Below are 56,780 nucleotides of genomic sequence, written 5' to 3'. Positions count from 1 at the left end.
GAGTCCGAGCGACGAGATCACGCTGTCGAAGTGGATGTACCAGCTCGACGGCGAGCTGAGCCGCATGCCGTAGGCGGTGTCGTAACCGGCGTCCTGCAGGACCGGGCACAGGTCGAACAGTTCGTCGAACGTGTCGGGGACGTCGACGCCGAGCTCGTCGAAGATCGCCTGGTTGTAGAACGTGTGCAGCGTGTTAGACACCATCGGGATGGTGTAGATGTTGCCGTCGACCGAACCCATCTCGAGGAAGGCGGGGTCGACCTGGTCGAGGTCAAACTGATCGCGGTACTTCTCGATGAGATCGTTCAGCGGGTACAGGTAGCCCTGGTTGGCCAGCTCGCCGATCACGTTGTTCGAGGCCTGGATGATTTCGAAGTTTGGATTGCCGGTAGCGAGATCGAGGTTCATCTGTTCGGTCGCCTGGGCCGAGTCGAGGAACTGGACGTTGAAGGTGTAGTTGCCTTCAGCGCACTCCTCGAGCTCGTCGGCGTACTGCACGACGATCGGGAACTCCCAACCGATCACGTCGATCTCGACGTTCTCCTCGGGGTTCGGAATGGGACACTCGTCGGAGATGAGCGCCGGCGCCGCATCCTCTGCGGGCTCGTCGGCATCACCGTCGTCGGCATCACCGTCGTCGTCGGCACCCGCCCCGTCGTCGGCAGCCGCGCCGTCGTCGGCATCACCGTCGTCGTCGGCACCGTCGTCGGAGGCCGGCTCAGCGTCGCCGGACATACTCGTGTCCTCGCCGTCATCGGAACCACACGCCGCGGCGATCAGCCCCAGGACGAGCAGAAGCGCAACCAGCATTCGCCAGGTTGCATTCTTGTTCTTCATCGGATTGCCTCTCCATTTGGCAACGTTTCATCCGGCTCGTTGCAAAGCCACCGAGTCGAAACTCGATCGGTTGAATATATTACAACGTTCAATTAAAACTCAAGTATGACTTCCCCATTTCTGACAAACGATGAAATGCTCGTGTGGCGATCGCTGATGATCCTCACGCGGCAGGGTCTGCCCCAACTCGAGCCCACCTTTCAACGCCGCGGGCTGATCGCCCTCGACTACAGCATCCTCGTTGCGGTCGCCGAGGAACCAGAGGGCCGGATGAGCGCGGGCGAGCTCGCCGAGATCCTCGGGGTGACGCCGAGCCGGCTGAGCCATCGCCTTCGCAAGCGGGAGGCGGCCGGCGAGGTCACCCGCACGGCCGCAGCGGCCGACGCCCGGAGAGTCACTATCGCGATCACCGACAAGGGCCGCGATATCGTCGCCATGGTCACCGATCAGCACCGCGAGGACATCCGCCGGCTGGTGCTCGATCCGCTCGACGGACCCGAACAGACCGCCGAACTCGCCCGAGCGCTGGCCCGCATCGCCACCCGCATCACCGACCACCCGTACCTCACCCAGTACGTGCCGGAGGCGGCGTCGTCACCCGAGCGGGCCGGCTGACCTCATTGGAGCCACGCCCGGTGGACGGTCGCGGCGCGAGCAACTCCTTTGCAGCGACCGAACCGTCGGTCACGGAAGGTTCTCGAGCAAGTCGACGCCGCACTGGGCGGCGAAGTCGATCAGGTCGATCAGGACCCAGTTCTCGTGGAGCTTGGGCCCACGGCGGACGTAGAAGTCCATGATGTTCTGGCCGATCGGACCACCTGTAGGCTCGATCCCCCGGAACGGCTCACCGGTGAAGTCGCCCCGCATACTGGGCCACCCGGTGAAGGCCGCCGTGAGGCCGTCGGCGAATCGAGCCTCGTGGAACCCGCCCCGCCGGTTCGGGAACGAACGCACGGAAGGCCCCTGGGCGAAGCGCTCGAACTCGTCGAACCCGTACGCCGAGCCGACCCCGTGCGGCCCGTGCCAGACCATGTCGTCGTGCCAGTACGCGGCCATCCCCATCGACTCGAGATCGCTGCCGTCGAGGCGGTTGCAGCCACCCAACATGTCCTCGACGAGGCGCAGTGTGAACTCGGACTCGGCCGAGTCGCTCACGCTTCGCGTGAGACCGTTGCCGAGGATGGGACCCGGCGGCAGATCGTTGCGCGCCGGAGGCTCGGGCAGCAGATGTATGCCGGCCTGCGCAGCGAACCCCACGATGTCGAACAGGACCCGGATCTCGACGATCTTGCCGTCCTCGATGCGGGCGAAGTCGCCGTAGCGCAACGACGCCGTGCGGCCCGAGGGTCGGATTCCGAACAGCTGGTGGGAGAACACCCCGGTGATGTGACCGGTGTGGGCGACCCACACTTCGTCGCCGTTGCAGATGCCACCCAGGAAGAGGTACGGCTCCCACCGTCGGTGGAGCAGCGCTTCGTCCAACGGCGCATGCACGGTCTCCCGCACCGCGGCGGCGCCGTCGAGTCGCCCGATCGGCGCAGGACCGTGGAACTCGACGTCGGGGTGAAGCGCGGTGCGATCGACGCCTGTGAACACATCCCAGATGAGCTGCTTGGCGGCCTGAACGTCCGCAACCCTCGGTGACACGGCGGCTACCGAAGCCACTCGTGGGCGTGAGGAGGGTTGGCCGCGTGAGTGTCGAGATCGACGTCGGCGCCTTGCTCGACCCTGAAGATGCCATCGGCGACGGCCTGATTGCGCGGAAGGGAACCGACGTGGGCGGTGAGGATCCGCTCGGTGCTCTGCTCCATCGTCTCGGTCTAGCCGCGTATCGCGAGATGCGTCGCCTTGTCGAAGAAGTGGAACTTCGCGGCGTTGATGTTGATCTGGATCGCGTCGCCGACGCGCGCCTCGGTGAGCGGGCTCAAGCGCGCGGTGCACCGCGAACTCGACTCGTCGCCGAGCTCGTCGAGCGCATCGGGATCGCCGCTGTCGACGTGGGTCGCATCGATGCTGAAGTGCATGAGCGTCTCCGCACCGAGCGCCTCGCGGACGTCGACGGTGGCCGAGATGCGCTGATCGGCCGGGTGGTCCGGTTGAACCGCAGCATCCTCGAGATCTTCAGGCCGGATGCCGACGACGATCGGCTGGCCGAGATGCCCGTGGAGCGCCGGGCGGGCGGCCACCGCCGACTCGGGCACGGCGACGGACTGGCTGCCGAGCTGCACGGTGTAGCCCCCACTGGTGCCGTCCTGGCGCAGGACCCCTTCGTAGAGGTTCATTGACGGCGAGCCGATGAAGGCGGCGACAAACACGTTGTCGGGGTCGGCGTAGAGCTCCTCGGGGGCGGCGACCTGCTGGAGGTGACCGTCCTTGATCACGGCAACGCGGTCGCCCATCGTCATCGCCTCGACCTGGTCGTGTGTGACGTAGAAGGTCGTGACGCCGAGCTCGCGCTGGATCCCGGCGATGTCGGCTCGCATCTGAACTCGGAGTTTGGCGTCGAGGTTCGACAGCGGCTCGTCCATCAAGAACAGAGCCGGCCGGCGCACGATCGCACGACCCATGGCGACGCGCTGCCGCTGGCCACCCGACAACTGTGCCGGCTTCTTGTCGAGCTGCTCGGTGAGCTCGAGGATCTGCGCCGCCTCCTCCACCTGTTGGTGGAGGTCGCTCTTGCCGACCTTGCGCAGCTTGAGCGGGAACGCGATGTTCTCCCGCACCGTCATCTGCGGGTACAGCGCGTAGTTCTGGAACACCATCGCGATGTCGCGATCCTTGGGCTCGACCTCATTGACCCGGCGGTCGCCGACCTTCAGCTCACCATCACTGATGTCTTCCAGCCCGGCGATCATCCGCAGGGCGGTCGACTTGCCGCAGCCCGAGGGACCGACCAGGACCAGGAACTCGCCGTCGACGAGTTCGAGACTCAGGTCGGTGACGGCCTGGAAGCCGTTGGGGTAGATCTTGGTGACCCTGTCGAGAGTGACAGCAGCCATCACTGGCCTCCTTGGTGCTGGAGATCTTGTTGTTGTAGATGCGACGGGGCGGGAGGCGTGCACTCGCCATGGTCGTAGGACTCCCAGCCGTTCCCGTCGAAGATGTCGACGCCGAGCTGGACGAGTACGTGAGGGAAGTCGACCATGACCCAGTTGTCGACGATCTTTCCGTCGACGACCTTCCAGAAGTCCATGTAGCGGACCTCGATCCGCTTACCGGTGGGCGCAACCCCCATGAACTCGCCGCCATGGGTGACTTCCTGACGGCCGAAGGCGGCGGCCCACTCCCCCATGTAGAGGCGGGCTTCGTCGATGCAGACCTTGTCGTGGAAGGCTGCCTGGAACGGCTTCTGCCAGTTGTTCTGGAACTCGCGCACGCCGTTCTTTGTGCCACAGCCGGTGTTGCCCATCCACCGGAACGACTCGGAGAAGAACTCGTCGATGTCGGCGACGCGATGGTCGTTGAGCCCGTCGACCATGCCCTCGATGACCGAGCGCGTCTCCTCGGTCTTCGCCAGATCGGTGTCGCGGCTGAGCACCGCCTGTTCGGGACGGTTGGTGGCCATCAGAGTTCCTCTCGTCCGGTGAGCTGCCGCAGGCGGGCCAGCACGTCGAGGGCCTGCAGGTCGGTCACGGCTAACCCTTCACCGCGCCAGCGCCCAAGCCCTTCACGAGGTGCTTCTGGAACAGGATGATCACGATCACGATCGGCAGGGTGATCGACACCGATGCCGCCGCCGCTTCGGTGATCGTTCTCGAACTCTCGCCACCGGTGAGCGACACGATCGCCACCGGCAACGTCCACTCGGTCGGGGCGAGCACTCGGACGAACAGGTACTCGTTGTAGGCGAGCAGCAGGGTGAACAGGCCGGTGGCGATGATCGCCGGCCACATTACCGGGATGATGACCTTGCGGAACGCCTCGAGGCGGGTGGCGCCGTCCATCATCGCCGCTTCCTCGAGCTCCTTCGGCACGTCCATGAAGAACGAGCGGAACATCCAGATCGTGAACGGCTGGTTGACAGCAACCAGCGCGAGGACGATGCCGAGTCGCGCGTCGAGTATCTGCAGCTCGTCGATGAACGGGAAGTTGATCAGGGGGAAGTCCCAGTCGGAGATCCCCTTGTCGCGCAGCCATTCGTCGATGCGGTTCGCACCGAAGAAGTACGGCAGCACGAAGGCTGTGCGCGGCAGGGCACGGAAGGCGAGCGCCACGATGAGGATCACCGCGCCGGAGATCCCCGAGTACCGGGCGAGGCCGTAGCCGGCGAGCAGGCCGATCGAGAGCGAGATGAGCATGGTGAGCACCGTGACGACGATGCTGTTGATCAGGAAGTCGTAGGTGTCCTCGGTCGCCCAGGCCCGGGGGAAACGCCAGAGCCCGAACCACAGGGTGAACATCGCGCCGCCAATGAACCAGTTCTTGGCCGGCCAGTCGCGCGAGTACGCCAGGTATGCGACGAGCGCCATGACGGCGAGGTACCAGAACGTGGGCCAGATCTGGATGTCTTCGGCGATCACGAGCAGATGGACCCCGACGAGCCCCATCCAGGCGAGCAGCCAGGGCCGGCCGTCGGCGTTGCGTCTGGACATGAGCCCGAAGAACGCCGCGATGGCGGCGATCAGCACGATGAAGCCGAGCACGAACCACAGGCTGTGCTCGAGTTTCTTCTCGTCGAGCCAGAAGTTCCGATAGGCGTTGCCGGTGGTCTCATAACCCCAGAGCACCGGGGTCTTGGCGGCCACGTCGCGGGTGAACTTGATCGAGGTCTGGATCGTCCACAGGAACGGCAGGACACTCCAGAGGACCAGCAGGATCAGGACACTGTGGAGACCGAACCGCGGGAGCAGGTTGGACTTCTTCATGTCAGTTCCTCTCCGCGATCTGGTCCTTGTAGCTGCGATACAAGAACGGGATGAGCACGACGAAGATGCCGATCACGGTGAGGATCGACATCGCGTTGCCCTTGCCGAGGCGGCCGATGTCGAACGCCGTGGCAGTGCGGACGTTGTAGACGGCGAGCGTGTGCGCGTCGGTGAACCGGTTGCCGGTCCAGACGAACACCTGGTCGTACACCCGGTACATGTCCATGATCGAGATCAGCGCCACGAACAGCACCAGGGTGCGCAGGTGCGGCAGGGTCACATGCCACAGCTGACGCCAGAAGCCGGCGCCGTCGATCTGCGCCGCCTCGACGCGGTCCTCGGGGAGCGTCTGGAGGCCGGCGAAGAAGGTGATGAAGGCAAACGGTGTGACCGCCCACACCAGCTGGATGATGATCAGCCAGCGCACGTTGCCGGACGTGACCAGGAAAGGATCGTCGGTGATGCTCTCCCAGATCCATGCGATCAACCCGCCCCGCTCGAAGAGGTCTTTGTAGACGAGTGAGCCGACGACGGGCGTGACGACCATGGGCATGAGCAGGGCGGCCATGTAGATCGAGCGGGCGCGCTTCACCCGGTCGAGCAGGAGCGCAATCGTCAAGCCGAGCACCAACTGGAGCGGGACCACGATGATGACGAGCAGGATCGTCCAGCGAGCCGCGCTCCAGAACTCCGGGTCGGAGAGGATGTCTCGATAGTTGCCGAACCCGATGAACTCCGGGTTCCGAAGATCGCGCAACGTCAGCCGCTGGAACCCGAGCCAGATCGTTGCGAGCAGCGGGACGACCATCAGTGTGAGCATCACGGCGACGCTCGGAACGGTGAACCCCCAGAATGTTCGTTTGTTCATCCACTTCCCCTTCCCAGGGGCCGTCCGCCATCGACCGGGATCACCGCCCCGGTTGTGAACGGGAGGTCGGCGACGACGGCGGACACGGCGGCCGCGACGTCGTCGCCGGTTGCCAGTCGGTTGAGAGGGGTGGCGTCTCGCTGCACGTCAATGAATTCCGCGGACATGCGAGCGGCGTACTCGCCGAGAACCCAGCCCGGCGACACGGACACGACCCGGATCGTCGGCCCCAGGGCCCGCCCAAGAGAGCGGGTCATCGAATCGAGGGCAGCCTTGGAGGCGCAGTAGGCGACGTTGGAACCCATCCCTGTGACGGCCGCAACCGAGCTGATGTTGACGATCACCGGATCGACCGACTTCTCGAGGGCGGGCCTGAGCGCCCGGATGGCGGCGAAGGGTCCGCGCCAGTTGGTGGCGAAGATTCGGTCGATGGTCTCGTCGGTGAGGCCGTCGAGGTCGTCGTGGGCCACTGGTTGGGTGACGCCTGCGCAGTTGACCAGCACGTCGAGGCGGCCGTGGTCGGACTCGATCGAAGCGGCGAGCGCATCGATCGATGCCGGGTCGTCGACCGCGACACGAACGGCGCGATGGCTGGGCCCGTTGAGCTCGGCCGCGAGCGTGGCGGCACGCTCGGCCGACGAGAGGTAGCCGACGAGTACGGTCAGACCGTCGGACGCGAGCCGGCGGCAGATGGCGGAGCCGATCCCACCGGACCCTCCGGTGACGAGCGCGAGGCGCGTGGTCACGTCAGGCCGGCTGCCCCGAGTAACGCTCGACGCGGATGTCGGCCTGAGCCTGGTGGCCGGCGAAGTTCTCGATGGCGCACAGACGGCTGCAGTACTCGCCGATCAGGGCGGACGATGCCGGATCGGTGACCCGCTGGTAGGTCACGGTCTTGATGAACTTCCCGACCCAGAGGCCGCCGGTGTAGCGAGCAGCACCCTGGGTGGGGAGGGTGTGGTTGGTGCCGATGACCTTGTCGCCGTAGCTGACGTTGGTCATGGGCCCGAGGAACAGCGCGCCGTAGTTGACCATGTTCGCGAGGAAGAAGTCGTCGTCGTCGGTCATCACCTGCACGTGCTCGAAGGCGAGCTCGTTCGCGAGATCGAGCATCTCCTGGTGAGAGTTGCAGACGATGACCCGGCCGTAGTCGTCCCACGCGACCGACGCGATGTCGGCCGTGGGCAGCGTCTGGAGCTGGCGTTCGACCTCGGTCATCGTGTCGAGTCCGAGCTGTCGGCTGGTGGTGAGCATGACCGCCGGAGAGGTGGGCCCGTGTTCGGCCTGACCGAGGAGGTCGGTCGCACACATCTCGGCGTCGACGGTGTGGTCGGTGAGCAGGAGCGTTTCGGTGGGTCCGGCAGGGAGGTCGATGCCGACCCGGCCGTAGAGCTGACGCTTGGCCTCGGCCACGAACGCGTTGCCCGGCCCGACCAGAACGTCGACGGGGTCGACGAACTCGGTGCCCAGAGCGAGGGAAGCGACGGCCTGGATGCCGCCGAGAAGGTAGATCTCGTCGGCGCCGGCAAGGTGCATGGCGGTGACGGTCTCGGCGGGGACGGCGCCATTGATCGGAGGGGTGCAGGCAGCCACGCGAGGCACGCCTGCCACCTTGGCGGTAAGGACGCTCATGTGTGCCGAGGCCACCATCGGGTAGCGGCCGCCGGGTACGTACGCGCCCACATTCTGGACCGGGATGTGTTTGTGGCCGAGGGTGACCCCCGGGAGGGTCTCGATCTCGGTCTCGAGCATCGAGTCAAGCTGGGCCTGGGCGAAGTTCCGGATCTGGGTCTGGGCGAATCGGATGTCGTCGACCGTGCCGGGGTCGACGCTCGCCACGGTCTCCTCGATCTGTTCCGCTGAGAGCCTGAACCGCTCGGGCTTCCAGCCGTCGAACTGGGCCGACAGCTCGCGTACCGCGGCCTCACCGCGCTCGGCGATGTCGTTGATGATCGAGCGAACCTGCTCGGCGAGGGCCTGGTCGGCGCCGTGGGCCCCCTTCTTCTTCGCGTCCTTGAGGATCTCAGCCATAGTTCCTGGGGGTTTGGGTGGGGGTCGTGACTCAAGGCGGGGATTGTCTCCCGCTCCCGCTGCCCCCGGGGCGACACCGCGACACGGTGCCGCCCCAGGTGCACGGAGGGAACGTGACGAGCTGCCGGCCTAGTTGAGCAGCCCCTGATCGCCTGCTTCGGCGAGGTATGCAGCCTCAGCGGCGGCCAGCGCCTCTTCGACCGGCGTGCCGTCGAGAATCGTGATCAGCGCCTCGCCCAGCTTCGCCCGGGCGATGCCTGCTGCCGGGTGTGTGAGGTCAGCACCACGGCCGTTGACGAGGCTTGCCTGCGCAGCGGCAGCGTCACGCGGTCCGTTGGGATGACTCACCCCGTTGCGGGTGACCAGGCCGAACTCGGCCGCAGCCTGCATGCTCTCCAAGTCAGTCGCTGCGAGCATCGCAAGGAAGATCGCCTCGACTTTGTCGGCAGGCGTTCCGACGGGAATGCCCCAGCCGTCGATGTAGGCAGGCGCAGCCAGGATGCCGCTGCCGGTGCCCAGCGCCGGAGCGAACTCGATCTCTCCCACGACGGTGGATGCCTCGGGATCGTCCATGGCTGCTGCACGCGATGCCCATGTGTGGCCCAGGATCGCCTCTCGGGTCTGGAAAGCCGCTTGCACATCGTCGGTGCTGTAGGAGCTGGCGATACCCGGAGCGCACTCGTCCACCATCCGCTTGAGGGTCGTGGCCGCAGCAACTCCCTCAGGGCTGTTGAAGTTCGGCGCGCCCGTCTGCGGATCGACCGGCGAGACGCCCATCGAACCGAGGACCGAGTCGAACTCGATCTGCCAGGCCCAGCCTGCCGACAGCATGTAGAGGAAGCCGATGTCGTAGCCCGAATCGATGATCGCCCGGCACGTCTGGAATGCCTCATCGAACGTTGTCGGCACCGACAGGCCGAGCTCTTCCATCGCGGGCTTGTTGTAGAAGACGTGCATGGTGTTCGACACCATCGGCACGGCGTAGATCTGGTCGCCGATCGAGGCCATGCGCCAGAAGGCCTCATCGATCTCATCGAGGTCGAACTGGTCGCTGTACTTGGCGACCAGATCGTTGAGCGGCATCAGGAAGCCCTGGTTGGCCAGCTCGCCGATGAAGGCATTGGAGCCTTGGTACAGCTCGAACGTGGGCGAACCAGTCGCTGCGTCCTGAGTCATGGCGGTGCGCGCCTCGACGCTGTCGAGGAACTGCAGATTGAAGCGGTAATTGCCCTCCTCGCAGTCCTCGAGCTCATCGGCGTACTGGGTGATGATCGGGAACTCCCAGCCGATCGCGTCGATCTCGATGACCTCGGACGGATTCGGGATCGGGCACTCGTCGGAGATCAGCTCGACCTCCATCATGTCCCCGTCGTCCATGGACTCGTCGTCCGTCGAATCGTCGGCGGAGTCGTCGTCCATGTCGTCATCCATGGACTCGTCGTCCATCGAGTCGTCCATGGATTCGTCGTCCATCGATTCGTCGTCCATGTCGTCATCGGCGGTGGAGTCGGCGACCGTCGCCGCCGTCTGCGACTCGCCGCTGTCGACGTCGTCGACGTCGTCATCGCCGCCGCACGCTGCAACCAGCAGCACGAACGCGAGAAGCACGGCGATGAGCCGCCATGCCTTCCCCTTGGTTGTAATCATGAGCTTCCCTCCCGGGTTATGCATGCGAACAGGAACCAAGGGGGCTCAGAACCCGGTTCCCAACAACTCGAGCGGCGCGACATAACCGGCCGCGTCGAGACCGAAGCCCGCATCGGCGGCGCGCGCCAGCGTTCCTGCAGGCCATTCGACCCTGCTGGGGCTGTCACCGCCGGTGACGATCACCGCACGTGCCGGCGCCGTGCCGACATTGCGCAGATCCCGCCAAGCAGATGCGGGGATAGATGCGAGTGAGCCCGCGACGGGCCGCGTGGAGACTTCCTGCGCCGGCTCGTTGAGCGCGACTTCCCAGCCATCGTCGATGAGGAGCACCACTTGGCTGTCGCTGTGGCGATGAAGGCCCGTCGATGCCCCCGGAGCCGCCCGAAGCCACTCGACTGCAAATCCGTGCGGGGTGCAGATCGGCGGTCGGCTGCGTCGATCTTGGGACAGCCCGTACCCGATGACAGGCGCGAGCTCCACTGAGTGCTGTGCGCCGAGCACGGCCGACAGGAACGCCTCTTGCGACCAGTTCAAACGATCAGGCGACACCAGGCGATCATCAAGCTCTGCCTGGCTGTAACTGTCGATGTTTGCGAGCTGGCTGTCGCTGAGCGGTTCCAGCAGTTCGGAAGGGACATCGCCGTTGCGGGCATCGACGAGCGAGTTGTCGCGCCCGAGATACATGCCGGTCTCAGCCGCCTCTCGCAACACCTCCGGCTCCCAGATGATCCCGCCGGTGTCGTCGCCTCCGAGCACCACGAACAGGAACCCGTCATCGGGGCCGGTGTTCTCGAATCCGCGGAATACCCAGGTCGGCGCCGAGAAGATGGTGTCAGGCGTGAGCTCGACGGATTGCTCACGCTTCCTGCCGACGTCGATCCGCCAGCTGCCTCTGGTGCAGATGAACACCTCAGGCGTGTAGTGCAAGTGGGCGTTGTTGTAGACGCCGTGGGGCATGGTGGCGGCGCCGACGTTGAAACCGTGGGACTCGGCGATGCTGATGTGCTGATCGGCGTTCTGAGACACACCGGGGCCCACGAACGAATAGCTGGCCTTGCCTTTGGATCTCTCGATACGGACATCCACAAAGGCCTCGGTGTCAGCCACGAAGTCCTGCGGCTCAAGCACCCGTGCCGCCAACTCGGCGCCGTCAACCGTTGGCCCGGACGCGGTCATCTGTCGCTGCGCTTCGTCGTTCGGCCGATGCGCAGGTGGCCGTCCACAACGACATCGGTGGGCCGCGATGCCGATGTCGTGTCGACGAGTAGTTCGGCAGCATGCCGTGCGAGCAGATCCGTCGGCTGCACGAGCGTCGTCAGGTCGATGCCGGCCCACGCGGCCTGTGGCAGTCCATCGAATCCGGTGACAGCCAGATCATCGGGGATCCGGATGCCCCGCGATTCCAATCCATCTATGACGCCGAACGCGACCTCGTCGCTGCCGACCATGACGGCGTCCGGTGCGAGTCGGGCGATGCGTTCGGCGCAGCCGTACCCCGCGTCGTAACTGAACGCGCCCGCCTCGATGTACGGCAAGGCCACTCCGTGGTCGCCCATCTCCCTGGCCGCTCCCCGATAGCGGGCTTGATCGGTGGAGATCGACGACACGCCGCCGACGAAGACCGCCGTCCGGCAGCCCTGGTCAACGAGGTGGGACGCCAGCAAGCGGCAGCCGCTCTCATTGTCGACTGACACCGACGACACCAAGCCAGATGCAGCCGGCTGATTGAAAGCCACGGTGGGGCTCGACTGGCGACGCATGGCGCTGAGCTGGTCTGGTCGGATGCTTGCTGAGGCCAGCAGCAGCCCGCTGACGCGGTATTGGCGAACGATGTCGAGCACATCGTCGACTTCACCTGGGTCGGTGAAGCTGAAGAGCAAGAGTTGACGCCCGCGTGCAGCGAGTTCCCGAGTCACCGCCGACAGAACGTTCTGCCAGTACTCGCCGTACGCCGGCACCACTGCGCCCACCACGTTGCTCTGCTGTGACTTGAGGCTGCGGGCGAAGGCGTTGGGGGCGTAGCCGAGTCGCGCGGCAGCCTCGCTGACCCGCTCTCGAGTTGCTTCGGACACCAAGTGCGGGGCCGAGAAGGTGCGCGCCACCGTGGCCTGGGACACGCCCGCCTCGATGGCGACATCGGTGGAGGTCGCCGGCCGCGTCCCGCCGCCAGGATCCTCTGTCCCCCCCGCCATGCGGCGAATCCTATGAATACGTAGTCATTGCGTCAACAGAAACTGGTTGCAGCGCTGTGGCCTGCACCTTTCGGAATGAAACCCTCAGCCGGTGTGCAGGAGAACCTGTTTCCACACCGCCGTGTCGTCGATCAACACCCATTCGCGCAGAACACCGTCGGGTCCGAATTCGCATTGACTGATGCCCATGACGTGCACGTCAGCACCGCTGGGGGCACCGAAACGACCCTCGCCGTCATGGGTGCCATCGAGTGACCAGCGAATGGCTGCACGCGGCGGACGGTCAGCGTCGCGGCGGCCGATCCGATGGTGGATGGTGAAGCGTGCCGACGGGAATGACGACGTCAGGCCAAGCCAGAAGCTGTCGGCGCCGCTCCTTCCATGATCGGTAATGCCGCCGGGCAACTCGAGGTGAGCGGCGCGGTCGTACTCGGTGCTGATGGCGGCCAGATCCCCTGTCATGATGCGGTGCAGCAGTTCGGCATATCGCACGCCATCGGGTTGATCATTGCCCGTCCCGCCGTAGCGACCGGTGACGTCGTGTGCCGGGCAGAAAGGTCGGGCCGCATGTTCGTGCCCGCCTTCCACTTCGATCTGGCTGGCCGCGTAGCTCTTTGGCTCGATGCCAAGGTTGCGCACGATGGCGCCTTGATCTCGGATCAACCACTCGTCGTAGATCTGCCCATCCCGCGCTGCACAATCCGCGATGATCCGGTATTTCAGCCGGGCGCCCGTGGCTGAGCCATAGACCCCGTCGCCAAGATGAGTGGCCGTCGACAGGATCCGATGCGACGACAGGAATCCGCCGTCGGGGTCGTCGCACCAGATGACATCCTCGCCGAGCAGCTGGCGGTCGGGAAACTCGGCGAGTGTGGCGAGCGTGGCGCCAATGACTGTCTGATTGCCGACCACAACACCTGCGGGTGATCGGACAACAACGTCATCGCTGTAGAAACGATTGAGGGTGTGCACGCCGCGGCGTTCCCAGATGGTCTCGGTAACGCCCAGGATGAAGTCGCGAGGATCACGAAACTCCTCGCCGAATCCCTCCATGCCCATGTTGTGACTCCTCGCCTGGCCGCAACGATTGCAGCAAGGAAGGCTGTGCTCGATGCAGTACTGAATACGTAACCATCATGAGCGGTTGTCGGCAACCTCGCATTCTAGGTTCGCGTCCCAAATGACCCGGCGACGACACTCACAGACTCGTGCAATAGCGTGATGGCTGGCCAGCGCTGCGCCGCGTGGCCCGTCGCACCACCCTTGGAGTCACCGGCATGACCTCCGCAACTGGGCTCGTTCTCACTGAGCCGCGCTCGTTCGAGCAGCGCAGCTTCGAGCTGCCTGACGTCGGCGCAGACGACGGACTGCTGCGGATCGAGGCGTGCGGGCTGTGCGGTACCGACCACGAGCAGTACACGGGGCACATCACCAGCCGGCATGCCTTCATCCCCGGGCACGAGGTGATCGGCGTGGTGGAGGAACTGGGCGATGCTGCCGCTGAGCGCTGGGGTGTGAACGCAGGGCAGCGGGTAGCAGTCGAAGTGTTCCTGTCGTGTCGGGAATGCGAGCAGTGCCGATTGGGGCTCTACCGGCGGTGCGAACGCAACGGGCTGGCCACGATGGTCGGCTTCACCGACGCCGACACGCCGCCGGGTCTCGGCGGCGGGTACGCCTCGCACCTGTACCTCCGGCCCGACTCGATGCTGATGGCGGTGCCCGACGAGCTGGATCCGGTCACGGCCACGCTGTTCAACCCGCTGGGCGCCGGCATCCGCTGGGCGGTGGAGATCCCCGATACTCAGCCGGGCGATGTGGTGGCCATCTTGGGACCTGGCGTACGCGGTCTGTGCTCGGCTGCGGCGGCAAAGGAGGCTGGTGCCGGCTTCGTGATGGTGACCGGCCTGGGCGAACGTGATGCCGAACGTCTCGCGCTCGCCCCAGCGTTCGGCGCCGACCTAGCAGTGGATGTCGCCGAGACCGACCCCAACCGTGCGCTGCGTGATGCCGTCGGCGCCAAAGCAGACGTCGTCATCGATGTCACGGCCAAGGCTCCCGCCGCTCTCGCACAAGCGGTCCAGCTCGCTCGGCCCGGCGGCACGATCGTGCTTGCGGGTACCCGTGGCACACCCGAAACGCCAGGCTTCGATCCCGATCACATCGTCTACAAGGAGCTGCGCATCTTCGGAGCGCTGGGCGTCGACGTGACTGCCTACCGCCAGGCGCTCGACCTGCTGGTGTCGGGCCGCTACCCGTTCGCGGACTTGCCGCGCCAGGTAGCGGGTTTCGACGACCTCGAGCCCCTCATCCAGACGCTCGCCGGCGAACGCCCCGGCAGTCCGCCAGTTCATGGCGTCTTCGCGCCATGAACCATCAAACACAGCACGGGGTGTTCGCACCAAGTCCAGCCGAGTACTAGGAGTCATTGCATGAGCCGGCCGACGTTCGAAACCTTCAACCAAGAGTGGGCCGACAAGGTGATCGGCCGAGTGTCCCGCAGCGGCATCGACGGCTACTTGGGCATCAAGGCCACGGAGTTCGAAGCCGGCCGCCTGGTGTGCGAGATGCCGATCACCGACGAGCTCATCACCGCGATGGGCACCATGCACGGTGGCTGCCTCTCGGCTATGTGCGACCACGTGCTGGGTGTGGTCATGTACCCCGTCATGCCGCCCGGCTACTGGGCAGCCACCACCGAGTTCAAGATCAACCTGCTGGCTCCGGTCACCGGCGGCACCTGCGTCGCCACCGCCGAGATCATCTCGATGAGCAAGCGACTGGCCGTCCTGCGTGTCGAAATCGAGAACGAAGGACGCATGGTTGCCGTCGCCCAGGGCACCACCACCATCGTCGCCCCCAAGAACGCCAGCTGAGAACGCACACAGAAGGACCGTCCTCGATGCCCACACAGAGCCGACTCTCATACATCCAGCACATGGTCCTGATGATGGTGATCGCTGTCGTCGGCTGGGCCGTGTTCCTGGGGCTGTTCCTGCTGATCTTCACCGACAACTACGAACCATCGGTGTCCCGCACCGTGTGGTGGGTGTGGCTGATCGTCGGCACCATCGTGACGGTCATCACCATGTTCGTGTGCTTCCGGCTGCTGCAGACTCCCCGGCAGTGGCGCAGTTCAGCCGCAATCGCCCTGTTCGCACCGGCGATGTGCCTCGACGCGCTGACCACCACTTACTACAACGACTGGTTCGACCAAGGCATCCACGACGACACCGCCTACTCGGCACTCATCCTCGGCGCCGCCGGCATCGGCTTGCTGCTGGCCATGTTCATCAACAAGCCCACCGCCGACAAGTCCTAGACCCGTGCGATACATGATCGTGCAGCGCATCGGCGTTCTGGACCACAATTGCGGAGCCAACTGGGGGCGACAGTGGAACTCAACGCCCGCCCGAATGATGTTGCTCAACTTGCGAAGCAAGAAACTGACATATCCAGATTTCTCGCTCGACCAATTGCGAAGCGTTCTTGTGCCATCACCTGACAACCCCGGTTGGGGTGACTTGCTGGCGGCCTACGAGGAGGCCTGCGATATCGAGTTGCTGCCGCTGCGGGACGGCGAGCAATGCGAGGGCAGGCGCATCATCGATCGTGCCGCTGCGCAGGTTCTGGGCATTCCTGAGGCCACGATCGCTGACTGGCGCCGTCGGCTCGCCCGCGAACCCACCATCTCCAATCGCCCCACCGACGCCTTCGGCGGCGAACCCCAGCGGTCAGAGGCGGAAACACACACCGGTTGAAGGTGTCGACACACCTGCGCGGCTGCATCCGCACCCCCGATAGGTCAAACAGGGATCACGTCCACGCGGAGCCGGGCTGCATCGACGAGCGCATCGATATCAGCGGGATCGGAGGTCACGATCTGATCGCCCGGGCGGCACAGGGCGACGAGCGCCGCGTCGATGGCGTCAGTCAGGCCAGCCCTCGTCAGCAGAACACCGGCCCTGCGGCCGAGGTCATCGTCGAGCGGCACGACAAGGGTGCCGAGCAGTGCCCTCGCCAACCGGGCCTGCCGTCCCGATCCGCCTCGCCACACCTGCGCCACAATGCCACCATGAGTCAGCGGCGGACTGCTTTCGAGGTGTGCAGCGTCCACCCTTCGCCAGAGGGCCCGATCATTGCGTTCCAAGGCGATGAACGCACCTGCGTCAAGCACCAAGCTCACGCTGCGCCCGTCGACGTCTCCCGTCGGCGCGGACCTGCTCGGCGGCCTTGAGATCCTCCCGCCGCTGCTCCGCCATCTCCTCCTCAGTGATCTCGCCGAACTCGGCCTCGTAATCCGCGATTGCCTCGCCGAGCGCCTTGAGGCGATGCCGTTGCTCGCTCTTGTCGGCCATCGCCTGGTTCACCCACGCGCTCACCGACGAGGCGTCGCCATCGCTCACGGCCGCGCTGGCTTCATCGAGAAGGTCCGCATCGACCGTCACGGTAATCCGACGCTTCGTCATACCTTCATCGTATTTCGGCAGCGCCGTCACGCACGTGCCGTTCCCGATGATGGAGGGGTCACGAGTCGGCCACTTGGATCGCACAGGATTGCGGCAGTGGCATCGATGGCATCGACGAGGCTCTCTCGCGAAAGCGACGCATCCGCTCGCCGCAGCGGCGACGGCGCTGCAGCGCACGCCGCAACGCACGAGATGGCGGTGTCGGGTCGCCGGGCACGCGGCGAGGTCCGCGACGCTGTGCGACTGGGCGAGCTGGATGCGACACGCGCGGGGCTCGCCGAAGGGACGGTGCCGGTGGGTCATGCGCAGCTGATCGCTCGTGCGGCCGGCGAACGGGCCAGCTAGCCGGCCGACCGAGTGACGAAACCCACGGCCGCAACGGACCCCGAGCGCCCCCAGCCTGAGCCCCTGGGGGAAACCCCGATCTGCGTACGAGCTCGGCTTACTGGCGGGCCATCTCGGCCCGGGCGGTGGCGGCGACATCTGCCTGGGTGCGGGCCGACAGGTTGATCTCCACCTCATGCAGGGTTCCGGCAAACGGGAACGAGCCCTCGTAGCGTTCCGACACTGTCGACCCGTAGTCGGAACCAATGCTGGAGCCCAACGACGAGATCATCCGCATCATCACGGGCAGTTCGGCCTGGCCGGCTGATTCACCGTCAACCCGCAACTCGACAATTCCGGCCCATTCACCCGTGCGGCGGAGATGCAGCGACAGCACTGCATCTCCCTCGGGCAGGACCTCGGCCGATTCCACGATGGTGTGTTCCGCGAACGCGTTGTAGTCGACGACCAGGCGATCATTTTGAACGAACACCGATGCACCGGCGCCAGCCGTGCCCGTCGCCCAGATGACGCCGTCATCCCCCGCCGACCGGGTCACGCGTGCAGTGAGATCGAAGGCGCTGCCGCCGGCTGACGGTGACGACGCGAATGGGATCCGAGACATCGGCGGCCGGTACACGTATCTCCGGCTCGGTGGGTGAGGCGTATTTTGGCGCAGCGGGAGCGCAAACAACTCGTTGCCGCGGTCGTCGAGCGGCAACACACCGTGGCGCTCCGCTTCGCTCCACCACAGGTCGATGAGCTGGGTCAGGCGTTCTGGCTGGTCGGCAGCGAGGTCATTGCATTCGGAGGGGTCCTGCCCCAAGTCGAACAGCTCCCATGGCTCGGTGTCGAAGTCGTCGCCCGGCATGTGCCGGACAACTGCTTTCCACCAGACTCCGTCCTGCAGGGCGACCAGGGCACGCGATCCACCGTTCTCGAAGTACTGCACCGTGTTCGCAGCCGGAGCATCAGGATCCGCCAACATCGGTGCGAACGACTTGCCGGTGATCGGGAGCTGTTCGAGCCCCCGGAACATCTCGGGCGCTTCGACGCCGAGCAGTTCGTAGATCGTCGGCGTGACATCGGAGACGTTGACGAATTGATCGCGCATCGACCCGCTTTGATCGGCGTCAATGCCGGCTGGCCAGTGCACAACCATGGGCACGTGAACGCCGCCTTCGTGGGTGTTCTGCTTGTACCAGCGGAACGGCGAGTTGCCGCATTGAGCCCAGCCCCACGGATAGTTGGAGTGGCTCTTCGGCCCACCGATGTCATCGAGATGTTCGACGACTTCGTCCACCGATTCGGGAATCTGGTTGAAGAACTTGAACTCGTGCATGACTCCGGTCGGCCCGCCCTCTTGGGATGCGCCGTTGTCGGCCATGACGACGAAGATGGTGTTGTCCATCTGGCCGAGATGCTCCAGGCCGGCCACAAAGCGTCCGATCTGAACGTCGGTGTGGTCCAATAGCGCAGCAAAGGCCTCTTGCAGCCGGCAGGCCAGCCTCTGCTGGTTCTCTGATAACTCATTCCACGGCTGAACACCGGGATTGCGCGGTGCAAGCACTGTGTGAGGCTGGATGACACCCGTCTCGATCTGCCGGTCGTACCAGCGCTGCCGCACGACGTCCCAACCCTCGTCGTAGCGACCCCGGTACTTCGCGAGATAGTCCGCCGGCGCCTGATGCGGGGCGTGCGTTGCGCCGAACGGCAGGTAGGCGAAGAACGGCCGGTCGGGCCGTACGCCCTTGCTGTCAGTGATCATCTGCAACAGCTGATCGACGAGATCCTCGCTCAGGTGATAGCCGTCTTCGGGCCGGCCCGGCGGGTCGACGGGATGGTTGTCGGCCACCAATTCGGGAAAGAACTGGTCAGTCTCACCTTCGAGGAACCCGTAGAAGCGGTCGAATCCCCGTCCGAGCGGCCATTGATCAAATGGGCCCGCAGCCGAGTTGTCCTGAGTCGGGGCCAGATGCCACTTTCCTGCACAGAATGTCGCGTAACCCTCGGCTCGGAGCACCTCGGCGATCGTGGCGGCGTGGTTGGTGATATGACCGAGCTGATTGGGGAACCCGGTCTGGAAGTTCGACACGGACCTCATGCCGACGGCGTGCTGGGACCGCCCTGTCAGCAGCGATGCCCGGGTCGGCGAGCACAGCGGCGCGACATGGAAGTTCGTGAACTGGACGCCGTTCGCGGCAAGTGCATCGATGTGGGGGGTGTCGATGTCGGACCCGTAGCAGCCGAACTGGGCGAAACCGGTGTCGTCGAGCAGCACGAACACCACGTTGGGCGCCCCGGGCGGCGCATGGGGATGTTCCTCGAACCACGGCTCGGACTCGGCGACCGTTCGGCCGATGCGGCCCTGAAAGGACGGGTGTGCGCTTGGTGTGGTCATCGTTGTCGTTCCCGGTTGCAATATGAGGGCACGCTAGGGCAGCGGGTCAAGACCTACCGTCCGGCGAACGTCAGGCTGCGCTTGGCTCCCTGCGCAGCAGGCGCTTGAGGCCGTTGACCGCCGGCGTCCAGAACCACTCGGGCTCGGTGAAGCGGCGATGATTCTCGCCCGGCAGCTCCATCGGGTCGTAGTAGTTCTTGTCGGTGTTCTTGCGCAGGTGCGTCGATTTCCTCAGCACCTGCAGGGCGGCGTACATGGTGCCCTTGTGCGTCCAGCCCTGGCGGTGGTAGTTCCAGTTGTCCGGCGCAAGAAGCTGCGCCGCTTCGAAGTGCTGAAGCGCACGCTCGCTGTCGCCGGCCGACTCGAAGTGCAGCGCGAGCTTGAACGTGGGTTCGGCCAGCAGCGTGTCGTCGTCGACGGGCTTGAGATGTGCCGCCAGCTCCTCGGCCGACCAGACGAACTCGCTGTCGGGTCCCCGCTCGATCCAGTCCCGGGTCGCATGGGCGAATGCGTCATTGCCGAGCCGGACCCTGCCGAGCCCGAAGTTGATCGTGGTCTCGTCGGGGAACACGCCCTCGTTGCTGCGGACGATGCGCCCGTCCTCGTCAATCCACGCACCTGAGGGCACGTTGACCCAGCCGAACAGCGAGCTGATGCGGTGCGTCGGGTCGACAATGCACCGGAACGTCGGCTTGGCCTTGTCAAACCACTTGCCCGCCGCAGCCTCGCCTTGGGAGTCCTCTGCCACGCTGATCAGCTCGAACCGGTCGGGCCCGATCGATTCGTACAGCTCCTGCCAGACCGGCAGGTTCACCCGGCAGCCTCACCACGAGGCCCAGGTGAACAACACGACCTTGCGGCCCCGCAGGTCGGACAGTCGCACCGTGTCGCCGCTGCGGTCGGTCATCTCGAAGTCGGGGGCCAGGCCCGACTCCAGCCCCATGCGGCGGACCTCGGGCACCGAGCCGAGGCTCCACACGTCGCCGTTGCGCACGTGCTTCTGGCCGATCTTGTCGGCAAATGCCGAGTAGCAGAACCACACCCAGTCGTCGGCATCAGCGATCCACGCTTCTCGCTCAGGCTCAAACAGCGGCACACATATCTCGCCGAGGCACACGCCCTCAGGCTTCAGCTGCCAGCCGGTGGCCTGCTTGAGCTGATCGACCCGCACCCACAGGCTGTCGATGTCATCGCTTCGCTGAGCGATGTCGCTGCTGCTGTCACTCGTCAGGACGATCACGGATGGCCTCTGCTCTCGTGCCCCTGCTTCAGCCGACGGCACCCTCAGGGAAGGGGAAGGACTCAGGGAAGCGCTCCGCCTTCGGTCATGCCGAGCAGTATCTGACCGTACTGCTCGTAGGTGACGGCCGACACCATCAGGTGCGACTGGATCGTGTAGGTGTCGCGCAGGATGCGCTGCATCTCGTTGCCGTTCATCACCGCGCTGCCGCCGGTGAAGCGGAAGAGCTCGCTCACGAGGTCTACTGCCTCGTCGGTGCACCACACGGCTGCTGCTTGGGCCTCGGTGACCAGCGCCGGATCGGGCGGGCCCGCAGCCGCCGACTCGAACATGCGCTCGAGCGATTCGGCCATTGCCAGCGCGCACGCATTCATACGGATCGTGCCCTGACCGATGGCCCGCTGGAACACCTGCCTGTCGGCAAGGCTGACGCCGCCGAGGTAGCCCCGCTTCTTCTCAATCGCCGTCTCGGTCATGGTCTGCAGCGCCAGGCGTCCGAGCGCATAGGCAAAGCTGCCGTGCTCGTTCACGACGAATGCGGGCAGCCCGAGGCGCATGAGCGCGCCGCCCTTCGGCGGCTCGACGGAGAACACGTCGACCGCGTAGCCGTCGGGGACGAAGACGTCGTCCAGCTCGTAGTCGCAGCTGCCCGTGCCGCGCATGCCGAGCGTGTGCCAGTTGTCGTGCAGGATGGCATCGCCGGTGGGCGCCATTGCCCTGATGACCGGCGGCCCGTCGCCGTCGCAGAAAACTGGTGCGGCCACCCAATCGGAATGCTCGACGCCGCTGCCCCAGGCCCACCTGCCCGACACGCGGTAGCCGCCGTCGACTTTGCGGGCCGATCCCCCAGGCCGCAGCGACGCAGCCATGAAGGGGAATCCGTCAGCCAGAACGCTCTCGACGGTCTCGTCGGGCAACGTCGACAGCATGGCCCCGGTCGCCGAGGCGGTGATGAACATGCACCACGCGGCCGCCGGGTCGATCATCGTCACCGCCTCGATCACGTCCATCTGCGTGACCGGGTGGGCCTCGGCGCCGCCGACCTCGCGCGGCGACTTCATCTTGAACAGCCCCGAGGATCGCAGCGCCTCCACCGAGGTCGGCGACAAGCGCCGCAACTGCTCGGACTCGTCCCGGCCGGCCGCTAGCGCATCAGCGACCGAGTCGACCGCCGCCAGCAGGTGAGCCCGGTTGGCCTCCCTGTCCTCGGGGAACTCGTTCTCGCGGGCGCTCACAGCCCGCTCAGATCGCGTCGACGACGTGCTGGAGCTCGCTGAGGTCCCGTGACAGCACCGAGGCCCGAACCTCGTCCGGCTGATCGGCGAACTTGGGGTCGCACTGGGGGCCGTCGAGACTGTGGATGCCCGATTCCTCCACGGTGGGGCCCCATTGGCTCCCGCCATTCTCGCCGAGCTGCCCCGGATCGGTCATGTCGATCACATTGGGTCCGTAGCTGGCGTCCACCCGGTCGCCGTCACACATGTGCTCATGCACGTGACCGTAAGGATCGTGCCAGTAGTCGTAGATCTGTGAGCCGTAGACGTGCCGCCCGACACCCCATGCGAGCGAGTACGGCGCTCCCTCGGCTGCACGCTCCCGGAAGTGCATGTGCCCCCGGAAGACGTCGTCCATGCTGAACACCTCGAACGCTGCGTGGCTGAACTGCGCCTCGGGAGTCCCGTCCATAAGCGGCAGCACCAGCATGGTGTGGTGGTCGGTCTCCGCCTCGCCCCGGTCCATACGCATGAACTGGATCATCACGTCGGAGCCGGTGGCCTTGATCAGCTCCACCAACGGCGGCGGGAAGTGCTCTTCCGCACCAGGCGGGATGATCATCCGACCCACATCGCTCACGAGCATGCCGAAGGTGGCTTCGAGGAACTTCATGAAGGCCTGGTGGGCGCCGGGCGGCACGGCCGCCACGACGTGACCGAGCCGGTACACCTCAGGCGGGCCGGGGTCCCTCTTGATCGGGTAGCGGTTCCCGGCGACGTCCTGCTCGACGCCGACACGGTCGTCCACGCCGGCGTGGTTGTAGGTGATGCGATCACGGCGGGATGCCAGCGGCTCAGCCTGCTGACCGTGCACCGCCTCAAGCACGAAGCCGGTGATCGGCTCGACGAAGTGGACCCGCTTGCCGCCGCCGAGCTGGCCTTCGACACCGCCGATGTCGTGGACCGGCGAGCAGCCAGGCACTGAGGCCGCGAGCGCCGCGAGGTCATCCTCGGTATCGACATCTAATGCGAAGCCGATGAACTTCGCAGGCCCCCGGTGCACGACATGGAGGAACGGCATCGGCTCGAGGCCCCGTGAGATCAGCACATCGTCGTCACGGTGCACGACGACGAGTCCGAAATCGTTGACGAACGCCTCCATGGCATCGAGATCGGGCGCAGAGAACCGGATGTAGGCGACGTCTTTCGCTTTCACGATCGGCGCCGCTGTTTCGGGCAGGGTCGCTGTGTCGGACATGTCGCCTCCTCGTCGGCGCAAGTACGGTAACTCAGCGGCCAGATCTCATCTGATGCGATCGTGAGCGGTCGTGACGCGGCGCAGGCCGCACGGCGCAGAAAGGTGCTCTCGATGGATCTCGGTCTGGCCGGTCGCTCAGCGATCCTGATGGCATCCAGTCGAGGACTGGGCCGGGCATGCGCCCACAGCGTGGCCCGCGAAGGCGCCAACGTGGTGATCAACGGTCGCACGGCGGACGACGTGCATGAAACCGCCCGAGACATCGGCTCGACCTACGGAGTGAGCACCTCTGCCGTCGTGGGCGACGCCACCGAGACCGACGTGCAGGACGAGCTGCTGGCGGCGTGTCCCGAGCCCGACATCGTGCTGCTCAACGGCGGAGGTCCCCCCTTCAGCCGCTTCGGCGACATCGAACCAGAGCAGTGGCAGGACGCGGCGCAACGACTCCTCATCTCGCCGCTGCTGTTCGTCCAGCGAGTCGTGGTGGGCATGGCCGAGCGCGGTTTCGGGCGAATCGTCACGATCACATCGGCGATGGTCAAGGCCCCGAATCCGGCGCTCAGCCTGTCAGCGGGCCCCCGGCTGGGACTGACTGCGGTGCTCAAAGCACTGTCCAAGGAAGTCGCCAAGGACAACGTGACGATCAACCAGCTCCTGCCCGAGCGCTTCGACACCGAGCGCCAGCTCTACATGGCCAACATCCAGATGGAACGCCGGGGCATCTCCTACGAGGAGGCCCGGGCCGAGCAGGAGAAATCGATCAACGCCGGGCGGCTGGGCCGGCCCGAGGAGTTCGGCGACGCGTTCGCGTTCATGTGCTCGGCGCAGGCCGGCTATATCAGCGGCCAGAGCCTCCAGCTCGACGGCGGCAGCTACGGCGGGGTCTTCTGAGCCGCCGCTGGGCAGCGTCTGGCCAGCGCCCGTGCAGCGCCTCAGCCCGCCGGCGAGGGCGGCACGGCGTCGTCGGGCACCCAGTTGCCGTGGAATCCGTACGGCACGCGTTGAGGCAGCGGCACCCGAGCTACCGGTGAGCGGCTGAGGTCGCGGGCGTCGAGGATCACCAGCTCGCTGTTGTCGGTGTTCTCGTCGTAGATGTAGGACATCAGCCAGCCGTCGTCCTCGGCGCCGCCGTCAGGATCGGGCACGAACACGGCTTCACCGCTCCCCCGCCCGGGGCCGTGGTCGTGGAATGCGGCGACGCCGGTGCCGTAGTCGATCTTGTAGTTGGCGCCCGGGATGAGTCCCTCGCCGATGCCGACGGTGTAGCCGTAGCGATGCCGACGTCCTGTCCGGTCGGCCCGCACCTGGGGGAACTCGTGGAAGCGTTCGTCGACGCGCTCCTCGCTGACGGTGCGGCTGCCGGGGTCGACCGTCCAGCGATCGAGCGTGGGCTTCGCATCACCCGCCGGCCCCAGCTTGTCGCGGTCGAACATCTTGTCGTAACGGCACAGGTCGATCACCACCTGCCCGTCGCCGTCTTCGTAGGCATTCAGCGGGTGGAACACGTAGCAGAGCCCGACATCGCACCAGATGATCTCGTCGGCGGTGCCCTCGCGGGGCAGCAGGCCGACACGGGCGCCGTAGTCGGGGTCCCAGCGGAACGGGAACGACGCCTCACCGCTGAGAGCGAGATCCAGGTCGACCGTGACGGGCAGGTCGTAGATGACGGCGAAGTTCTCGGTGAGCGACATGTCGTGGATCATCGACATGCCCGGCAGCGGCACATCGACCGTCGTGCGCACCCGGCCGTCGGTGCCGATCACGACGTGCTCGACGTGGTCGAACAGGTCCTGCCATGCGTAGCAGATGGCGTGCATCTCGCCGGTGGCGGGATCGATCTTGGGATGCGCCGTGAAGCCGGTCTGCAGCGTGCCGAAGAAATCGTTGCGGCAGACGGTGTCCAGCTCGTAGCCGAGCTCGACCGGCAGCGCGCCGGCTTCGACGAAGGCCCAGGTGGTGCCCCCGAGTCCCCAGACGCTCGTGTTCGGCGAGAAGTCGAGGCCCCGGCTCGGTCCCGGCACCGCAGGCTCCCCGAGTGCCTCGACGACGTCGTGGCCGCGCACCCAGCGGTTGCGATACCACTCGGCACGGCCGCCTCGCAGTCGCACGCCGTGCACCATGCCGGTGCCGACAAACCAGTGGCTCGTGGCCGGATCGGTGGGCACGATCGGATTCGGGCCGTTGCGCAGGTAGCGGCCCTCCAGCGCTGCGGGGATCTCCCCGATCACCTCGAGATCGAACGCCGTGACCTCGGTGGGCACCCGGGCAAAGTTGCCCTCGCTGTACGTGTTGGTCTGCTGCGTCTGGTCAGTGTCGGTCATGCGGCCTAGATTCGCAGATCGACGTAACGGCCGATGACGTTGCGGGTCACCGCCGACACGTCGTCGTGTTCGAGGCCGTAGGCCCAGTCGGTGCAGCCGGTGGTGAACACCTCGCCGCTGCCCCGTTCGAACCAGCCCATCACTGCCGCGCCGTGCGCGAAGCGCTCCCGATTCTCGGGCGTGTCACCGCCCCCGAGGCGCTCAGTCACCCAGTTGAGCTCGCCGATGTAGCTGTCGGGCATTCCCGGCGGCGCTTCGGCGGTCTCCCACAGGTGTGCCGGCGCTGTGCCGAGCACTTCGAAGTTGGGCGGCGTGCCGCCGGTGGGCTTGGCCACCGGCAGCCCGTCCACCAGCTCGAGTTCGCAGCCGTCGCACTCGTAGCCCACCACGACCGGCTCGCCGCCCACCACGTCGCCCGTGATCAGCCGTAAGCCGCCGAACGCCCAGTGGCCCGGCCGCCAGATCGTGTACCCGCCGGATCCCTTCGGGGCACGGCGGCAGTGGGCGTAGCCACCGCGGGTGAACGAGACGCCGGTCATCTCGTTCTCGGGCCGGCCGGTGAGCGGGTCGCTCCACATGGTGGACACGGTGTGCTGCGCCTCGGTTCCCATCACCGGGTCGAGGTCGAAGTCCAGTTTGTAGCCGATCACACGGTCGTCGCCGCCGAATCGCACCTGCCAGAACGACGTGTTGCCCGAGAAGAACGCAGCCGCGCCACCGCCGTCGACCCAGCCCTCGACGTGGTTGCGCATCTCGGCCGACCAGTACTCGTCATGGCCGACGCTGATGTACAGCCGGCGCCCGTCGAGCAGATCGGGCCGGGAGTGCAAATCGAGACTGGTGGCGTAGTCGAGGCTCACCCCGTTGCGTTCGGCCCAGGCGACGAACAGCCGCTCCCAGTTCGCCCAGCCCGCCGCGGCCGACCAGTACGAGTAGTTGTCGAAGTACTCGTCGACCTCTGCCCGTGGCAGCTGGCCGAAGCGGGCGACGCGGTAGCGGTGCGGGTCGGGCTTGTCCAGGAATCCCCGTGGCAGCGGCCGGTGCTGCGACGACTCGTGGCCGCCGGTGTAGAAGCTGGGCCCGCCCCAGTCGTTGTAGGCAGCCCATGTCGAGGTGGACAGCACCAGCAGCGTCTCGGTGGGCTCGGCAGCTCGCACCACGAAGAACGCCTCAGCGACCTCGCCGTCGGTGCCATGCAGGCGCACGAGATAGAAACCGGGCGGCCACGCCGAGTCGATGCCGAGCGAGAGCGAGGGGGTCCAGCCGCAGCCCTCGGTGGCGCAGTCGTCGGGCACCGGCTGCTCGCTGACCGCCAGGTCCCAAGTCTCGACAAGCTGCTCGGCAGCACCGATGCGCAGCACCTCCACCCGGCAGGATCCGCCCGAGGCGCTGACCATCAAGTCGATGGTGTCCCCCGCCACCCCGCTCTGCGGCCAGCAGTACCCCGCGATCATGCGGCGACCGTAGCGGTGCCCAACGGCTGACTGCTGACGATGCAGCCGTGGCGGGAACCTGGCTAACGGCTGGGGGCGATGGTCTCGATGTTGAGCTGGCCGGCGAGGCCGGCGGTGCGGTGCACGGCGAGTGCCTGCCAGTCTTCCGACGACGACATCGCCACGAGCGCACCGCGATTGGGGTACTGCGCAATGGCGACCTCGTCCCAGAGCTCTTCCACTTGCCCGAGCATGAGAAACGTCACATCGCCGACGAAGATGATCTTGCCGCCGTATTCCGGCAGCAGCTCGCTGACGCCGCGCCCGTAGATCCCGTACGCCTGCCGGCCCGTGAGATCCGTCTCTCGCCCGTCCTCGTACTCGGCGTGCTCCTTGAACTTGAGCAGGTTGACCATGTAGATCGGGCCGTCGGGACCGGGTTCGAGCATCTCATTGATGCGTTCGGCGCTGGTCGGCATGACCTCGTTCGTGACGTCCATCGTGGTTCCCTCTGTCGGTTGGTCGGTCGGATGCGTTCTCGCGTTCGCTCAGTTGGCAGCGATGAAGTCGACCAGCACCTGCGCCAGCTCTGGCCCCTTGTCTTCCTGCAGGAAGTGCGATGCGCCCTCGATGGTGACATGAGCCTGGCCCTGCGCGCCAGGCACGAGAGTGCGGAACGGCTTGTCTGCACCAGCGGTCACCGGGTCCTGGTCGCTGAAGCAGCACAGGAACGGCTTGTCGAACTGCTGCAGCACCTCCCAAGCCTCGCGGTTCGGCTGCGCCTCGGGATCGTCAGGCGAGGTGCAGACGTGCGATGGCCAGGCACGGGCTCCGGCCTTGTAGGAATCGTCGGGGAACGGTGCGTCGTAGGCGGCGATGACCTCAGGCGCGAAGTCGGTGAGGCTGCCGCCGTTCACGATGTCGCCGATCGGGAAGACCGGCGACTCCCGGGCGAACGTCTGCCAGTTCATGAAGGCGTCGCTGGGCGAACGATCGCCAGTAGGCAGGCCGGTGTTGGCGACTGCCACCCGGGCGAACCGGTCGGGCTGAGCGGTCACGAGCCGCAGGCCGATCAGTCCGCCCCAGTCTTGGCCGAAGAAGGTGACGTTGCGCAGGTCGAGCACGTCGAAGACCAGGCTCGACATCCACGCCACGTGGCGGGCGTAGCTGTAGTCGGACTGCTCGGTGGGCTTGTCGCTGCGCCCGAACCCCACTTGGTCGGGCACGATCACCCGGTTGCCAGCCTCGGCGATGGGCCGGATCATGTGGCGGTACAGGTAGGCCCACGATGGCTCGCCGTGCAGCAGCAGCACCGGGTCAGCGTCTGATGGTCCCTCGTCGAGATAGTGCACTCGCAACGTGCCTCCCTCGCCGTCGGGAATCTCGACATAGTGCGGCTCGAAGTCGTACCCGGCCAGATCGGCAAAGCGTTCGTCGGGTGTGCGAAGGGTCTTCATGGTGCTTGCTCCTGTGATTCGATACTGGCGAAGACGAGTTCTGGGTCGGCGTCGGGTGGTGCGAGCCGGCGCAGGCGGGCCGTGAATCCGATGTAGTCCCACATCAAGTGCTCGCCGTCGCGCCAGCGGCGAACCTCGATCGGGCCGGTGCCCACATCGAGACCGTGCGGGCGCAGCACGTGCACGCCGTCCTCGAAGCTGGCGATGACGTGGATCTCGACCGTCTTGTCGAATTCGGCGACGTCATGCACGCCGTTCTCCAGCGTCCCGTCGCAGCGCATGTCGTGAATGATGCCCGCCCCGGTCACCACCACCCGGTCGTCGGCCTGCTCGATGCGCTGCATGCGGCCCAGCGCGGGATGGCCAGGCTGCGCCACGCCGTCTTGAGTCACCTCGACGATCTGCCAGAAGCCCCGCATGTCGGGCGCGCCGTCGCAGGGCGGCTGGGTGCAGCCAGCCAGTACCGGCGACGGCCACTGCGTCCAGCCGCCCGCCGGTGTGTACGCGACGGGAATCGAATCTGCGGTCAGGGTCATCGGCGCTCCAGTCGCGGGCGATTCGGCGGGCACAAGAGAGCCATCTGCGAGCGGCTCAGAGTACGACGGTCGTGAGGTCGTCGCCGATGACAACCTCGCCGTCGAAGTGTGCTGCTGCCAGCTCGACCCATTCGGGGTACTGCTCGGGGGTAGGCGCGGGAACCATGTGGGTCAGCACCAGCCGCTTGACGCCGACCCTGGCTGCGGTCTGTGCCGCTTCGACGACATCGGAGTGGTAGTCGAGGATGTCCTGGGCCATCGGGTTGGGGCTCAGCCCGACGAGGTCCTTGCGGATGACGGTCTGCACGTAGGCATCGGCACCGGCGGCGAGCTGGTCGACGCCATCGCAGGGGATGGTGTCCCCGACGATTGCGGCGGTCACCCCTTCGTGGGTGAGGCGATAGCCAAGCGTGGGCCGGACAGGCGCATGCTCGGTTGCCGCTGTGCTGACGCTCACGTCGTTGACCTCGAACGTCTCGCCCGGCTCGAGCTCGGTCACGGAGACCTGCGGTTCGTTGACGAGCATGTCGTGGTGCGCAATGCGGTAGCCGATGTCTGCTTCGAGCGCGCCGAGCTGCCGTTCGACGAACTGCGCCGTGCCCGGCGGCCCGTACACCTGCAGCGTCGCGTTGCCCTGACACATGATCCAGTGGGTGGTGATCACGTCGTTCAGCGCGCACACGTGGTCGCTGTGGAGGTGGGTGATCAGCACGGCGCTCAGGAAGACCGGCAGCGAGCCGCCGCCGGCCATGCGCATGACGACGCCGCGGCCGGCATCGACGAGGATGTGCGTGTCGCCAGCTTTGACCAGCGTGGACGGTCCCGCCCGGTTGGCGTCAGGCAGCGGGGAACCGGTCCCGGTCAGCACGATGTCCATGACGTTCCCCTGACGGCCCTTCCGGTCCAACCAAACCTTGGCGAATCGGCGGGCACCCTAGCAGTCTTTTGCCAGTTTCTATGACAATATCTAAGGGACCACGCTGGGGCGGGTGCAGCCCCGGCGCTCACACCGTCGTGAGCTGGAAGGCTGCGCGGTAGGCATCGCACACAGCGAGCTCGTCGCCGGCGGCGAACCGTCCCAGCAGAACGCTGTTCTCGAGCATGGCGACGTAGGACGCATCACCGAAGAGCGCCGAGCGTTGACGACTCTCGGGGAGCACGAGAGCTCGGCCGATGGTTTGTGTCTGCGGGCCGTCGACGGCGGCGTACAGGTCGGGTCGGATGGATGCGGGCAGAGCGTCGAGGCTGTCGAACGCTCCGGCCGCGATGGGTCCGTCCGCGATGATCTTGGCCCGTTCAGGATGCAGCAGCGTGAGGAAGGTCGCATCGCCGTCGACCGGCTCGACACGCACTCTTGGCAGCAGCTTGCGCAGGCTCGACGGCACGTCGTCGGCCAGGTCGAGGGCGCGGGCGGTCGGCGCTATCTGGGCCGTGATGTCGATGGGCTTGCCGCGCCGCAGGCTGCTGATGGTCCCCCGCAGGGCGTTGGCCGGCGGCGAGGTGTTGAACAGCAGCTTGCCCATCTTGAGCGCTTCTTTGATCGTGCCCTTGGTGTCCTCGAAGCACTCGGCTTGGTAGCGATCGAGCAGCGAACTCGGGGCTTGTCCTGTGGCCACCAGTTCGATTTTCTGGCACAGGTTGCGGGTGTTGCGGATGCCCATGTTGAGCCCTTGCCCCAGGAAGGGCGAGGTCTGGTGGGCTGCGTCGCCGCAGAGGAAGACGTTGCCGAAGCGCCACCGATCGGCGATGAGCGAGTTGAACTTGTAGATCGTGTGGCGGAGCAGCTCGGTGTGGTCAGGGTCGGAGAATGGGGCGATCAGCTCGCGGATCCGTTCGGGCGACTGGATCTCGAGGATGTCATCGCCGGGGTTGATCCGGAACTCCCACCGCACGTAGTTCTCCACGCCCATGGGCAGGTAGGTGGTCGGGCGCTGCTGGTCGACGATCTGGTAGGCGCAGCCGTCGTCGCCGACACGATGCTCGGGCGTTGCGATGGCGTCGACCACCAGGAACAGGACGTTGTCGCCGAGCTGGGTCAGGCTGCCGCCGGCCTGCTTGCGCACGAAGCTGTTGGCGCCGTCGCACCCGAGGAGGTACGTCGAGCTCAGGTCGCGCATCGTCCTGGTGGACAGCTGCTCGATGGTGAGCTGCGACTCGCCCTCGGTGTAGAGCTTGCGGGCGCTCCAGCCGTAGAACGTGTCGATGTTGCCGGCCTGGCTGATGACGTCGCGCAGGATGCCCTCGACTTGGGGTTGCACGAACCAGTTGCGGGTGTCGCCGACCTCGAGGGCAGTCTGGGCAAAGGGCTCGTCGAGGTTGTCCTTGTCGAGGTAGTAGCCAGCTCGCGGAGTGCGCTTCAGCGAGATGCGGCCGAAGTCGTCGCCCAGAACCTCGGCGAGGATGGCGCACGAGTAGGCATCGAACATGACCGCTCGCGGATACGGGTAGGGGTGCTCGTACTCCTCGATCAGCGCCACCTGCATGCCGGAGCGGGCCAAGTGCAGGCTGGCGATGCATCCGACCGGTCCCCCGCCGACCACGACCGCGTCGTAATGGTGCCGGCCTGGGTCCGTTTCTGGCACGGCCGCAACCCTAAACGGCCTGCACCACCGGCGAAGCTGCCGCGCACAGCACGATCGCCGATGAGGCCTGCCGGTATGGTCCGCTCACGTCCTCGCTGCACGTGAAGGCAGGCCGCATGCGACAACCTCGCCGCCAGTGCCGCTTCGCCGTCGCGCTGGTCGCCCTGGCACTCGTTGCAGCCGGCTGCACAGATGCTGCCGACGACGGCGCGCTCCCGGCCGCAGCGCCCACGGCCAACACGGCCCCGTCCACCACAACAGCGGCAACCACGACGACCGCGGCCACGACTCTTGCTGCCGACGCAGCCCCCGTTGCCACGGCTCCCGGCTCAGCGTCCCAAGATGACGTCGAGACCGATCCGCGCGATGCCTATTTCGACCTTGATCGCGTGCTCGACATCAGCATCGACATCGACGTCGAGGACTGGGACACGCTGCGCCACCAAACGCGCACGCTCGCGGATGTGTTCGCGGAGATCGAGGAATACGGTCTCTCACGGCCCTTTGCCAGCATCTACACCTGGTTCAGTGCCACGGTGACCGTCGACGGTCAGACGCACGCCGACGTCGGCGTGCGCAAGAAGGGTTTCGTCGGCTCGCAGAGCTCCACGAAGCCGTCCCTGAAGCTCCGGTTCGACAAGTACATCGACGGCCAGTCCCTTCCGGGAGACATGAACCGGATGACGCTGAACAACAGCGTCCAGGACCCCTCGATGATCAACACCTGCATGTCGTACCGGGTGTTCGCTGCGGCCGGCAATCCCGCGCCGCGCTGCAACTTCGCCACCGTGTCGGTGAACGGCACCGATCTGGGGCTGTACGTGCACGTGGAGGAGTTCAAGGCTCCGTTCCTGTCACACCATTTCGGGAACGCAGACGGCAACCTGTACGAAGGCACGGTCAGCGACTTCACGCTGGAGTTCCGCGGCACCTTCGAGAAGAAGACCAACGAGGATGCCGATGACTGGTCCGACATCGACGCCGTGGTGTCCGCCTTGAGCGACCCATCCGATGCCGGCTTGGCGGCGCTGGAGTCGATCGTGGATCTCGACCGGTTCCTCTCGTTCTGGGCGACGGAAGTGCTGGTGGGGCACTGGGATGGCTACGCCGGCGACCGGAACAACTACTGGTTCTACCGGGTGCCTGGCGGCCGATTCGTGTTCCTGCCGTGGGGCACCGACGGCACGTTCCACCTGTCCGACGACCCCAATCCCTTCGACAACATCTCCGACCCGCCGCCGTCGGTGCTGGCGCTCACTGCAATTCCCAACCGCCTGTACAACCACCCCGATTGGCGGGCGAAATACGTATCCCGGCTGAAGCAGATCCTGGACGACGCCTGGGACGAGGCCGCGCTGCTGGCTGCGGTCGACGCCATGGCTGCCATCGTGCAGCAACACGCTCTTCCCGCCGAGGCCAGGGCGGCCGACGCTGACACCGAACGAGTGCGGACGTTCATCGGCAAGCGCAGGAATGAGATCCTTGCGGACCTCTCGCCGCAGCCGCCCGAGTGGCCCCAGCCCGAAGTGTCTGCGCCGCCCTCCGCCGGGTCGGGAACCCTCGAGATCGCCTTCGAGACGACGTGGGGAAGCAGCTCCAGCCCCAACCCGCTCGGGCAGGGGACGGTCCACAGCCTGTTGCTGAACGGCGCCCCCGAATCGATCGAACGCATCGGAGTGTTTGCCGGCAATGCCAGCCCCGAGGAGAGCTTCCTTCTTCCGGATGTCGAGGTGCCCGCGTCCATCGTCGTCGCCGGGCTCGATCCCGACGGCTCGGTCAATGGAATGTCGCTGGTGGTCGACCCCCGCGAGCTCGCGGCGGGCAGGACGCTGGTCATCGGCGTGGACGCCATCGCCGGAGGAATCTGGTCGATACCGCCAGGAGCGTCGCTGCCGGAGAGTTTCTCGCCCTTCACCGAGGGTGCGCTGGAGCTGTCAAGCGGCGGGACGACGCCCGGCGCAGCCATCGCCGGCACCTTCTCGGGCACCTACGGCTGGTCTCCAGCGTCCTCTGGCAGCAGCGACACGAACGCAAACGCACAGGCCGCCGACAGCTCGGACGCGCCGCTTGATGTCGGTTTGGTCATCAATGAGGTGGCGGCCAAGGGCGATCCGCTCGACTGGTTTGAGCTGCACAACGCTTCGCGAGTGCCGCTAGCGCTCGATGGCTTCGAGATGGCCGACGATCTCACAGATGTCGGCAAGCGAGTGCCCTTCCCAGACGGCACCGTCATCCAGCCGGGCGCATACATGCAGTTCAGCCTCGACAAGGACGGCTGGCCCGGCTTCGCGCTCGGGAGCGACGAGGAACTGGGCATCTGGCTGTTGGACGGCACGCTCGTCGCCAGCGTCGACTGGGCCGACGGCCAGGCGGGCGAAGACCAGAGCTACGCCCGCGTGCCCGATGTCACCGGCCAGTTCGAGACGGTCGACTCCCCCACCCCAGGTGCCGCCAACCGGCCGTGACGCGCCGGCACCCTGCTGACACCAGTGCAGAGCGACTCGTGCCGCGATTGGGGTTGACTTCGCCTACGCGGGCGTGTGCTCGAAGGGCAGATCTTGGTACAGGTACTGGGTGATCGTGATGCGCAGCACGACGCCGGAGTCGCCACGTTCCGGGAACGGCTTGCCCGTGTACTTGTGACTCAGCGCGTCCAGGGCGACCATGTCGGCGTCGGGCTCGACCACGCAGGTGCCACGCATCTGCAGCTCCTCGTATGGATTGTCGATGTCGACGATGGAGATAGCGACGCGTGGGTCCCGCAACACGTTCTGCGTTTTGAGCGAGTCCCTACCTGTGGCGATGATCACCGTGGAAGGGTCGACAAGGTCGATCCATACCGGATCGAGCTTGGGCGACCCGTTGGCACGGACAGTTGCGAGATGTGCAAAGTTCGGCCTTCGCACGAGGTTCTGGGCTTCTGCGCTCATGACCTTCGGAGTCGGCGTCGTCATGGGATCCCTCGCTTCGCGATCTGGCCAGCGTGCCGACGCTCACCGTAAGCGCGTGAGCGATTACCCCGCGCCTGCTTGCAAAGGAATCTCTGGGTGATCCCTTCAACTACTCGACGACGAGCGCTGACTCAATGCGTGCATCGCCCAGCCGGCGACGGCCGTCGAGGAAAGCGAGCTCGACGATGAACGAGAAACCGACAAGTTCACCCCCGCCCTGCATGACGAGCTGAGCCGACGCAGCGGCAGTCCCGCCGGTGGCCAGCACGTCGTCCACGATCAGCACGCGTGCCCCAGCCGCAATGGCATCGGTGTGCACTTCCAGGCGCTCTGCGCCGTACTCCAGTTCGTAGTCGGCACCCAGCGTCGGCCGTGGCAGCTTCCCCGGCTTGCGCAGCGGCACAAACCCGGCATCCAGCCGGTCCGCTGCCATCCCGCCGATGACGAACCCCCGGGCCTCCGGTGCAGCCACAAGCTCAACACCCTGGTCCTCGAACGGCTCCACCAGCTCAGCCACACACGCTGCCAAGCCGTCCGGATCCCCCAGCAAAGGCGTGATGTCCTTGAACACAATCCCCACCCGAGGAAATCCCGGAACATCCCATATCAAAGACCGCCACACGGCCGTGCCCCAATCGCTCTCGATGATTCCATCGTCCTGAATTCTGGTTCAGTTGTCGGCGCGCCTCACGTAGGTCTGACATCTCTCGACTTGTGTGCCGCTTAACGATTCATGGTCACGTAGTCCGCCAGAACTACATTCGGCACGAGTGTCTGTACTGGAGTCCAGTGGCAGCTAGCGCCGAGTTCGACGAGAGAATCCGGGCGTCTGCCCTCGCGTTCCTACGTGTTGTTCAAGAACGAACCGGTGGGCCTGTGAGGCGAGAGGACGTCGCCGGGTTCCGAATCGACGGCCAGCGAATCGCTCTGATGGACCCTCAGCGAGGAATTCGCAAGCCAAGGCAACTCGATGCGGCGCTCAGTATTCGGACAGTCTTCTCGGCGGACCCAAACCGGAGACCGTACGACGACGAACGAGGTCCGGACGGCTATTTGCGCTACAAGTGGCGAGGCACCGATGCCAACCATGCAGAAAACGTCGCATTGCGACGTGCCATGCGAGCCAATCTGCCGCTGATCTGGTTTCAAGGAATCGCCACAGGTTTGTACTTGCCCGTTGCACCCGTGTGGTTCGTCGACGAGGAGCCCGCCGACCATCAGTTCGTCGTCGCTTTCGACGAGAGGCAGCGCGACGCGTGGGACCGAACGAATGACGCGCACGTGATCGAGCTGCGTCGTGAGTACGCGGACCGCGTCGTACGTGAGCGGTTACACCAACCCGTATTCCGCCAGCAGGTGCTTTCCGCCTACGAAAACCGTTGCGCCCTCTGTCGGCTACGACACCGCGAGCTGCTAGACGCTGCGCACATTCGTAGTGACGCCAAGGGCGGCGAACCGGTCGTCCCGAATGGCATCGCCATGTGCAAGATCCACCACGCCGCCTTCGACAATCGATTCATGGGCATCCGACCGACCTATGAAATCGAGGTTCGAGCCGATGTCCTCACCGAGGAAGATGGTCCGACCCTGAAACACGCTCTTCAGGGCCTGCATCGTCAGAGGATCGAGGTGCCTCGCCGCCGGGCGCTGCGACCGAATCCTGAACTGCTGGAGGAGCGATACGAGGAGTTCGTTCAGGCCGGCTGACTTGGCAGCGACGAGCGGCGGGCACCCAGCTAGCGCTGGCCGGTGAAGAGCTCGGAGATGTAGGGAATCTTCAGTTGGCCTGAGGGGTGGTGGCGCCTGAGCATTGATCGCAGGCGTCGCGTCGTGTCTTCCTCGCCGAGCTGCTTGACGGCAGCGTGCATCTTGGACGAGGACAGGGCTAGTTCGATGAACAGATCGTGGGTTACGGGCCGTGTCCAACCCGTAGACAACTTCGACACCTGGCTGAACCCCGCTGAGGACAGCTCACCGGCGACGTCAAAGTCGCGGTAATCACGCGTGTAGCCCGGACTGTGCTCCTCAAGGAACGACTCGTAGTCCTCAAAGAGCGGGAGTTGTTCCAACACACGGTTGTTCTGGAGAATCCCGATGAGTCCGCCCGGCGCCAGCACCCTTTGGGCCTCGGCGTAGAACTGGGAGTGATCGAACCAGTGCAGGGCTTGCGCTGCGATCACGAGACCCGCTGAAGCAGTCTCGAGGGGCATGTCTTCGGCAGTGCCGACGCTGAACTCGATGGCTGTGCCCTGGCTGTCGCCGACGGCCTGCGCACGCATGGCATTCCCCGGTTCAAGCCCGACGACGCGCCACTCGGGCAGGACGAGCGCGAGCTGCCGCGTCGCGATGCCCGTACCTGAGCCGGCATCCACCGCCACACGTGGTAGCGGTCGGCCGTCGAGCTTGCCTCGCAAGGTGGCACACAACTGTTCGGGAAATTGGGGCCGAGCCTTGCTGTAGTTGCCCGCGAGCCCGTTGAACGCCTGCGTGCGGTCAGTCACGGCGATTGGGGCCGATGGCCCTGCCGCAATCGCGGATCAGTTGCGGACCAAGCGGAAGACCGGGATCTCGCGGCCGTGCTCGGTGGCGCTCTTCTCGTAGTCGGCGAATTGCGGCATCAGCGCGGCTTGGGCGTCGAACAGCCGCTTGCGCTCGTCGCCCTCGGTGAGGTGTGCCGTGGCCTCCCAGGTGTCGGTGCCCACCTCGACGGTGACGGTTGGGTTCGCGACCAAGTTGTAGTACCAGTTCGGGTTTGTCGGGGCGCCGCCCTTGGAGGCGATGATCACGATGTCGTCGCCGTCAGTGGAGTACACGAGCGGCGAGCACAGCTCGCGGCCGGTCTTGGCCCCGGTCATCGTCACGAGGATCATCGGCGCACCCTTGAGCCAGCCGCTGCAATTGCCCTCGTTCTCTCGGAACTCCTTGATCACGGGTTCGTTCATCTTCAGAAAGTCCATCAAAGGCTCCTGCCTGTCGGGTGAGCTGCGCCGCAGCGCCGGGCGCGAACGCTACCGCCGCGACTGCCGATCAATCCGGGTTGTGTCGAGTGAAGCGGTCTCAACCAGCGTCGCCGTTTGAGGCGATCACGTCCTGCATCTCGCGGGCATGGCGTAGCCACAGCCCGCCCCCGTTATACGGGCGGGGGTCATAGGAACTGTGGCCGAGCAGACGTTGTACTCGCTCGCTCTGGCCAGCGAGCTCTCCCAGGCTGAAATCCATCGGGCTTGCCTCTTCGGGCGTCAGCCAGCCGGCGACGAAGCTGACGTGGAATGCCCGGCGCCACTGGTCGGCTGTCTGGTTGGCGCCACCCCCGTGCAGTACGTAGCCCGAATACACGAGCGCGTCGCCAGGCCCGAGCTCTGCCGGCACCGATTCACGCTCTTCGTAGCGAGCCAGCTCGCTCTGGCGGTGACTGCCCGGCACCACGCGGGTCGCACCCAACTCCTCGGTGACTTCCTCCAGCCCGATCATGGCGCTGACGGTGACCTCAGGCGAGTCGGGCCACGTGGCCTTCACGAACGCCCACCAGTTGTTTGCGTCGCGGTGCAGCATCTGCGCCGTTTCGCCCGGCCCGATGTACATCACCTGAGCCGTGTTCAGCCAGTACGACCCGCAGATTGGCAGCAGCACGGCATCGGCGATTTGCGCGTACAGCTCGTTGTCGAGGACGTCGAAGAATGCCGGAGTCAGCCGGGCCAGGCTCGAGAAGCGGATCGTGTTGGCGCCAACGAAGCGCTTCCCGTCATCGCCAAGACCCTGGGTGGCGCCGCCCGGCTGGATGCCCTGCGCGAATTCATCCGCGGCGGCACGTATCTGAGCAATTGTCTCGGCCCCGAACATCCCCTCGACGATGACCCCGCCGTCCTCCCGCATCGCCTCGAGAACTGGCTCGAGCCCCGCCGAAGCCGGAATCCTCTGCAACGAACGAACAGCGGTCTTGCTCATGGCGGCACGTCTCGGCATCCAGGCCCGCCCGTCGGGCCGTCTGCCCAGAAACTACTCCCCGACCCGCAAATCAGCGAGACCGCGGCGCTCTTTCGGGCCGGGCTTCGCCGCAGGGCTAGCGTCCACTGTCGAGGCATCAGCAGAGATGCACAGTCCAGGGGGCACTGATGGAACTCGTCACCGTGGATCGAGACCGGGCAGCACAGTTCACCGGCGACGTGGTCGAGCTGGTGTACAACAGCGGACCGCCCACCTACGACTACCAATTCGTCGGCCGAGCGGCGTTCGACCGGCTGATCGGCGACTCGTGGCTCGCCGAGGGCACGCTGTGCGGCTACGACGAGACCACGGTCGCGATGGACGGCGACAATCTGCTGGGCATCGAGATCGGCTATGCCGGCCCCGAGTTCGATCGCCGCAAGAAGACACTTCGACCGCTCTGGCAGTCGATCATCGAGGACGGTGCTGTCACCGAGGAGCAGCTTGGCGAGATCGCCCGGCGCTCCTACCTGGCCAGTTACCTCAACGCCGCCATCCCGGCCAGCGCGTACTATGTCCATGCGCTGTCGGTACGGCCCGAACTGCACGGCCAGGGCATCGGCGCCGCGCTCATGAAGGACGCCATCGATCGGGCCGCGGACGAGGGCTATCGGGTCGTCCATCTCGACGTGCTGTCGGACAACCCCGCCGTCAAGTTCTACGAGGCATTCGGCTTCGAAGTGCTGGCCCAGACCGTCGCGCCCATCCCCCACAGCCACGGCGTGCCGATGGAACAGCGCATGTCGCTCGACCTCCGCTGAACCGGGAAGGCAGATACCGATGACCGACTTCGTTCGCACCGACGATGCGCACTTCGACGCGCTAACCGACTGGGACTACGAGCCCCGCTACCACCAGTGGAAGGACCTGCGTGTCCACTACATCGACGAGGGGCCCGCCGACGGACCAGTCATGCTGCTGCTGCACGGCATGGCGACCTGGGCCTACCTGTATCGCACCATGATCCCGGGCCTCGTCGACGCCGGATACCGCTGCATCGCCCCCGACCATTTCGGCTTCGGCCGAAGCGACAAGCCGACCGATCCGAATTGGTACTCGATTGCCCGCCACACCGAAGTGCTGACCTCGCTGGTCAACGGACTCGACCTGACCGACGTGTCGTTGGTCTGCCAGGACTGGGGCGGACCAATTGGCTTGGCACAAGCGGCGATGATGCCCGACCGCTTTAGCCGGCTCGTCATCATGAACACCTGGCTCCACCACCCGGAATTCGACTACGACGAGAGCTTCCTGCAGTGGATCGACGCCTGGAAGCCCGGCGGCCGGTATGCGCACCCGCAGCCGAGCATCGGAATCATGCCGCTGCTGGCGGGACGCATGGTCCGCTCGCGCGACGTGGTGCCCGCGATCAAGTCGGGAGTCGAACCGGAGCTCGAGGGCGACGCAGCCCTGCGGTATGCGGGGTTCTCCGCACCGTTCCGGGGCCTGCCCGAAGACGGCTTCAACGGCGCCCGCTGGTTCCCGCTGTCCATCCCCGTCGGCAACTACGACAGCGGGAACGGCGCTGGGCAGGCCCTGCATTACCGGGTGCTGCTGGACTGGGACAAGGCCGCCCACTTCATCTGGGGCGCCGAGGACATAGGTTTCAGCGAGGAATGGGGCCGCGCCTGGGCCGGTCGGATGAACGCGCCGATCGACGTACTGCCCGACGCTGGCCACTTCCTGCAGTTCACCCACGGCCCCGAGATCGTCGAGCACATCCTGCGACGCGCCCGCGCCTGAACTCGCGGCATATCCGGCGACGCTGGCCGAGGAGTCCGGCGGCGGTTACTCCTTGTAGGCGACGGCTTCGATCTCGATGAGGGCGCCGGGGATGATGATGCCGGCAATGACCGTCGTGCTCGCGGGCGGTTCGCCCGGGAAGTACTTCTTGCGGGCGGCGCTGTAGGAGCCGTACTGGTCGATATCGGTGATGAACGCCTGCAGCTTGACCACATCGGACATCTCGAAGCCCTCTTCGGCGAGCGCAAGCTGGATGTACTCGAAGATCTCCTCGGTTTGCCCGCCCATGTCCTTGGTGAGATCGTTCGCGATGCAGCCCGAGACATAGACCGACGGTCCGGCCCTCACCGCCGGAGCGAACGCCCCGGAACGGATCAGCTCGGGAACCGGATGTGCCTCGATGAGCGCTTCTGAACGGATGACCTTGCCTGCCATGGCCGGAGACTAATCCTGCGCCGCGGACAGGACCGATGCGCCGAGGCCGATATCGAGACGCCCGAAGATGACAAGATCACCACAGTGAGTGAGATCCCGCCGGTGTTCCAGGACTTCAAGCGGGCGATGTTCCGCTGCGACGCCGGCGCGCTGGCCAACACCGTCACAGACGACTTCGTGTGGGAGCTGCACGCCGGGGCATCGCCGGACGAGCCTGCTGGCCGGGTGCTTCGGGGTCCCGACGAGATGGCAGCGGAGTTCAGTCGACGCAAGCTCAAATGGTCCGATGTCCGCTACGACGATGTCGACGAGCGCATGGCCGGCGATGACCTCATCATTCAGACGTTCGTCGTGTCCGGCACCGACTCACGGGGCGAGAGGTTCTGCTCCCACGCCGTAGACCTCTACCCGCTGCGAGACGGCCGGGTCGCAGCCAAGCGCACCTACTGGAAGATCGAGGGACCCGGCCCCGCGCACTGACTCGGGAGCCCCCGCAGCCCTGCTCAGCCCGGCGGCAGTGGGCCGTCGGCAACAACAGATTCAGCGACTAAGCGTTCGATACTGCCAGGATCGAGGCCGAGCTCGGCGAGCATCTCGCGGGTGTGCTCGCCGTACTGCGGGGATGCGCCCAGCACTGGGTTGCCGGCCTCGCTGAAGCGCAACGGCATCCCCGACGTCGTGTAGCGCCCGAACGCCGGGTGCTTGAGGTCGACCACGTAGTCGTTCGCCCGGATCTGATCATCTTCCAGTGCCTCATAGGGCAGGTGGTACGGACCGCAGGGGAAGTCGACTTCCCGCAGCGCCTCAAGCCACTCCGCAGTCGTCCGCGTCCTGAACAAGCGCTCCGCTTCCGCCACGATCTCGTCGAGCTCATCCGTGTGCGGCGCCCGCAAGTCCACTTCGGGCAGGCCGGTGACCTCGTGGAACTTCTGGCGCAGCGCCGGGCTCAGGCCTGCCACGCTGATCATGCCGTCGGCGGTCATATAGGTCCGGAAGTAGATCCGAAACGCGCCCGCGCCAGGAATGATCCGCTGTTCGTACATGCGCCGCTGATCGACGAAGTCCATGCCCGCAGAACGAGCCGCAGCGAGATCCTGCTTCAGTTCGGCGAGCACCTCCTCGTCATTCTCGAACCCGCCGATCATCGGCGTGGCCAGCGACATCGCCGTGCCCAGCAGCGAGCTGTCGACACGCTGGCCCTTGCCGGTCAGGTCCCGGTGCCGCAGCGCCGCGACTACGCCGAGCGCCGAGATCATCCCCGTGCCGAAGTCGTTCACTGCCGGTCGCGTGCTCATCGGCACGCCGTGCTCGGCCCGGTTCATGATGAAGCCGGCACCGCTGCGGGCCTGCACCAGCACGTCATAGCCGCCGAGGTGGGCATCCGCGCCCTCGGGCCCGAAGGCAGTGTGTGCGAGGTACACCAGACGCGGGTTGACGTCGAGCGCGTGATCGGCGTCGATGCCGTATCGCACGAGGTCGCCTTGCTTGAAGGCGACGAGCGCCACATCAGCCCACCCGAAGAGCGCGTCGACAACCTCGGCTGCACCACGATGGCGCAGGTCCAGCACCATCGCCCGCTTGCCGGGATTGATCAGCGCGTAGGCCTTCGCCTCCATGGGCGCCAGCGAGGCCAGCGATCGCATCGCATCGCCGCCGGGCGGTTCCACTTTGACGACGTCGGCGCCCATGCCGGCCAGCAGACGGCCGCAGTGCGGGATCGCTGCGTTCTGCGCGAACTCCACCACTTTGATGCCGGCCAGGATGCCCTGCGTCGATCCGTGGCCCGCCGGCGCGTCGACCGTGTTCGACTGCTCGCTCATCTCGTGTCCTTCACACAGCAGGCGGCACGTACGGATCCTCGGCACCCACCGGGATCAGCGGATGGGCGGCCACGCTGTCCCAGAATTCCGCCACGGCGGCCATCACCGGCCGCTGGACCCACGTGTTAGACGGCAGGAACACATCGTGGCGTTCCCGCGGGTCGTCGTAGAGATTGAACGCACGCGGGATACTGAGCTCGATCGGCGGGTCGCCCATGTACTCCTGCCAGATGAAGTGGAGCTTCCAGTTGCGCCACTTCACGGCGTGCAGGCGATCTGCCACGAAGCACAGAACCGATTCACGTCCGGAGCTGTCCGACGCGCCCTCCAGCATCGGCATCAAGTCGATGCCGTCGATGGGTCGGTCGGCCGGGATCTCGGCACCGGCCGACCGCGCGAGCGTGGTGAAGATGTCGGTAGCGTGCGCCAGCTCGTTGCTCGACCGTCCTGCGGGAATCCGACCTGGCCAGCGAGCGATGAACGGCACTCGCAGGCTTCCCTCCATGGCGGTGAAGTACGAGCCTCCCCACGGCCCGGTCCAGCCCCGCCACGGCAGCACGTCCTCGGCGCCGTTGTCGCTCGTGAAGATCACCAAGGTGTCGCCGGCAATGTCCAGCTCGTCGAGCACCCCGACCAGGCGGCCGACCCGATCGTCGGTCTCGCGGAACGCATCGGTGAACTCCCCCAGGCCGGTGACACCGGCGTAGTCGGGATGCGGCAGCGTCGGGAAATGCGGGAACGCCAGCGGCAGGTACAGGAAGAACGGCTGCCCCTCCGAGACACAGCGACGCATGAAGTCCTCGCCGCGCCCGAACGCCTCGGCGTCGAACAACGCTCGCTGGGCGACGTCGTAGTCGCCCACTGGTGCGCTCGGCTCGCCTCGGCGACCTTCTAACAGCTGCTCGGGAGGCACGACCGCGGGGTCGTAACCCGCCTCGGTGGACCACAGCGAGGAGTCGTGAGTCTCGGTCAGGCCCCACCACTCGTCGAAGCCCCGCTCGTGCGGCTGGCGTCCCGGACTGTCGCCCAGATGCCACTTCCCGTAGTGACCGCAGCGGTAGCCCTGCGAGGACAGCAGTTCTGCCAAGGTGACCTCCCAGCGGGTCAAGCCGCTGGGCCGGCCTGGTAACGGGATGCGGACGGTCCCGGAGCGGATCGGGAGCCGGCCCGTCATCACCGCCGAACGCGACGGCGTGCACTGCGCCTCCATGTTCATGTTGGTGAGGCGCATGCCTTCGGCTGCCAGACGGTCGATGTTCGGCGTCGGCACGCCCCGCACTTCGCCGCCGCCGTAGCAGCCCAGCTCGCCGTAGCCGAGATTGTCGACGAATACGAACAAGATGTTCGGACGGCCGGCGTCCGGACTGCCCGGCTCGGCGCCTGGTCGCTCAGCCATCAGCCGCTGGTGGCGAGGCCTGGGCCGAAGAGGTCCGCTCTGCGAGTTCGCTCACCGGTTGACCGCCGAGCATCGGCCCGCTGGTGTGCAGGTGGCACCACACCGTCCCACCTGTGGCAGTGGGGACCGGCTCGGGGAACGACTCCCGGCACGCGTCCATCACATGCGGGCACCGCTCGGCAAACGGGCAGCTGTCGGTCGGGGCTCGACCGCTGGCCCCCGCCACGCCCTGAGCCAGCTCGCGCCGGCGCTGTGACTTGACGTGCTGCACCGCAGGGTCGGGATCGGGAATCGACGCCAGCAGCAGCTCGGTGTACGGATGCGTCGGGCGCTCGCAGATGTCGTCGGAGTTGCCGAGTTCGACGATGCGGCTGTGGTACATGACCGCGATGCGGTGGCAGGTATGGCGCACCACGGCCAGGTCGTGGGCAATCAGCAGGTAGGCCGCACCTGTCTCGCGCTGCAGGCGCTCGAGCAGGTTGATGACCTGGCTCTGGGTGGAGACATCCAACGCCGAGACGGGCTCGTCCAGCACCAGCAGATCGGGCTCGGTTGCCAACGCTCGTGCCACGGCGATGCGCTGCCGCTGGCCGCCGGAGAATTCATGGGGGTAGCGATCGAGGTGATGACGCTGCAGCCCGACCTGTTCGAGCAGCTCACCGGCCCGCTCTCGCGCCGCGCCCGAGTCCATGCCGAAGTGGATGCGCAAGGGCTCGGCGATGATGGCGCCGACCACCATCGAGGGGTTCAACGAGCCGACCGGGTCCTGGAACACCACCTGCACTGTCTTGCGGTACTCGGTGGGCACTTGGCGGCCGAACCCGGTGACGTCGAAGTCGCCGAGCCGGATCGATCCGCTCTCGGGGCGCAGGAAGCGCAGCACGGCTCGGCCGAGCGTGGTCTTGCCCGACCCCGACTCCCCGACGAGCCCCAGCGTGTCGCCGGCATCGACCTGCAACGACACATGCTGCACCGCCCGGACGTCGGGCAGCTTCTGCCACGGCAGCGCTCCTCGCCCACCGGGGAAGACGATCGTCACGTCGTCGATGTGCAGCAACGGCTCGCTCACGCCGGCTCTCCCCCGCCGGCTGGCGGGCCGGGCATCGGCTCGCCGGCTGGTTGTTCCCATCCCGCGATGGCCACCACTGATGCGTGCTGCACGCCTCTCAATTCAAGCTCGTGGCTGCGTTCGCAACGGGTGAGAGATGCGCCCAATTGCCGCAGCTCCACCGGGCCGCGCCGGCATTCGATCGCCTCATAGGGACAGCGGTCGGCAAAGTGGCACCGGTCAGGCCATTCCCACGGTGGGGGCACCACGCCCGGAATCGTGGGCAAGTCACCCGAGCGCTGCTCGTTTCGCGGGATTGCCGCGATGAGGCCTTCGGTGTAGGGGTGGCGAGGCGTCGCAAACACATCTGTCAAGCGGCCGGTCTCGACGATCTCGCCCGCATACATGACAGCCACCCGGTCCGCCAGATCAGCCACGACGCCCAGGTCGTGGGTGATCAGCAGCACCGACACGCCACGCGAGCGGGCCAGATCCCCCACGAGATCGAGCATCTGGCCCTGCACGGTCACATCCAGTGCCGTCGTGGGCTCGTCAGCGATCAGCAGTTTCGGCTCGCATGAGAGCGCCATCGCGATCATGACCCGCTGCGCCATGCCGCCGGAGAACTGGTGCGGGAATGCGTCGATGCGCTTGTGCGGGTCGGGTATGCCGACTTCGGCGAAGAGCTCGATCGCCCGCTCGCGGGCTTCGCGCTTGGACATGCCCAGGTGGACGCGCAGCGGTTCCCCAACTTGGCGGCCCACGGTGTACGCGGGGTTCAGCGCCGCTGAGGGTTCCTGGAAGATGATGCCGATCTCGCGGCCGCGAATCCATCGCAGCTCGTTGAAGTCCATGCCGACCAGCTCCCGGCCGTCCAGCACGATCGACTCCGCGCTGGCCTGGCCCGGGTCGGGCACGAGTCCCATCAGCGACAGCCCCGTGATGGTCTTGCCAGAACCCGACTCGCCGACGAGCGCCATCACCTCGCCTCGGCCGATGTCGAGGTTGACATCCCGGACGACGGTCATGTCGGTGCCCTCGCCGGGCTTGGGGAAGACGATGTCAAGCCCTCGCAGGCTCAGCAAGGGGTCGTCGCTGCCGGGCGGCCATGGGGGCGCCGCCGCCGCGCTGCGCTCTTTGGGCACGACATCGCCGACGCCGACGCGCCCGCCGCGGGCCTCTCGGGCGAACGCGTCGCGCAACCCGTCGCCGAAGACGTTGAACGCCACCACCGTGAGGAAGATGGCGATCCCCGGCGGAATGGCCGGCCAGATCGTGCGATCGATGCTGAGCTCTGCATCGCGCAGCATCCGGCCCCAGCTCGCCTGGCTGGCATCGGCGCCTATGCCCAAGAAGCTGAGAGCTGCCTCGGCCAGCACCGCCTGAGCGAATAGCAGCGTGGTTTGCACGATGAGCGGGGGCGCGACATTGGGCAGGATGTGCCGCCACATGACACGCCGGTCCGACGCCCCCGCAGCCCGGGCGCCGTCCACGTAGAACTCCTCGCGGGCCGCGAAGACCTCTGCCCGCACCAAGCGGGTGATGATCATCGAGAACACCAAGCCGATCGCCAGCATGGCGTTGGTGAGCCCCGTGCCGAGGCCAGTGATGATGGCCATCGCCATCACCACGGCAGGCACGGCCACGACGATCTCGACGAACCGCATCCCGATCCGGTCAGCCCAGCCGCGGAAGTAGCCGATGGCCAGCCCGAACGGAACACCGATGACCAGCGCCACCAGCACCGCTTCGGCCCCTGCGATCAGGGCGTACCGCGCCCCGAAGAAGATGCGCGTCAGGATGTCCCGCCCAACGTGGTCGGTGCCGAGCGCGTAGCCCGCCTCGCCCGGGCTGAACAGGATGTCCTGGAAGCGGGTGGCGAACGTCTCGTCGTGCGAGGTCAGCAGGGGGGCGAAGATCGCCGCTATCACCACGATGACCAGGTAGATCGCCCCCGCCATTGCCACCTTGTTGCGCAGCAAGCGCGCCCAGAAGCGGCTCCGGGTGGCGCCCGCCGCCGACTCCTGGGGCATGGGCGCGGGGCTCGCGAGCTCGCCTGCGTCGGCGGAACCGCCCAGTTCGGCCAGTGCGTCGCTCACTCCGGCCTCACCTTCGGGTTCAGCCAGGCGTAGCTGAGATCCAGCACGATGTTGACGATGACGACCACCGCCGCGGTGACCATCACGAATCCGAGCAGTGCGGGCATGTTCTGGCGCAGTATGGCGTCGACCCCGAAGCGGCCGAGCCCCGGCACGTTGAACACGAACTCGACGAAGATCGACCCGCCGATCAGCGCTGAGGTCTGAAAGCCCGCCAGCGTCACCACCGGGATCGCTGCGTTGCGAATGGCGTGGCGCGACACCACGCGGCGCACTGGCAGTCCTTTGGCCAGCGCCGTGCGCACATAGTCACGCTGGAGCACCCCGATCATCGACGAGCGCGCCTGCCGGGCGATGGCCGCCGATGCCGAGATCCCCAGCGCAACGCACGGCAAGATCAGGGCTTCGACCCATCTGGCGAGGGACTCGGGCCGGGTCGTGGGCCAGATGGCCGGCAGCCACTGCAGCTTGACGCCGATGTAGTACGCAAGCACCAAGCCGATCCAGAAGTTGGGCACCGCGAGCCCCAGCGACGAAGCGACGGTGATGGTGCGATCGGGCCACCTTCCGGCTTTGAGCGCCGCCAGCACGCCGAAGGCGCTGCCGATGGCCAGCGCCACGATCAGCGAGCCGAACACCATCGACAGCGTGACGGGGATGCGGTCACGCAGTTCGGTGGTGATCTCCTCACCGTTGAACCAGTTGGTGCCGAGATCTCCGACTATTGCGCTGTTCAGCCAGTCCCAGTACTGCACCACGAGCGGGCGATCGATACCGAGCTCGGCGCGCTTTTCGGCCAGCGACTCCAGATCTGCGTCGTCGCCCATGATGGTGGCCGCCGGGTCGACCGGGTTGAGCTGGGCCAGGAAGAACACCAGCGTGGCCACCATGAGCATCAGCGGGATGGCCGCGAGGATTCGACTGACCAGCAGTCGAAGCACCTAGCACCCCCCTGTTCTGAAACGGCACTTGTGGCGGCCGGACCGTTGCGGCCCGGCCACCACCTCGGTGTGCCGTCTGCGATGGGCCGTCAAGTCCGCGAAAGTTACTTGACGGCCCAAGAGCGTGTGACGTGCGGGCCTAGCCGTCGATCCGGACGCCGTACGGCATCGGTGCCTGCATGTTCAGGCCCAGCGAGACCCCGCTCACGTACGGGGCGTACAGGGCGTTCTGGCCACCGTGGGCCAGCGGCAGCACCACGCCACGGTCGATGAGACCCTCCATGACCGCCGCGTACAGCTCGTAGCCCTCCTCGGGCGACGGTGCATTCAGCGCTTCGACCAGCGTGTCTTCGAGGTCGTCGAGGTCACTGAGGCCGAAGGCGTTGAAGCGACCGGCCTCGCCCATGAACTTGCCCAGGTCACGCGCCGGGTGCACCAGCAGGTCGCGGAACCACGAGATGCCCCACTGGGCCGATGCGGTGCCGGGGCCCAGCTCCCCGTTGTTGATCTGGATCAGCTCGATGCTGATGCCTGACGCTCCCAGCATCTGCACCACGAATTCCACGATCGGATTGATGGCCGGCATGATCGGCATGCGGATGGTCACCCCGTCGGGGTATCCGGCTTCTGCCAGCAGGCGCCGGGCCTCTTCGGGGTCGTAGGTGTACTTGGTGTCCAGCTCAGGGACGTTGAACTGGCTGAACGCCGGCGGGTAGATGCCCCCGAGGCTGTCCGCCTTGCCGAAGTGCATCGCGTTCGCATACGCGTCGCGGTCGAGCGAGAGCAGGATCGCCCGCCGCACCCGCTCGTCGGCGAGCGGCGAGTCGAACTCGCCCGCACGGTCGGTGATGATGAGGTACGCGAAGAAGTTCGGCACCGAGATCAGCACGTTCCCGGCCTCGACGCCTGCGTCGATCTGCGCGTCCCGCGTGGTGGACATGATGTCTGCCTCGCCGGTCAGCAACGCGTTCAGGCGTGCGTTGTTATCGGGCACGGCAGTCACCGTCACGGTCTCGACGCCCTGGTCGGCCGGATTCCAGTAGTTCGGGTTGAGGTTGTACACCTCGGTCACGCCTGCCTGGCTGTCGGCGTCAGACCAGATCCACGGCCCTGAACCCTGTGGGTCACGGGTGAGATCACGGCCGTCGAGTGCATTGGGGCTGATCATCATGCCCATCACCATCGACATCTCCAGCGGGAACTGCGGTGCCGGCACCGAGAACTCGACCTCGAAGGTGGTGTCGTCGATCATCCGGGCGTCGACAAATGCCGCCCACGTCGCTGCGTTCGGATTGCCCGGGAAGGTGGCGTGGTAGTGCATGTTGGCCACGGCGACATCGGCGTTGAATGCTGCACCATCGTGGAACACCACATCGTCACGCACGGTGAAGCGCCACACGTTCGGCGACGGCTGCGTCCACGAGGTCGCGAGCGACGGCGCAAGACTGAAGTCATTGCGCTGGCGGATCAGCGTGTCGTACGCCGGGTAGTGGTACGCGCTCTGCGCGGTCTGCGAGGCAGCGGGGTTGAAGCTCGTCACCGGGGAGAACTCCACCATGCGCAGCGTGCCCTCAGGCGGGGGTAGCGGTGCTTGAGTCGTGGTCACTGCGCCTTGGGTGGTGGTCGTCTGCTCGACCGCCGCAATCGTCACCTGCGTCTGCGCTTGGGTGGTGGCCGGGGCATCTGCCGCCGCGGTCGTCGCCGGCGCCGCGGTGGTCGCTGAGGCCGTTCCGGACCCGGAGTCCGCATCGCTGCCGCCGCAGGCGCTTGCTGCGAGCACGAACGCCAGCAGCACTGTCATGAGGCGCATCACACGCCGTGTAGGCCCTCTCACGAGATTGCCCTCCCATTGTTTTGGCGCCGCCCCCTGAAGTCCACGGCGCTAGCCAATTGGCTGCACGTTAGTGAGACAGCAAGGTGCCGCGCGTCCCGAGACGCGACGATTTCGTAACGATTGTCAATCGACAACGATGGGGATCGACCTCGGTCCGCGGATCTGGCCGGTGGACCAGATGACCTCAGCCCCTCGAGCGATCGAGAACTCCGGGATGTGCCGCAGCCAGGTCTCGAGCGCAATCTCCATCTCAAGGCGGGCCAGGTTCGAGCCGATGCAGCGGTGAATGCCGGCCCCGAAAGCGATATGGCGGTTCTCGTCGCGGTCGATCACGACCTCGTCGGCCCGCTCGAACCGTTCGGGATCGCGGCACCCGATGGGGAACGTCATCATGACGTGATCCCCCGCTTTCATCTCGACGCCATTCACCTCGGTGTTGGCGGTGACCCGCCGGGCGACGTTCACTGGCGCGTACGCCCGGAGGAACTCCTCCATTGCAGTGGGCAGCAGCTCGGGTTCGGCGACGAGCCTGCGGCGGTCGTCGTCGTGGTTGGCCAAGTGCCACAGCGCTGCACCGATCGAGCTCCAGGTGGTGTCGATGCCCGCGACGAGCTGCAGCACCAGCATCCGCTCGATGAGGTCGTCCGGCAACGGCTCGCCGCCCATCTCGGTCGTGACCAAGTGGCTGATCAGATCATCGCCGGGCACCGCCCGCCGCTCAGCCATGACCTTGGCCATGTACTCGCGCACCTCGATGATCGCCTGCAGCACTACGGCGCCGTCGCTGGGCCCGACGGCGAGGAGGTCGAAGATCCAGGCGCGGAACTTGTCGCCATCGGCAGGATCGATGCCCAAGATGGCTGCGATAGCGCCGACCGGAATGTGCTGGCTGTAATCGACGGCCGCGTCGCCGTGACCCCGCTTGGCAATGGCGGCGGCCCGTACCTCGCAGTCAGCGGCAATGTGGCTGCGCCAGCCCTCGATGCGCTTGGGTGCAAAGAACGGCAGCAGCGTGCGGCGGATCTCCATGTGGTCAGGCGGATCGCTGTTGATCGGCGGGAAGAAGCCCCGCTCCACGGTCCCGCCGCGGCGAATGCCGTGATGGACGTTGGAGAACGTGGCAGTGTCGTTTGCGATACCGACGATGTCGTCGTACTGCAACGGCAGCCACACCCCCTCGTTGAAGCGCTCCGAATGGGCCATCGGGCATCGTTCGCGCAGGTCGTCCCAGATAGGGAACGGGTCGTTCACCCAGGCGGGGTCGTTGAAGTCCCAGTCGGTGGCGAAATCCATGACTGGCGGGATGGCCGAAGTCGCATCATCGGTAATCGAGTCGTCGGTGTAGGTCATCGCGGTGCGCCGTTACCCGGGTCAACCGATCAGACGGGGCGATCGCCGGCCAGTGTGACCCGCTCCATCCGGCGATGCAGACCGCCGTGGTCGGGCACCGCATAGTGCTGGGTGCAACGGTTGTCCCACTGGGCGATTGACCCCGGACGCCAGCGGAACCGGCATTGGAACTCCGGCGTGCTGGCCTGGTCGTAGAGCAGATACCGAAGGTCACGACACTCGTCGGGCGACATCCCGTCGATGGTGAGAGTGAACGTCCGGTTCACATAGAGGCTCTTGCGGCCGGTCACCGGGTGCGTGCGCACGATCGGGTGCTTCTGGTCGGGGAACCGCTCGGCCGTCTCGGCCCGCTCGGCCTCGCTCATGAACCTGCCGAATGCCTTCACATAGGAATGGATGGCATAGCGCCCTTCGATCTGCTCCTTGACTTCGTCGGGAAGCTGCTCGTAGGCGAGTTCCATGTTTGCCCAGCACGTGTCGCCGCCGTGCGGCGGGACGAGGCGGCCGAACAGCACCGAGCCCAGCGGGGGGCACTCCCGGAAGGTGACGTCGGAGTGCCAGGTCTCGGCGGCCTGGAACTTCTCGGCTGTGGATTCGAGCACGATGATCTCGGGGTGCTCTTCGACATTCAGCGTGAAGGGATGGACCTCCAGCTCGCCGTATGCCCGCCCGTACGCCACATGCTGGGCTTGGGTCAGGTCCTGGTCGCGGAAGAACAGCACCTTGTGGTCCATCCAGGCATCGTGCAGTTCGGCGATCAGCTCGTCGTCGAGCTCACGCAGGTCGACATCGGGGATCTCGGCGCCGATCGTGCCGGTCAGCGGCTCGACCCGGATGCGGTTGTAGTCCTTCGGCTGCACGGCGTTGATACGCATGCTCGGTCTCCTTCGCGGCTCGCTGGGCGCAGCGCCGTCGCCCTGCGCGCCTAGATTAGCCATGTGGCTGCACTCGACGCGGCGCCCGTCGACGCGGCGGGACCGCACCCCGCAACGGCACTGCTCGGTGCAACCACCGAACTGCTCACTCAGGAGCCTCCTTCGGCGGTCTCTGGCCGTCGCATCGCAGCAGCCGCGGGCGTCAACTACGCGCAGATCCACCGCCACTTCGGCTCCAAGCGCGAACTCTGCCGCCAAGTGCTCGACCGGCTGGGAGACGCCTACCTCGACGATGCCTTCCCGCCCGGTGCCCTGGTGCCCACACCGGGCGTGGTTGTGCGCCACGAGTCGTTCGTGCGTGTCCTGGCCAACATCCAGCTCGACGAGGCCGCGCTGACGCTGCGGCCCCAGAACCCCATCGTCGAGCGGTACTCCAGCGGCCTGCAGATCCTCCGTCCAGAACTGGATGCCACCGCCCGAGCCACGCTGGTGGCGCTGTCCTGCTCGATGCAGCTCGGCGTGTGCATCCACCGCACGTCGCTGACGCGCTCCGCGACGCTGGACGATCACGCAGACCTCGTCGATCGCGAGCTGGTGACGACGATCGAACGCCTGCACGCCGGCAGGGGTCCCTTCGCAGGAAGTGACCTCGCGCCGCGGCCGGTGCGGGCTCGCGGGTCACGCCCAGCCTCGCTCACCGCGGGGCGGGGCCGCGCCGAGGTCGAAGCGCGCCTGGTAGCCGCAGGCGTGGAACTGCTGGCCGATCGCACCCCAGCGGCCATCTCCGGGCGCCAGCTGGCCGCCCGGGCGGGCGTGAATTACGGGCTGATCCACCACTACTTCGGCTCGGCCGCCGAAGTGCTCGAGCATGCGTCACGCCAGATTCGCGACGAGTTCTATGCGGCCGAGTCAGGCCCGGATTCGATGCCGGACTTTTTCTCGATGCGAGCTCACCCGGGCTACGTCCGTGCACTGACCCGAGTCGCGCTCGATGCCAAATTGGCGCTCGCGGACGACCACTTCCCCGTGGTGAGTGCCCTGCTCGCCCGCCATCGCATGCGTCATGGCGAGCCCGGGCCGTCCGCGCGCTGTCGCTATCTCATCGTCGCGGCCACTCAGCTCGCTTGGTCGCTGTTTGAGCCGCTGCTCGGGGCCGCGCTGGGTCGCAGACTGGAAGATCTCGAGCAATACGCTGCGGGCGTGCTCGCGAGGCTGCTGAACTTCGAAGAGTATCCAAGCTCGTGACACCCGAGGCCCCCTTCAGAAACCTCCCGAAGAACTGAATCCGCACCCGAAAAAGGAGCCCCCGATGACCGACACCGCCCCCGTCGAAGACTGGGAGACCGACTACGACATCTTCGACCCCGGCTACGTACGCGATCCCGCGCCGGTGTGGGAGGAGCTGCGAGGCCGTTGCCCCATCGCTCACACGGAGCGCTGGGGCGGCTCGTTCCTGCCGACCCGCTATGAGGACGTGCAGGCGATGTCCAAGATGGTGCCCGAGCTGTCGAGCAGCGACCCCTTGGTGACCTCCCCGCCGCCGGAAGTGATCGAGGATCTTCTGTCGGACCCGACGTTCGAGAAGTACGGCACCAACGCCGCACCGATCTCGGAAGACCCGCCCATCCACGGCTGGACCCGCCGGCTGCTGCTGCCGCATTTCTCGCCCAAGGCCGTCGAGGCGCACCGCGACTACACCCAAGAACTCGCGGATCGCCTGATCGACGACTTCATCGATGCCGGCAAGGCCGATGGCGCCGGTCAGTACGCCCAGCAGATCCCGCCGCGGGTCATCGCCCACCTGCTGGGAATCGACGAGAGCCGAGTGGAAGAGTTCACGCACTGGGTGCGCTGCCTGCTGGAGCTGGGGCTCACCGATCCCCAGCTCCGCATTAAGTACCGCAAGGTGATCCGGGGGTTCTTCTACGAAGTCGTCGAGGAGAAGCGGGCTGAGCCCGACGACGGGTTCGTCTCGGCGCTGCTCGCCGGGACGGACCACCAGGGCAACCCGATCGATCCGGTCATGGTGGTGGGCATGCTCAACCTGCAGCTCATCGCGGGCATCGACACCACCTGGAGCTCGATCGGCTCGGCGCTGTGGCATTTCGGCACGCATCCCGCGGACCGCGAGCGCATGGTGGCCGGGCCGGAGCTGTGGCCGACGGCCATCGAAGAGTTGCTGCGCTTCTATGCCCCGGTCACCATGGGGCGCCGGGCCACCGAAGACGTGTCCTACGGTGGCGTGACCATCCCCGCAGGCAGCAAGGTGCTGATGAACTTCCCCGGCGCGAACCGTGACCCCGAGGTGTTCGACCGTCCCGACGAGGTGATTCTGGACCGTCCCCACAACCGGCACGTCGCTTTCGGCGCGGGCATCCACCGCTGCGCCGGGTCCAACCTGGCCCGACTCGAGATGGACATCGCGCTGCGGACCTGGTTCAGGCGGATTCCCGATTTCGAGGTGAGCGAGCCTGACGAGGTCACCTGGGCCGGCGGGCAGGTGCGCGGTCCTCGCTACCTGCCGATCCGCTTCCCCGCCGCCGGTTGAGTCGTCGGACTCCGGCAGCGGTTCTGAGCGAGCGGACATCGGCGTGACTGCTGGCGAGGCCGACACGGCGAGACCGGGGGAGCCGTCGGAGGTCACGGCCGCGGCCAACAGCGCAGCGGTCGTCTCATTCGACGACCCGGGCGACTTCGAGCGGGCTTCCCGTGGACTCATCGCCCAGATTGACGACGGTCGCGTCTTGATGGGCGACCACGTCGTGTTCGATGTGGCCCGGCACGCCTTCGTCAACGAATCAACTGAGGCGCCACCATCGGTGCACCCGAGCCTGTGGCGGCAGGCACGGCTCAACGTTCATCACGGACTGTTCGAGGTGGCCGACGGCGTCTGGCAGGTGCGCGGTTACGACATTGCCAACATCACGTTCTTGGCGGGTTCCGATGGCTGGCTGATCATCGATCCCCTGACGACGCGGCCCTCGGCCGCCGCTGCACTGGATCTCGCCAACAACACGCTGGGTGCCCGACCGGTGCGGGCGATCATCTATACGCATTCCCACGCAGACCACTTCGGCGGGGTGCTCGGCGTGACAGATGCCGAAGCTGTGGCCAGCGGCGACGTGGAGATCGTTGCGCCGGACGGGTTCCTCGAAGAGGTGGTCAGCGAGTTCGTCATCGCCGGGCCGATCATGGGCAGGCGGGCGGCGTACCAGTTCGGGCCACTGCTGCCGCCTGGGCCGTTGGGTCACGTCGACTGCGGCCTGGGCTCGGCGATGGGTCTCGCCCGATCGGACCTGCTGGCGCCCACCGACGTCATCACCCGCACTGGGGAGGAGCGCGAGCTCAGCGGTATCCGGATCGTGTTCCAGAACACGCCAGATGCCGAAGCGCCGGCGGAGATGAACTTCTTCTTCCCCGACAAGAACCTGCTGTGCATGGCCGAGAACTGCACGCACACGATGCACAACCTCTACCCGATCCGGGGTGCGCAGACCCGGGACGCGCTGGCATGGAGCAAGTACATCGGCGAGGCGCTCGAACTGTGGGGCGACGACACCGACGTCATGTTCGCCAGCCACCATTGGCCCCGGTTCGGCAACGCCGACGTGCGGAGCTTCCTGTCGATGCAGCGCGACCTCTACCGCTGGATGCACGACCAGACGATGCGCTTGGCCAACCAGGGGCTGCGGCCGACCGAGATCGCCGCCCGGCTGCGGCTGCCGGCCGAGTTCAGCGAATCGCACGTGCAGGGCTACTACGGCACGGTGTCGCACAACTGTCGCTCGGTATACAACCGCTACCTCGGCTGGTACGACGGCAACCCGGCCAACCTCAATCCGCTGCCGCCGGCCGACGCGGGCGTCAACTACGTCGAGTTCATGGGCGGCGCAAGTGCAGTACTGACCAAGGCCCGCGAGTGCTACGAGCGCGGTGAGTACCGCTGGGTGGCCCAGGTGGTCAACCACGTGGTGTTCGCCGACCCGGCGAACCGCGAGGCGCGCACCCTGCAGGCCGACGCGCTCGAGCAGCTCGGCTACCAGTCGGAGTCGGCGACCTGGCGCAACGCCTACCTGATGGGCGCGAAGGAACTGCGCGAAGGCACTCCCGACTGGGGACGCGTGCCCACCCGCGACATGTCCCAAGCCATGGATGCCGGGCACCTGTTCGACGTGATCGGCGTACGGTTCGATCCCGACGCCTTCGATGCGGGGCCGGTCACGTTCAACTTCCGCTTCACCGACCTAGGCGAGGATCACGTGCTCGGTATCGGCCGTTCCGCTGTGCATCACCGGGCCGGAACGGTTGACCCCGATGCCGCCGCCTCGGTCCGCACCGACCGGGCCACGCTCTTCGCTGCACTCAACGACGCCAGCGCGCTCGACGATGCCGAGATCACCGGCGACCGAGCCCTGCTGAAGTCTCTGCTGGGGAGCCTGACTGTGTTCACCACGGCACGTCTGATCGAGCCCTGAGCGGGCCTACTGGTCGACCAGCGCGTTCTCGGCTTCGACCGCGGCTGCGGCGCGCAGATCGTCGCGGTCGTTCTCCAAGCGGAACTCCACGTGCAGCAGGGTGCCCTGGAACTCGTTCGGCCCGACGTAGGCGGCGCTCACCGTGGGCCCGAGGTCG

At 66.3% G+C, this 56,780-nt stretch carries 56 protein-coding genes (2 of these 56 running past the window's edge); 15 read left to right on the top strand and 41 right to left on the bottom strand.

Going from position 1 to position 56,780, the window contains the following annotated elements:
• A protein-coding gene (locus ACOGW9_RS03820) for an ABC transporter substrate-binding protein (protein WP_419908540.1) crosses the window boundary here: on the bottom strand, positions 1-837 show its 5' portion. 630 nt of this gene lie to the left of the window's left edge; the window shows 837 of its 1,467 coding nt (coding positions 1-837); the start codon lies at positions 835-837; its stop codon lies beyond the left edge, outside the window.
• A 105-nt stretch (positions 838-942) separates the two neighbouring features.
• Between ACOGW9_RS03820 and ACOGW9_RS03815 the strand changes: the two genes are divergently transcribed.
• Positions 943-1,452 (top strand): MarR family winged helix-turn-helix transcriptional regulator, encoded by a 510-nt coding sequence (locus tag ACOGW9_RS03815; protein ID WP_419908538.1) that lies wholly within the window; start codon positions 943-945, stop codon positions 1,450-1,452.
• A 69-nt stretch (positions 1,453-1,521) separates the two neighbouring features.
• On the opposite strand, the gene ACOGW9_RS03810 is transcribed toward ACOGW9_RS03815, so the two are convergent.
• The 12 genes from ACOGW9_RS03810 to ACOGW9_RS03755 form a co-directional block, all read right to left on the bottom strand.
• Entirely contained in the window at positions 1,522-2,484 is a 963-nt protein-coding gene (locus tag ACOGW9_RS03810; protein WP_419908536.1) for an ester cyclase, read from the bottom strand.
• Between the two features lie 5 nt (positions 2,485-2,489).
• A complete protein-coding gene (locus ACOGW9_RS03805; RefSeq protein ID WP_419908534.1) occupies positions 2,490-2,648 on the bottom strand; it encodes a hypothetical protein in 159 nt (52 codons plus the stop codon).
• A gap of 9 nt (positions 2,649-2,657) precedes the next feature.
• On the bottom strand, positions 2,658-3,836 hold the full coding sequence (locus ACOGW9_RS03800; RefSeq protein WP_419908532.1) for an ABC transporter ATP-binding protein: 1,179 nt from the start codon (positions 3,834-3,836) through the stop codon (positions 2,658-2,660).
• A complete protein-coding gene (locus ACOGW9_RS03795) occupies positions 3,836-4,402 on the bottom strand; it encodes an ester cyclase (RefSeq protein ID WP_419908530.1) in 567 nt (188 codons plus the stop codon). Before ACOGW9_RS03795 ends, ACOGW9_RS03800 begins: the two co-directional genes overlap by 1 nt.
• A 70-nt stretch (positions 4,403-4,472) precedes the next feature.
• Entirely contained in the window at positions 4,473-5,702 is a 1,230-nt protein-coding gene (locus ACOGW9_RS03790) for a carbohydrate ABC transporter permease (RefSeq protein ID WP_419908528.1), read from the bottom strand.
• Position 5,703: 1 nt separating this feature from the next.
• Entirely contained in the window at positions 5,704-6,570 is an 867-nt protein-coding gene (locus ACOGW9_RS03785) for a carbohydrate ABC transporter permease (RefSeq protein ID WP_419908526.1), read from the bottom strand.
• Positions 6,567-7,316: an SDR family NAD(P)-dependent oxidoreductase gene (locus tag ACOGW9_RS03780; protein WP_419908524.1), complete on the bottom strand. Its 750-nt coding sequence runs from the start codon at positions 7,314-7,316 to the stop codon at positions 6,567-6,569. Before ACOGW9_RS03780 ends, ACOGW9_RS03785 begins: the two co-directional genes overlap by 4 nt.
• Position 7,317: 1 nt before the next feature.
• Complete coding sequence (gene hisD, locus ACOGW9_RS03775; protein WP_419908522.1) at positions 7,318-8,601, bottom strand: histidinol dehydrogenase; 1,284 nt, start codon at positions 8,599-8,601, stop codon at positions 7,318-7,320.
• 129 nt (positions 8,602-8,730) lie between these two features.
• Positions 8,731-10,248: an ABC transporter substrate-binding protein gene (locus ACOGW9_RS03770; RefSeq protein WP_419908520.1), complete on the bottom strand. Its 1,518-nt coding sequence runs from the start codon at positions 10,246-10,248 to the stop codon at positions 8,731-8,733.
• Positions 10,249-10,293: 45 nt separating this feature from the next.
• Positions 10,294-11,424 (bottom strand): hypothetical protein, encoded by a 1,131-nt coding sequence (locus ACOGW9_RS03765; protein ID WP_419908518.1) that lies wholly within the window; start codon positions 11,422-11,424, stop codon positions 10,294-10,296.
• Positions 11,421-12,440 carry a LacI family DNA-binding transcriptional regulator gene (locus ACOGW9_RS03760; RefSeq protein WP_419908516.1) on the bottom strand — a complete coding sequence of 340 codons (1,020 nt, stop codon included), beginning with the start codon at positions 12,438-12,440 and terminating at the stop codon, positions 11,421-11,423. The genes ACOGW9_RS03765 and ACOGW9_RS03760 overlap by 4 nt, the downstream gene beginning before the upstream one ends.
• Positions 12,441-12,524: 84 nt before the next feature.
• On the bottom strand, positions 12,525-13,493 hold the full coding sequence (locus ACOGW9_RS03755) for an ester cyclase (RefSeq protein WP_419908736.1): 969 nt from the start codon (positions 13,491-13,493) through the stop codon (positions 12,525-12,527).
• Between the two features lie 224 nt (positions 13,494-13,717).
• Here ACOGW9_RS03755 and ACOGW9_RS03750 point away from each other — a divergent pair, with 224 nt between their 5' ends.
• From ACOGW9_RS03750 to ACOGW9_RS03735, 4 genes are read left to right on the top strand one after another with little or no spacing between them, the layout of a single operon-like run.
• Positions 13,718-14,809 (top strand): zinc-dependent alcohol dehydrogenase, encoded by a 1,092-nt coding sequence (locus ACOGW9_RS03750; protein ID WP_419908514.1) that lies wholly within the window; start codon positions 13,718-13,720, stop codon positions 14,807-14,809.
• Positions 14,810-14,869: 60 nt separating this feature from the next.
• Positions 14,870-15,313 carry a PaaI family thioesterase gene (locus tag ACOGW9_RS03745; protein ID WP_419908512.1) on the top strand — a complete coding sequence of 148 codons (444 nt, stop codon included), beginning with the start codon at positions 14,870-14,872 and terminating at the stop codon, positions 15,311-15,313.
• Between the two features lie 26 nt (positions 15,314-15,339).
• Positions 15,340-15,759: a DUF5367 family protein gene (locus tag ACOGW9_RS03740; protein WP_419908510.1), complete on the top strand. Its 420-nt coding sequence runs from the start codon at positions 15,340-15,342 to the stop codon at positions 15,757-15,759.
• A 13-nt stretch (positions 15,760-15,772) separates the two neighbouring features.
• Positions 15,773-16,198 carry a hypothetical protein gene (locus ACOGW9_RS03735; RefSeq protein ID WP_419908508.1) on the top strand — a complete coding sequence of 142 codons (426 nt, stop codon included), beginning with the start codon at positions 15,773-15,775 and terminating at the stop codon, positions 16,196-16,198.
• 44 nt (positions 16,199-16,242) lie between these two features.
• Here ACOGW9_RS03735 and ACOGW9_RS03730 read toward each other — a convergent pair whose 3' ends face one another.
• Together ACOGW9_RS03730 and ACOGW9_RS03725 are read right to left on the bottom strand one after the other, a co-directional pair.
• Positions 16,243-16,623, bottom strand: coding sequence for a twitching motility protein PilT (locus tag ACOGW9_RS03730; RefSeq protein ID WP_419908506.1), 381 nt, complete (start codon positions 16,621-16,623; stop codon positions 16,243-16,245).
• The gene (locus tag ACOGW9_RS03725) at positions 16,607-16,936 is read right to left on the bottom strand and encodes a hypothetical protein (RefSeq protein ID WP_419908504.1); all 330 of its coding nucleotides are present in this window, start codon (positions 16,934-16,936) and stop codon (positions 16,607-16,609) included. Before ACOGW9_RS03725 ends, ACOGW9_RS03730 begins: the two co-directional genes overlap by 17 nt.
• Before the next feature lie 66 nt (positions 16,937-17,002).
• On the opposite strand from ACOGW9_RS03725, the gene ACOGW9_RS03720 reads away from it, so the two are divergent.
• Positions 17,003-17,251, top strand: a complete 249-nt coding sequence (locus ACOGW9_RS03720) for a hypothetical protein (RefSeq protein WP_419908502.1) — start codon at positions 17,003-17,005, stop codon at positions 17,249-17,251.
• Between the two features lie 97 nt (positions 17,252-17,348).
• On the opposite strand, the gene ACOGW9_RS03715 is transcribed toward ACOGW9_RS03720, so the two are convergent.
• From ACOGW9_RS03715 to ACOGW9_RS03700, 4 genes are all read right to left on the bottom strand, one after another.
• Positions 17,349-19,631 carry an arylsulfatase gene (locus tag ACOGW9_RS03715; RefSeq protein ID WP_419908500.1) on the bottom strand — a complete coding sequence of 761 codons (2,283 nt, stop codon included), beginning with the start codon at positions 19,629-19,631 and terminating at the stop codon, positions 17,349-17,351.
• A gap of 70 nt (positions 19,632-19,701) precedes the next feature.
• Positions 19,702-20,871 (bottom strand): redoxin domain-containing protein, encoded by a 1,170-nt coding sequence (locus ACOGW9_RS03710; protein WP_419908498.1) that lies wholly within the window; start codon positions 20,869-20,871, stop codon positions 19,702-19,704.
• A 62-nt stretch (positions 20,872-20,933) separates the two neighbouring features.
• Positions 20,934-22,106: a hypothetical protein gene (locus tag ACOGW9_RS03705; RefSeq protein ID WP_419908496.1), complete on the bottom strand. Its 1,173-nt coding sequence runs from the start codon at positions 22,104-22,106 to the stop codon at positions 20,934-20,936.
• 7 nt (positions 22,107-22,113) lie between these two features.
• A complete protein-coding gene (locus ACOGW9_RS03700) occupies positions 22,114-23,343 on the bottom strand; it encodes a hypothetical protein (protein WP_419908494.1) in 1,230 nt (409 codons plus the stop codon).
• Between the two features lie 60 nt (positions 23,344-23,403).
• Between ACOGW9_RS03700 and ACOGW9_RS03695 the strand changes: the two genes are divergently transcribed.
• A complete protein-coding gene (locus ACOGW9_RS03695) occupies positions 23,404-24,234 on the top strand; it encodes an SDR family oxidoreductase (protein ID WP_419908492.1) in 831 nt (276 codons plus the stop codon).
• 41 nt (positions 24,235-24,275) lie between these two features.
• Here the strand turns inward: ACOGW9_RS03695 and ACOGW9_RS03690 are convergent, their stop codons facing one another.
• The 7 genes from ACOGW9_RS03690 to ACOGW9_RS03660 all read right to left on the bottom strand — a co-directional run bounded on the left by ACOGW9_RS03690 (position 24,276) and on the right by ACOGW9_RS03660 (position 31,672).
• Positions 24,276-25,664, bottom strand: coding sequence for a carotenoid oxygenase family protein (locus tag ACOGW9_RS03690; RefSeq protein ID WP_419908490.1), 1,389 nt, complete (start codon positions 25,662-25,664; stop codon positions 24,276-24,278).
• Between the two features lie 5 nt (positions 25,665-25,669).
• On the bottom strand, positions 25,670-27,118 hold the full coding sequence (locus ACOGW9_RS03685) for a N,N-dimethylformamidase beta subunit family domain-containing protein (RefSeq protein ID WP_419908488.1): 1,449 nt from the start codon (positions 27,116-27,118) through the stop codon (positions 25,670-25,672).
• A 62-nt stretch (positions 27,119-27,180) separates the two neighbouring features.
• Positions 27,181-27,597: a DUF1330 domain-containing protein gene (locus ACOGW9_RS03680; RefSeq protein WP_419908486.1), complete on the bottom strand. Its 417-nt coding sequence runs from the start codon at positions 27,595-27,597 to the stop codon at positions 27,181-27,183.
• A gap of 48 nt (positions 27,598-27,645) precedes the next feature.
• Complete coding sequence (locus tag ACOGW9_RS03675; RefSeq protein WP_419908484.1) at positions 27,646-28,554, bottom strand: haloalkane dehalogenase; 909 nt, start codon at positions 28,552-28,554, stop codon at positions 27,646-27,648.
• Positions 28,551-29,090: a hypothetical protein gene (locus tag ACOGW9_RS03670; RefSeq protein WP_419908482.1), complete on the bottom strand. Its 540-nt coding sequence runs from the start codon at positions 29,088-29,090 to the stop codon at positions 28,551-28,553. Before ACOGW9_RS03670 ends, ACOGW9_RS03675 begins: the two co-directional genes overlap by 4 nt.
• Before the next feature lie 55 nt (positions 29,091-29,145).
• On the bottom strand, positions 29,146-29,967 hold the full coding sequence (locus ACOGW9_RS03665) for an MBL fold metallo-hydrolase (protein ID WP_419908480.1): 822 nt from the start codon (positions 29,965-29,967) through the stop codon (positions 29,146-29,148).
• Between the two features lie 127 nt (positions 29,968-30,094).
• Positions 30,095-31,672, bottom strand: a complete 1,578-nt coding sequence (locus ACOGW9_RS03660; protein ID WP_419908478.1) for an FAD-dependent monooxygenase — start codon at positions 31,670-31,672, stop codon at positions 30,095-30,097.
• A gap of 116 nt (positions 31,673-31,788) precedes the next feature.
• On the opposite strand from ACOGW9_RS03660, the gene ACOGW9_RS03655 reads away from it, so the two are divergent.
• The gene (locus ACOGW9_RS03655; RefSeq protein WP_419908476.1) at positions 31,789-34,137 is read left to right on the top strand and encodes a CotH kinase family protein; all 2,349 of its coding nucleotides are present in this window, start codon (positions 31,789-31,791) and stop codon (positions 34,135-34,137) included.
• Between the two features lie 63 nt (positions 34,138-34,200).
• Here ACOGW9_RS03655 and ACOGW9_RS03650 read toward each other — a convergent pair whose 3' ends face one another.
• Both ACOGW9_RS03650 and ACOGW9_RS03645 read right to left on the bottom strand, forming a co-directional pair.
• Complete coding sequence (locus tag ACOGW9_RS03650; protein WP_419908474.1) at positions 34,201-34,626, bottom strand: PPOX class F420-dependent oxidoreductase; 426 nt, start codon at positions 34,624-34,626, stop codon at positions 34,201-34,203.
• A gap of 106 nt (positions 34,627-34,732) precedes the next feature.
• Positions 34,733-35,245, bottom strand: a complete 513-nt coding sequence (locus ACOGW9_RS03645; RefSeq protein ID WP_419908472.1) for an adenine phosphoribosyltransferase — start codon at positions 35,243-35,245, stop codon at positions 34,733-34,735.
• A gap of 254 nt (positions 35,246-35,499) precedes the next feature.
• On the opposite strand from ACOGW9_RS03645, the gene ACOGW9_RS03640 reads away from it, so the two are divergent.
• Positions 35,500-36,330, top strand: a complete 831-nt coding sequence (locus tag ACOGW9_RS03640) for an HNH endonuclease (RefSeq protein ID WP_419908470.1) — start codon at positions 35,500-35,502, stop codon at positions 36,328-36,330.
• A 29-nt stretch (positions 36,331-36,359) separates the two neighbouring features.
• Here ACOGW9_RS03640 and ACOGW9_RS03635 read toward each other — a convergent pair whose 3' ends face one another.
• The 3 genes from ACOGW9_RS03635 to ACOGW9_RS03625 form a co-directional block, all read right to left on the bottom strand.
• Positions 36,360-37,124, bottom strand: a complete 765-nt coding sequence (locus tag ACOGW9_RS03635; RefSeq protein ID WP_419908468.1) for a class I SAM-dependent methyltransferase — start codon at positions 37,122-37,124, stop codon at positions 36,360-36,362.
• A gap of 36 nt (positions 37,125-37,160) precedes the next feature.
• Positions 37,161-37,580 (bottom strand): nitroreductase family deazaflavin-dependent oxidoreductase, encoded by a 420-nt coding sequence (locus ACOGW9_RS03630; protein WP_419908466.1) that lies wholly within the window; start codon positions 37,578-37,580, stop codon positions 37,161-37,163.
• 100 nt (positions 37,581-37,680) lie between these two features.
• Entirely contained in the window at positions 37,681-38,568 is an 888-nt protein-coding gene (locus ACOGW9_RS03625) for a phytanoyl-CoA dioxygenase family protein (protein WP_419908464.1), read from the bottom strand.
• Positions 38,569-38,735: 167 nt separating this feature from the next.
• Here ACOGW9_RS03625 and ACOGW9_RS03620 point away from each other — a divergent pair, with 167 nt between their 5' ends.
• Both ACOGW9_RS03620 and ACOGW9_RS03615 read left to right on the top strand, forming a co-directional pair.
• A complete protein-coding gene (locus tag ACOGW9_RS03620) occupies positions 38,736-39,368 on the top strand; it encodes a GNAT family N-acetyltransferase (RefSeq protein ID WP_419908462.1) in 633 nt (210 codons plus the stop codon).
• Positions 39,369-39,387: 19 nt separating this feature from the next.
• Positions 39,388-40,350 (top strand): alpha/beta fold hydrolase, encoded by a 963-nt coding sequence (locus ACOGW9_RS03615; RefSeq protein ID WP_419908460.1) that lies wholly within the window; start codon positions 39,388-39,390, stop codon positions 40,348-40,350.
• Positions 40,351-40,395: 45 nt separating this feature from the next.
• Here the strand turns inward: ACOGW9_RS03615 and ACOGW9_RS03610 are convergent, their stop codons facing one another.
• Positions 40,396-40,785: a RidA family protein gene (locus ACOGW9_RS03610; RefSeq protein ID WP_419908458.1), complete on the bottom strand. Its 390-nt coding sequence runs from the start codon at positions 40,783-40,785 to the stop codon at positions 40,396-40,398.
• Positions 40,786-40,869: 84 nt separating this feature from the next.
• Between ACOGW9_RS03610 and ACOGW9_RS03605 the strand changes: the two genes are divergently transcribed.
• Positions 40,870-41,265, top strand: a complete 396-nt coding sequence (locus ACOGW9_RS03605; protein ID WP_419908456.1) for a nuclear transport factor 2 family protein — start codon at positions 40,870-40,872, stop codon at positions 41,263-41,265.
• Between the two features lie 23 nt (positions 41,266-41,288).
• On the opposite strand, the gene ACOGW9_RS03600 is transcribed toward ACOGW9_RS03605, so the two are convergent.
• The 8 genes from ACOGW9_RS03600 to ACOGW9_RS03565 all read right to left on the bottom strand — a co-directional run bounded on the left by ACOGW9_RS03600 (position 41,289) and on the right by ACOGW9_RS03565 (position 52,148).
• Positions 41,289-42,605, bottom strand: a complete 1,317-nt coding sequence (locus ACOGW9_RS03600; RefSeq protein WP_419908454.1) for a CaiB/BaiF CoA transferase family protein — start codon at positions 42,603-42,605, stop codon at positions 41,289-41,291.
• A gap of 10 nt (positions 42,606-42,615) precedes the next feature.
• Positions 42,616-44,001, bottom strand: coding sequence for an arylsulfatase (locus ACOGW9_RS03595; RefSeq protein ID WP_419908452.1), 1,386 nt, complete (start codon positions 43,999-44,001; stop codon positions 42,616-42,618).
• Positions 43,994-45,070, bottom strand: a complete 1,077-nt coding sequence (locus tag ACOGW9_RS03590) for an ABC transporter ATP-binding protein (RefSeq protein ID WP_419908450.1) — start codon at positions 45,068-45,070, stop codon at positions 43,994-43,996. The genes ACOGW9_RS03595 and ACOGW9_RS03590 overlap by 8 nt, the downstream gene beginning before the upstream one ends.
• On the bottom strand, positions 45,067-47,148 hold the full coding sequence (locus tag ACOGW9_RS03585) for a dipeptide/oligopeptide/nickel ABC transporter permease/ATP-binding protein (protein ID WP_419908448.1): 2,082 nt from the start codon (positions 47,146-47,148) through the stop codon (positions 45,067-45,069). Before ACOGW9_RS03585 ends, ACOGW9_RS03590 begins: the two co-directional genes overlap by 4 nt.
• Positions 47,145-48,089 (bottom strand): ABC transporter permease, encoded by a 945-nt coding sequence (locus tag ACOGW9_RS03580; RefSeq protein ID WP_419908446.1) that lies wholly within the window; start codon positions 48,087-48,089, stop codon positions 47,145-47,147. The genes ACOGW9_RS03585 and ACOGW9_RS03580 overlap by 4 nt, the downstream gene beginning before the upstream one ends.
• Positions 48,090-48,228: 139 nt before the next feature.
• Positions 48,229-49,899 carry an ABC transporter substrate-binding protein gene (locus tag ACOGW9_RS03575; protein WP_419908444.1) on the bottom strand — a complete coding sequence of 557 codons (1,671 nt, stop codon included), beginning with the start codon at positions 49,897-49,899 and terminating at the stop codon, positions 48,229-48,231.
• A gap of 147 nt (positions 49,900-50,046) precedes the next feature.
• Positions 50,047-51,273 (bottom strand): cytochrome P450, encoded by a 1,227-nt coding sequence (locus tag ACOGW9_RS03570; protein WP_419908442.1) that lies wholly within the window; start codon positions 51,271-51,273, stop codon positions 50,047-50,049.
• Positions 51,274-51,302: 29 nt separating this feature from the next.
• Entirely contained in the window at positions 51,303-52,148 is an 846-nt protein-coding gene (locus tag ACOGW9_RS03565) for a TauD/TfdA dioxygenase family protein (protein WP_419908440.1), read from the bottom strand.
• 63 nt (positions 52,149-52,211) lie between these two features.
• On the opposite strand from ACOGW9_RS03565, the gene ACOGW9_RS03560 reads away from it, so the two are divergent.
• The 3 genes from ACOGW9_RS03560 (at position 52,212) to ACOGW9_RS03550 (ending at position 56,623) form a co-directional block, all read left to right on the top strand.
• The gene (locus ACOGW9_RS03560; RefSeq protein WP_419908438.1) at positions 52,212-53,393 is read left to right on the top strand and encodes a helix-turn-helix domain-containing protein; all 1,182 of its coding nucleotides are present in this window, start codon (positions 52,212-52,214) and stop codon (positions 53,391-53,393) included.
• A gap of 64 nt (positions 53,394-53,457) precedes the next feature.
• Complete coding sequence (locus ACOGW9_RS03555) at positions 53,458-54,696, top strand: cytochrome P450 (RefSeq protein ID WP_419908436.1); 1,239 nt, start codon at positions 53,458-53,460, stop codon at positions 54,694-54,696.
• 43 nt (positions 54,697-54,739) lie between these two features.
• Positions 54,740-56,623, top strand: a complete 1,884-nt coding sequence (locus ACOGW9_RS03550) for an alkyl/aryl-sulfatase (protein ID WP_419908434.1) — start codon at positions 54,740-54,742, stop codon at positions 56,621-56,623.
• Between the two features lie 6 nt (positions 56,624-56,629).
• Here the strand turns inward: ACOGW9_RS03550 and ACOGW9_RS03545 are convergent, their stop codons facing one another.
• Positions 56,630-56,780, bottom strand: partial view of an arylsulfatase gene (locus ACOGW9_RS03545; RefSeq protein ID WP_419908432.1) — the final stretch only. It continues 2,111 nt past the right edge of the window; the window shows 151 of its 2,262 coding nt (coding positions 2,112-2,262); its start codon lies off the right edge, out of view; it ends in the stop codon at positions 56,630-56,632.

It is taken from the genome of Candidatus Poriferisodalis sp. (assembly GCF_965203655.1).
Classification (GTDB): Bacteria; Actinomycetota; Acidimicrobiia; order Acidimicrobiales; family Poriferisodalaceae; genus Poriferisodalis.
Note: the sequence above shows the minus strand (reverse complement) of the source record. Positions and strands in the feature narration are given on the sequence as shown.

Coding starts and splice junctions, on each gene's coding strand:
- ACOGW9_RS03805 (WP_419908534.1), bottom strand. CDS start 2,648: ATGGAGCAGAGCACCGAGCGGATCCTCACCGCCCACGTCGGTTCCCTT.
- ACOGW9_RS03815 (WP_419908538.1), top strand. CDS start 943: ATGACTTCCCCATTTCTGACAAACGATGAAATGCTCGTGTGGCGATCG.
- ACOGW9_RS03685 (WP_419908488.1), bottom strand. CDS start 27,118: ATGATCGCGGGGTACTGCTGGCCGCAGAGCGGGGTGGCGGGGGACACC.
- ACOGW9_RS03785 (WP_419908526.1), bottom strand. CDS start 6,570: ATGAACAAACGAACATTCTGGGGGTTCACCGTTCCGAGCGTCGCCGTG.
- ACOGW9_RS03650 (WP_419908474.1), bottom strand. CDS start 34,626: ATGACGACGCCGACTCCGAAGGTCATGAGCGCAGAAGCCCAGAACCTC.
- ACOGW9_RS03800 (WP_419908532.1), bottom strand. CDS start 3,836: ATGGCTGCTGTCACTCTCGACAGGGTCACCAAGATCTACCCCAACGGC.
- ACOGW9_RS03745 (WP_419908512.1), top strand. CDS start 14,870: ATGAGCCGGCCGACGTTCGAAACCTTCAACCAAGAGTGGGCCGACAAG.
- ACOGW9_RS03715 (WP_419908500.1), bottom strand. CDS start 19,631: ATGACCACACCAAGCGCACACCCGTCCTTTCAGGGCCGCATCGGCCGA.
- ACOGW9_RS03600 (WP_419908454.1), bottom strand. CDS start 42,605: ATGAGCGAGCAGTCGAACACGGTCGACGCGCCGGCGGGCCACGGATCG.
- ACOGW9_RS03675 (WP_419908484.1), bottom strand. CDS start 28,554: ATGAAGACCCTTCGCACACCCGACGAACGCTTTGCCGATCTGGCCGGG.
- ACOGW9_RS03595 (WP_419908452.1), bottom strand. CDS start 44,001: ATGGCTGAGCGACCAGGCGCCGAGCCGGGCAGTCCGGACGCCGGCCGT.
- ACOGW9_RS03625 (WP_419908464.1), bottom strand. CDS start 38,568: ATGAGCAAGACCGCTGTTCGTTCGTTGCAGAGGATTCCGGCTTCGGCG.
- ACOGW9_RS03665 (WP_419908480.1), bottom strand. CDS start 29,967: ATGGACATCGTGCTGACCGGGACCGGTTCCCCGCTGCCTGACGCCAAC.
- ACOGW9_RS03670 (WP_419908482.1), bottom strand. CDS start 29,090: ATGACCCTGACCGCAGATTCGATTCCCGTCGCGTACACACCGGCGGGC.
- ACOGW9_RS03615 (WP_419908460.1), top strand. CDS start 39,388: ATGACCGACTTCGTTCGCACCGACGATGCGCACTTCGACGCGCTAACC.
- ACOGW9_RS03790 (WP_419908528.1), bottom strand. CDS start 5,702: ATGAAGAAGTCCAACCTGCTCCCGCGGTTCGGTCTCCACAGTGTCCTG.
- ACOGW9_RS03760 (WP_419908516.1), bottom strand. CDS start 12,440: ATGGCGGGGGGGACAGAGGATCCTGGCGGCGGGACGCGGCCGGCGACC.
- ACOGW9_RS03690 (WP_419908490.1), bottom strand. CDS start 25,664: ATGACCGACACTGACCAGACGCAGCAGACCAACACGTACAGCGAGGGC.
- ACOGW9_RS03610 (WP_419908458.1), bottom strand. CDS start 40,785: ATGGCAGGCAAGGTCATCCGTTCAGAAGCGCTCATCGAGGCACATCCG.
- ACOGW9_RS03750 (WP_419908514.1), top strand. CDS start 13,718: ATGACCTCCGCAACTGGGCTCGTTCTCACTGAGCCGCGCTCGTTCGAG.
- ACOGW9_RS03795 (WP_419908530.1), bottom strand. CDS start 4,402: ATGGCCACCAACCGTCCCGAACAGGCGGTGCTCAGCCGCGACACCGAT.
- ACOGW9_RS03630 (WP_419908466.1), bottom strand. CDS start 37,580: ATGGACTTTCTGAAGATGAACGAACCCGTGATCAAGGAGTTCCGAGAG.
- ACOGW9_RS03740 (WP_419908510.1), top strand. CDS start 15,340: ATGCCCACACAGAGCCGACTCTCATACATCCAGCACATGGTCCTGATG.
- ACOGW9_RS03755 (WP_419908736.1), bottom strand. CDS start 13,493: ATGGAGGGATTCGGCGAGGAGTTTCGTGATCCTCGCGACTTCATCCTG.
- hisD (WP_419908522.1), bottom strand. CDS start 8,601: ATGGCTGAGATCCTCAAGGACGCGAAGAAGAAGGGGGCCCACGGCGCC.
- ACOGW9_RS03570 (WP_419908442.1), bottom strand. CDS start 51,273: ATGACCTACACCGACGACTCGATTACCGATGATGCGACTTCGGCCATC.
- ACOGW9_RS03770 (WP_419908520.1), bottom strand. CDS start 10,248: ATGATTACAACCAAGGGGAAGGCATGGCGGCTCATCGCCGTGCTTCTC.
- ACOGW9_RS03735 (WP_419908508.1), top strand. CDS start 15,773: ATGATCGTGCAGCGCATCGGCGTTCTGGACCACAATTGCGGAGCCAAC.
- ACOGW9_RS03655 (WP_419908476.1), top strand. CDS start 31,789: ATGCGACAACCTCGCCGCCAGTGCCGCTTCGCCGTCGCGCTGGTCGCC.
- ACOGW9_RS03700 (WP_419908494.1), bottom strand. CDS start 23,343: ATGTCCGACACAGCGACCCTGCCCGAAACAGCGGCGCCGATCGTGAAA.
- ACOGW9_RS03765 (WP_419908518.1), bottom strand. CDS start 11,424: ATGACCGCGTCCGGGCCAACGGTTGACGGCGCCGAGTTGGCGGCACGG.
- ACOGW9_RS03620 (WP_419908462.1), top strand. CDS start 38,736: ATGGAACTCGTCACCGTGGATCGAGACCGGGCAGCACAGTTCACCGGC.
- ACOGW9_RS03555 (WP_419908436.1), top strand. CDS start 53,458: ATGACCGACACCGCCCCCGTCGAAGACTGGGAGACCGACTACGACATC.
- ACOGW9_RS03575 (WP_419908444.1), bottom strand. CDS start 49,899: ATGCGCCTCATGACAGTGCTGCTGGCGTTCGTGCTCGCAGCAAGCGCC.
- ACOGW9_RS03680 (WP_419908486.1), bottom strand. CDS start 27,597: ATGGACGTCACGAACGAGGTCATGCCGACCAGCGCCGAACGCATCAAT.
- ACOGW9_RS03565 (WP_419908440.1), bottom strand. CDS start 52,148: ATGCGTATCAACGCCGTGCAGCCGAAGGACTACAACCGCATCCGGGTC.